The following is a 57,671-nucleotide window of genomic DNA, read 5'->3' as shown; positions in this document are numbered from 1 at the left end:
CGGGCGAGCAGCGACTCGGCGCCCAGGTCGACGGGGATGCCGGCGAGTTCGCCGGCGTGCAGCTTGCCGCCGAGCCGGTCGGAGGCCTCCAGCAGCGTCACCCGCGCGCCGGTGCCGACCAGCCGGTGCGCGGCGGCGAGTCCGGCGATGCCGCCGCCGATGACGACGACGTGCGCGGCGTGCGCGGCGCCGTTCCCGTCCGTGCTCGTACCCGTGTCCGCTTCGTGCATGGGCCCATCGTCTCATCCGCCCGCTCGGGCCCCGGTTCCCGTACCGAGGCCGTTCCGTGACCGGTTCGGAACGGGTGGGGCGCAACCCGGGCCGTGCGGTGGTACGTCGAACCGGCGACGACGTGATCCGGACACCACGGTCCGGACGGCACACGAACCTTGGGGGTGGCCCGATGCGGGCAGTCCGTACGGTGGGACGACGACGTACCGCCACGGCGGTGGCGGCCCTGTCCCTGGCAGGGGCCCTGGCGCTGACCGGGTGCGGGGCGAACGACTCCGCGACGGGGTCGGCCAAGGACGGGTACGCGGCCCGGCAGGGCGCCGAGAACGCCGCCCCGGCGCCGGCGGGGGCGGGCGGGGCGGGCGCCTCGGGGTCGTCCGGGTCGTCCGGGTCGTCCGGGTCGTCCGGGGCGTCCGGGGCGTCCGGGGCGTCCGGGGCGTCCGGGGCGTCCGGGTCCTCGGGCGGCTCCTCGGGGACCTCCGACAAGGGCGGCAGGGCACCCGCCGTACGGGCCCGGATCATCCGTACCGCGCGGGTGTCGATCGAGGTCAAGGACGTCCAGCGGGCGCTGGCCGCGGCCCGGGCGGCGGCGGTGGACGCGGGCGGCTACGTGGGCAACGAGTCCACGCGCCGCGAGGACTACGGCAAGGAGGGCGAGCCGCTGCGCGGGGCGATCTTCTCCGAGGTCACGCTCCGGGTGCCGGTGGACCGCTTCGACGCGGTACTGGCCTCCCTGGAGGGCGGCGGCCGGCTGCTGAACCGCAAGGTCGACGCGCAGGACGTCACGCAGCAGGTGGTGGACGTCGAGAGCCGGGTCAAGTCGCAGCAGGCGAGCGTGGCGCGGGTGCGGGAGATGATGGACCGGGCCTCGCAGCTGAGCGACGTGGTCATGCTGGAGGGTGAGCTGAGCCGCCGTCAGGCGGAGCTGGAGTCCCTGCTGGCGCAGCGGGACGCGCTCAAGGACCAGACCTCGCTGGCCACCATCACGCTGACGCTCTCGCAGCCCGGCTCCGAGTCGCCCGCGCCGGAGCGGGACGACGAGCCGGGCTTCACCGACGCGCTGGCCGGCGGCTGGGCGGCCTTCACCGCGGTGGTGCGGTGGATGGTGCTGGTGCTGGGCGCCGTACTGCCGTTCCTGCTCACCGCGGCGCTGATCGCGGCCGTCGCGGTGGGCGTACGGCGCGTGCGGCGCGGCCGGACCGGCGGCGGGGCCGGGGGGCCCGCGGCGGTTCGGGGCGGCGCGGCGGCGGACCGTCGGGTGGCGGACCGGCCGCTGGCAGACGGCCGAGTGGCGGAAGGGCCGGTGGCGGACCGGCCGGGGGCGGGCGGGCCTGACGCGGGGTCCGGGGACGCCGGGCCCGACGCGCCGTCCGGGCCGGCGGGCACGGCGGGTCCGACGGGCACGGCGGGCACGACGGGTCCGACGGGCACGACGGGTCCGACGACGCCGAAGTCCGTCCCCGAGCCGCGGGCCGGCGACCGCGCCGACATCCCGGAGCCCCGTTCCCCCGAGCCGCCGCGCGACTGAACGCCCTTGCGGACGTAGCGTGTTCCCGGACGGGACACGGACGGGCGGAAGGAGCGGCGCGATGGCGGCGGAACGGCTGGTGGTCGTCGGGGGCGACGCGGCGGGGATGTCCGCCGCGTCGCAGGCCCGGCGGCTCAGGGGGCCCGAGGACCTGGAGATCGTGGCCTTCGAGCGGTCGCACTTCACCTCGTACTCCGCGTGCGGGATCCCGTACTGGATCGGGGGCCAGGTGCCCGAGCGGGACGCGCTGGTCGCCCGTACCCCCAAGGAGCACCGGGACCGCGGCATCGACCTGCGCATGCGGACCGAGGTCACGGAGCTGGACCTGGCCGGGGGGCGGGTGCGGTCACGGGACCTGGAGGACGGGCGGGAGGAGTGGACCGGCTTCGACAAGCTGGTCCTGGCCACCGGCGCCCGCCCGGTCCGCCCCCGGCTGCCCGGGCTCTCGGCGGCCGGGGTGCACGGGGTCCAGACCCTCGACGACGGGCAGTCGCTGCTGCGGACGCTGGACCGCACGGAGGGCCGCCGCGCGGTCGTCGTCGGCGCCGGGTACATCGGCGTGGAGATGGCCGAGGCGCTGGTGAACCGGGGCTACGAGGTCACGGTGCTGCACCGGGGGCCCCAGCCCATGGCCACCCTCGACCCGGACATGGGCGGGCTGGTGCACACGGCGATGAACGCCATGGGCATCCGCACGGTGGCCGGCGCCGAGGTCACCGGCGTCCTGACCGACGCCGACGGCCGGGCCCGGGCGGTGGCCACCGCGGCGGGCGAGGAGTACCCGGCGGACGTGGTGGTCCTCGGCATCGGCGTCGAACCGCGCACCGCCCTGGCCCGCGCGGCGGGCCTGCCGCTGGGCGAGTCGGGCGGGCTACTCACGGACCTGTCGATGCGGGTGCGCGGGCACGGGAACGTGTGGGCGGGCGGGGACTGCGTGGAGGTCCTGGACCTGGTCTCCGGCCGGCACCGGCACATCCCGCTCGGCACCCACGCCAACAAGCACGGCCAGGTCATCGGGTCGGGCGTGGGCGGCGGCTACGCGACCTTCCCGGGGGTGGTCGGCACCGCGGTCAGCAAGGTCTGCGACCTGGAGATCGCCCGCACCGGGCTGCGGGAGAAGGACGCGCTCGCGGTGGGGCTGCGCTTCGTGACCTCCACCATCAGCTCCACCACCACCGCGGGCTACTACCCGGGGGCCACCGAGACGACGGTGAAGATGCTGGCCGAGCGGCGCACCGGCCGCCTCCTCGGCGTCCAGATCGTCGGCGGCGCCGGCTCCGCCAAGCGCGTGGACATCGCGGCCGTCGCCCTGACGGCCGGCATGACGGTCGACCAGGTCGTCTCCCTCGACCTCGGCTACGCCCCGCCCTTCTCCCCCGTCTGGGACCCGATCCTGGTCGCCGCCCGCAAAGCCGTCCACGCGGTCCGATCCGCGGGGGTGTGACCCCGGCCCGGCGGGGGAAGCCAGCCTCGTACGCGCGGGGCGGACGTGGCAGGCGAGGGGGTGGCGGGGATGCGGCGCGTGGTCCGGATCCTGGGCAGTGCGGCGCTGACGGTCGCGGTCGGCGTGGCGGTGAACCAGATCCTCAACGGCGGGGAGCTCAGCGGGCCGTGGCTGTACGTCTCGCTGGCGGTGGCGGTCCTGGCGTTCCTGTACTCGGAGGGGCCGACCGCCGCCGCCCGGGCCCGCGGCGTCCGCAACAGCCGTCGGATCTACCTACGGCAGCTGCGGGCGAGCGTCCAGGACATGGAGACGGTGGGCATCGCCACACACAGCGAGTTCGTGCTGCGCATGCACCAGGTGTACGTCGACGTCAGCCTGGCTCCCAAGACGGTGCAGGCAGCCGCCGTAGCCCCGTACCTGGGCACGGTGCCCGACGAAGAGGGTGCGGCCCCCGGCACGCGCCGCACCCTCACCTCGGTCCTCCAGGACGCCGAGCAGGCAGACGCGACGCGGATCCTGGCCGTGATCGGCGGCCCCGGGTCGGGCAAGACCACGCTGGCCCGCAGCACGGCCCTGGCCCTGTGCGAGCACGGCAGGCGGCCGTGGGCGCGGCGGCTGCCGGTGCTGCTGTACCTGCGCGACCACGCCGCGGCGCTGCTGGCCGACGAGCCGCCGCCGCTGGCAGAGGTCGCGGTCACCGCCGGCTGGCTGGAAGGAAAGGTGTCCGCCGAGTGGCTGGCCCGCCGGCTCGACGCCGGCCGGTGCCTGGTGCTGCTGGACGGCCTCGACGAGGTCGCCGACCCGGCGGACCGCAGCCGCGTGGTGGCCTGGGTGGTCCGGCAGAAGCAGCGCCACCCCCGCAACCTCTACGTGGTGACCTCACGCCCGCACGGCTACCACTCCAACCCGCTTCCGGGAGCGGAGGTGCTCCAGGTGCGGCGCTTCACCGGTGACCAGATCTCCCGCTACCTGCACCAGTGGCACTACGCGATGGAGGCCCGTGCCCGGGCGCTGACCCGGCGCGAGGCGCAGGGCGCCGCGGACGGTCCCCTGACCCGGCTGCGCACCCGCGCCGACACCGACCGCCACGTACGGGCGGCCGCGGACCGGAGCGCGCGAGACCTGCTGGCCCGCCTGCGGGCCCAGCCTGCGCTGTACGACCTGGCCTCCAATCCCCTCCTCCTGACGATGATCGCCAACGTGCACCGGTACGCCGGTCAGCTGCCCGGCAGCCGGGCCGAGCTGTACGCGGAGATGTGCGACGTCCTGCTCCATCGTCGGTACGAGGTGCGCGGCCTGCGCGACGGCACCGGCCTGACCGGTCCGCACAAGCAGCACGTCGTCCAGCACCTCGCCCTGGCCATGATGCGGGCCCGGGTCCGGGACTGGCCCGCAGCTGACGCCGCCCAGGCGATCCGCCGCCCGCTGCGCCAGGTCCCCGGCGGCGTGACCCCCGAGGTGTTCCTCGAAGAGGGCCGCAAGAGCGGTCTCCTGGTCGAACGCGACCACGGCCTGTACGGCTTCGCCCACCTGACCCTCCAGGAGTACCTCGCCGCCGCTCTCCTCAGCACCCCCCGCGCCGACACCGGCCTCCTGACCGCGAACGTCGGCGACCCGTGGTGGCGCGAGACCCTCCTCCTGTGGTGCGCCGGGAACGACGCCACGGACGTCATCACCGCGTGCCTGGACTCCGGCACGGTCCCGGCCCTGGCCCTGGCCGCCGACTGCGCCGACCAGGCCAGGACGGTCGACCCCGCCGTCCGCGACCGCCTCGAGGCCCAGTTGGCCCCACCCGGCCCCGACCAGCCCTACGACTCCGACCGCGAACGGCTGCTGGCCGGCATCCATGCCACCCGCCTCCTGCGCGAGACCATCCCGCTGGGCGGGTCCAGCGCCCTGTGCACGCGGCCCGTGCCCGTTGCCCTGTACAGGTTCTTCGTCCGCGACGAGGAGGCGGCCGGACGAAGCCATCGGCACCCCCTCACGCTCGGGCGAGCAGGTGGGGACGACGGCGGCGCGGTCGCGGTCGCGGTCGGGATGCACGCCGGGGACGCCGAGCGCTTCGTCACCTGGCTCAACTCCGTCACCGGAAGCTCCGCTTACCGTCTGCCCAGGCCGGAAGAACTGTCCTCCCCCCAGGCACCGCCCTCACCTGACGAGTGGGCCGCGTCCGAGGACCTGGAGGGGCCGGTCACAGCGCTGGCGTCCGTCCTGGAGCTCCACACCGTTTGGGCCCAAGACGGCACACGCACCGTCCTGCACCAGCCGCCGGCCGTCCGGTGGCCCTTCGCGGTCCGATCCGACCACCTCGGGGCCACCGCCACCGCCGACCGCCTGGAGGCCGGCAGCTGCCTGCGCGTCCTGACTGCGACACCCCGACACCGCGATCGCCTGGCAGGCTGGGCCGCGGTCCTCGAAGAGGCTTTCGCACGTGCCCCCGAGTTGTCCGGCGATCCCAGCCTGGCTCCCCTGGCACACGTTCTCGCCCTCTGCGTCTCGCGCACCCTCACCGGCAACCTCGACCTCGCGCGGCTCGCCGCCGGGGTCGGCCGCGAAGCCCACACCCTCACGATCCTGCACGTGCTCGCCCGGGCGGGGCTCGCACTCGAACGTTCCGGCGCACGCGTCAACGCTTTCCGCGACCTCGCGGGCCCCGCCCACGACCTTGCCCTCGTCGTCCCGCCCGACACGTCCGCTGACGACGCCACGGCAGACTTCGCCCGCTGGATCCTCGACATCGAGGACGCCCTCGGTCGCGGTCGGTCCCTCGACGTACCGGGGCTCGAGCTCGGCCCGGCTCGGGAAGACGATCCTCGCGGCCTCGCGCAGGACCTGGCCACCGCCCTGGACGAGGCGCACGCCTTCGGTCTCGTCAGCGGAACCAGATCGGCCCCGGACCTGGCCGGCGAGCTGGACCCCGGGGTGTTCGGCGCACTCGCCAACGACATGGGCGACCCCGTCGACCCCGATCTGGACCTCGACTCCGCCATCGACGCCGCCCTCGACCTCGCTCTGGCCGCCCACGACCGCACGCTGGACATCGCTGTGCGGGCGCACCGCGTCGTGGCAACCAGGGGCGCATGGATGCCCTCCTCCGGTGGGGAGACGCCCACCCTCGCGGGCCTCGACGACGCCATGGTGTCCACCAGGCCCTCGGCGTTCTCGCCCCTGCCCTGGATCCCCGAGGATCCGGTCGACACCCTACGCCGCGCCCACGAGAGTCTCCGGGCAGGCGGACCTCCCATCGCCGCGTCGTTGCTGGAACCACTGGCACTCCTGGTCGGCCGCTGCCTGGAGCCCCTGTCCGCCTTCCGCGACCGGCAACTCCCCTGGGACGGCCGGATCCTGGCCCGCATACGCTTCGCCCTCAACGCGGTCACGGCTGTCCTCTACCACGTCTGCGAGTACAACCTCACGGAGACCACGCTCCTGGAACAGACCTGGCTGAGCCTGGTCGCACAGGACGCGCCCGCGGTGGCAGGCGGGCCGGCCCCCAACCAGATCCTCATGATCGTCCGCGACGAGGGAGGTGGCCGCGGCCCGAACGCGGACGTCCGCCCCTCCAGGGCGTGACCCCGGCGGAGCGGACGTGGCGGAGGCAGAACGGCGCGGTCAGCGCTGCGTCGACGTGTGGACGTAGTCCACGAGGCGTGTCAGGGCGTCCGGGTCGGTGGTGGGCAGGACGCCGTGGCCGAGGTTGAAGACGTGGCCCTCCAGGCCGGACGCGGCGGCGAGGACCTCGTCGGTCTTGGCGCGCACCGCCTCGGGGGTCGAGAAGAGGACCGCCGGGTCCAGGTTGCCCTGGAGTGCCTTGCCGGGGCCGACGCGGCGGGCGGCCTCGTCCAGCGAGACCCGGTAGTCGACGCCGACGACGTCCGCGCCGGCCTCGCCCATCAGGCCGAGGAGCTCGCCGGTGCCCACGCCGAAGTGGATCCGCGGGACGCCGTACGAGGCGACGGACTCCAGGACCTTCGCCGAGGCCGGCATGACCGAGCGGCGGTAGTCGGCCGGGGCCAGGGCGCCGACCCAGGAGTCGAAGAGCTGGACCGCGGAGGCGCCGGCCTCGATCTGGACCTTCAGGAAGGCGGAGGTGATCTCGGCGAGGCGGTCGACGAGGTCGGCCCACAGCTGCGGGTCCCCGTACATGAGCGCCTTGGTGTGCTCGTGGTTGCGGGACGGGCCGCCCTCGACGAGGTAGCTCGCGAGGGTGAAGGGCGCGCCGGCGAAGCCGATCAACGGCGTGCTGCCGAGTTCACCGGTGAGCATGCCGATCGCCTCGGTGACGTACGGGACGTCGTCCGGGGTGAGGTCGCGCAGCTGTGCGAGGTCGGCGCGGGTGCGGATCGGCTGGGCGACGACCGGGCCGACACCGGGCTTGATGTCGAGGTCGATGCCGATGGCCTTCAGCGGGACGACGATGTCGCTGAAGAAGATCGCCGCGTCGACCTTGTGGCGGCGGACCGGCTGCAGCGTGATCTCGGTGACGAGGTCGGGGCGCATGCAGGACTCGAGCATCGCCGTGCCCTCGCGGACCTGGCGGTACTCCGGGAGCGAGCGGCCGGCCTGGCGCATGAACCACACGGGGGTGTGCGGCACGGGTTCGCGTCGGCACGCCTTGAGGAAGGCGGAATCGTACGTCTGGCTCGGCTGGCCCGCGGGCCTGTCAATGGCGCTCACGGTCCAAATCTTCGCACGTATGAAGAAGTGGCCGCCCCGGGGCGGGTGTCCTTGCGCTGAACGGGCCCGCTCTCCGCCTAGTCTTCCCCGCATGGCTGCGGCTCAGGGACGATTTTCAGATGGCGCGGAGGGAGCCGGCGGCATGGGCGGCGCGACGGAGGGCTCGGTTCCGCTCCCGTTCCGGCGGGCGGTCGACGGCTTGCGCAGGGCGCGCCTGCGCCCGGGGGTCGAGGTCGACCCGACCCGGCCGCCGCAGCGGCTCGCCCCGCACGCGTACGCCCTGGAGGCGGCGGTCGTGGAGGGCGAGGACGATCTGGCCGACGGGCGGCTGATCCTGCTGCACGACCCGGCCGGGCACGAGGCCTGGCGCGGGACCTTCCGCCTGGTGACCCTGGTCCGGGCGGATCTGGAGCCGGAGATGGCGGCGGACCCGCTGCTGCCGGAGGTGTGCTGGTCCTGGCTGACGGGCGCACTGGAGGCGCGCGGGCTGACGTACGGGGAGGCGGGCGGGACCGTGACCCGGGCCAGCTCGCACTACTTCGGCGGGCTGGCGGAGCGCCGGCCGGCGACGCAGATCGAGATCCGGGCGTCCTGGACGCCGCGCGAGGGCGTGGGCGGCGTACCGGACACGGCGGCCCACCTGTCGGCGTGGTGCGAACTGCTGTGCCAGGTGGCGGGGCTGCCGCCGGCCGGGCCCGCGGACACGGCGGTGGTGTCCCTACCGCAGCGGCGCGGTCCGCACCACCCGTAGGGGTACACCTCGGGTCGGCCGCACGTCGTACGCGGCCACCCGCAACGGTGCGCGCCGTACCACCCGTAGCGGTGACCGCGAACCCGAGCGAAATGCCCACGAAGCGTCAAAACGGCGCGCCCGCTGCGGCCTTCTGATCGCCCGATGATCGATCGCTCGTCCGAATTGCCCGAATTGTTACTCACCAAATCGTGATCATTCCCTAAAGCCGGGCGGGTGACGTGCCGAAGGAGGAACCAGTGACCATCCGCACGGTCCGCACCGGCTTCTTCCCCGAGCCGGCGCCGTCCCGCCACTCCCCCAGGAGGCCTGGTGTCCGTTCTTCTCGAGCAGCCCGCAAGCCTGGTCGCCTACCGTCCGAACAAGCCGACGGCCATGGTCGTCGTGGCCGACCCGCGCGTCCGCTCCACCGTGACCCGTCACCTGTGGGCCCTCGGAGTACGTGACGTCATCGAGGCCTCGTCGATCGCCGAGGCCCGTCCCCGGGTCGGCAGCCCGCGCGACATCTGCGTGGCCGACGTCCACCTCCCCGACGGCTCCGGTCTCACCCTGCTCTCCGAGACCCGCGCCGCCGGCTGGCCCAACGGCCTGGCCCTGTCCGCCGCCGACGACATCGGCGCGGTGCGCAACGCCCTCGCGGGCGGCGTGAAGGGCTACGTCGTCACCGGTACGCGCACCAACATCGGGCTGCCCACCCGGCCCGGTGCCGCCCCCATCGGCTCGGCCGCCGCCCGGATGCACCGCCGCCCCCCGGGTGCCCCGAGCCACCCGGGCGGCTACCGCGAGCTCTCCGGCCGCGAGGTCGAGGTGCTGCGCCTGGTCGCCGAGGGCCAGTCCAACAAGGCCATCGGCGTCTCGATGGGGCTGTCCGCCCTGACCGTCAAGTCCCACCTCGCCCGCATCGCCCGCAAGCTGGGCACCGGCGACCGCGCCGGCATGGTCGCGGTGGCCCTGCGGACCGGGATCATCCACTGACGGCGGGGGCCGTCATACGACGGTCGGGACCTCCCGCGGCGGGGGCCCGCACCGTTCCGGACCGACCGGGCGGCACGGCCCCGCCCATGCCGTACCAACGCCGTATGAACACCACGCGCCCGTCGACGGAACGTTCCGGCGACGGGCGCGTCGTCTGCCCGGATACCCTTGACAGGTGACCGACGCCCAAGAGACCGCAGCAGCGGCACTGCGCACCACCACCGGGGGCGGCCCCCCGGACGACGGAGTCTCCTCCGACGGGCTGCCGATTCCCTTGTTGGAGCCACGCGAGGGGATCCCCCCGGTCGTGGCGGACGAGGCGGGCCTGGCCCAGGTGATCGCGGCCTTCGCCGCCGGCACCGGACCGGTCGCCGTCGACGCCGAGCGCGCCTCCGGCTACCGCTACGGCCAGCGCGCGTACCTCGTGCAGCTGCGCCGCGAGGGGGCCGGCTCCGCGCTGATCGACCCGGTCGGCTGCCCCGACCTGTCCGGGCTGGGCGAGGTGCTCACCGGGACCGAGTGGATCCTGCACGCCGCCACCCAGGACCTGCCCTGCCTGCGCGAGATAGGCATGCTGCCCACCACCCTGTTCGACACGGAGCTCGCCGGCCGGCTGGCCGGCTTCCCCCGCGTCGGACTCGGCGCGATGGTCGAGAGCGTGCTCGGCTACGCGCTGGAGAAGGGGCACTCCGCCGTCGACTGGTCCACCCGGCCGCTGCCCGAGCCGTGGCTGCGGTACGCCGCGCTCGACGTCGAGCTGCTGGTGGACCTGCGCGACGCGCTGGAGAAGGAGCTGGACCGGCAGGGCAAGCTGGAGTGGGCCCACCAGGAGTTCGACGCCATCGCCGCCGCCCCGCCCGCGCCGCCCCGCAAGGACCCCTGGCGGCGGACCTCCGGGATGCACAAGGTGCGCCGCCGCCGGCAGATGGCGGTGGTGCGGGAGCTGTGGACCACCCGTGACCGCATCGCCCAGCGGCGCGACGTCTCCCCGGGCAAGGTGCTCGGGGACGCCGCCATCGTCGAGGCGGCGCTCGCGCTCCCCGTGAACGTGCACGCGCTGTCCGCGCTGCCCGGGTACGGGCAGCGGATGGGCCGGCGCCAGCTGGAGCAGTGGATGGCGGCCGTCGACCGGGCCAAGGCCCTGCCGGACTCGGAGCTCCCGCAGCCCGGGCAGACCCCGAGCGGCCCCCCGCCGCCGCGCTCGTGGGCGGAGAAGGACCCGGAGGCCGCGGCCCGGCTGTCCGCGGCCCGGGCCGCCGTGTCGGCGCTCGCGGAGCGGCTCAAGCTGCCCCAGGAGAACCTGATCACTCCGGACACCGTGCGCCGGCTGTGCTGGGAGCCGCCGCAGCGGGTGGCGGCCGACACGGTGGCCGAGGCCCTCACCGGCTACGGGGCCCGGCCGTGGCAGGTCGAGCAGGTGACCCCGGCCCTGGTCAAGGCCCTGGCGACGGCCTGAGCCCCGCAGCGTCTCGCCCCGTGCGCGCCTACACGGGCCAGGGCGAGACGCTGCCTCCCTTGTCCACGTACCAGCTGCCGCTGGTGCGCCCGAACACGGCGTTCTGCTTGAGCCACTGGTGCGACATCTTGTGCAACGTGGTGCGCTGGGCCTCCCAGGGCCACTGGTGGCTGGCGCACGCCACCTTGAACAGCAGTTTGTCCGGGCCCGCGACGGCCTTGTACAGCTCGATGACCGACAGGCCGTTGGTGGTCACGGTCTTGTCGAGCTCGCCTACCACGAGGCACACGGGGACCGGGCCGCCGAGCACCCCGTGCAGGGGCGCGGTCTTCTTGTTCCAGCCCCACCAGAAGGTGTTGCGCTGACGGCTCAGCCCTTCCGGCTTGCCGTTCGGCAGCACCTTGCCCCAGTCGCGGCCCTTGTCGTCGCTGTCCATCATCACCTGCCAGACGAGGTCGACCGCGTACGGGTCCTTCTGGTCGGGGCAGGTGGCGTCGACCTCGTTCTGCCAGGCCGCCTCCAGCCCGGCCTTCGTCCCGAGGCCCATGGGGAATCCCCACTGGGCCGCCGGCGTGGACAGGGGCAGCGGGGACGGGGCGCCGAAGTCCGTTCCGGCAGCGCTGTCCGGGCCGTCCGGCTTGAAGACCGGCCCCTGGAGCATGAGGCTGCGCACGTTGTCCGGGTACTGGATCGAGTACGGACCCAGGGCCATGGCGGCGGCGGAGTTGCCGATCATGTCCACGGCGTCCACGCCGTGGCGGTTCTTGATGAACGTGACGACCGTGTGGACCTCGTCCCAGTCGGTCTGGGAGTTGCCCAGCTGATGGGGGTAGCCCACCGGGCAGTCGGCGGTCAGCGGCAGGTTCGGGGTCAGGGCGCGGGCGTGGTGGGCCGGGTTGGCGTTGCACGGGGTGTGCATCTCGGGCCGGGGTGAGCGGCCCATGCCCTGGAGGTCCATGAGGAAGACGTCGTAGCCGGTCTTGGCCAGCTCCTGGGCCCAGCTCCGGTCGCCGGCGCCGGTGTCGTAGATCGCCAGGACCGGGATGGTCCGCCCGTGCAGCATCAGCACGCAGCGGCGCTTGTGCGGCGGGGTGTTCTCCGGGGTCCCGTCGTACTCGCGCACGAACAGGTTCACCATCCGGTCCTTGTTGGCCGGGACGGACGACCTGTGCGGCACGGCGTGGTCGATGGGGTCGGTGGGCATGGTGGCTCCTTCGCTGCGGCGCGGGCCGGCGGGCTCCGGCCTCGGCCCAGAATCCGCCCCCCGCCGCCCGCCCCGGTGGGACTGGCGGGAGGGCCGGTCGATCAGACCCCTTCGGGGCGCCCCGCTCGGCCGACCGGGCGGGCGCGCGCCGGGGCGTGCCGGGGTCGTGGGGCGGGCCGCAGGTGTGACCTTCGCCGCTCCCGGGGCTGGGACTGTGCACATGGGTTACCCGCAAGTAGCATGGCGGGGTGAGCGCTCGCTCAGCCGCGACGGCTGAGGGCGGGCGTTCCCGCGCAGCAGTGCCATCCCGCACCTGGAGGAGAGCCAACGTGCCTCGTACCGTCAGGGACGTCGTCTTCGTCGACGGCGTCCGCACCCCGTTCGGCAAGGCGGGCCCGAAGGGCATCTACCACGAGACCCGCGCCGACGACCTCGTCGTGAAGGCGATCCGGGAGCTGCTGCGCCGCAACCCCGGCCTCGACCCCAAGAAGATCGACGAGGTCGCCATCGCCGCGACCACGCAGATCGGTGACCAGGGCCTGACCCTGGGCCGCACCGCCGGCATCCTCGCGGGCCTGCCGCAGTCCGTCCCGGGCTACTCCATCGACCGCATGTGCGCCGGCGCGCTCACCGCCGTGACCGCGGTCGCGGGCGGCGTGGCCTTCGGTGCGTACGACGTCGCCGTCGCCGGTGGTGTCGAGCACATGGGCCGCCACCCCATGGGCGAGGGCGTCGACCCGAACCCGCGCTTCGTGTCGGAGAAGCTCGTCGACGAGTCGGCCCTGTTCATGGGCATGACCGCGGAGAACCTGCACGACCGCTACCCGACCATCACCAAGCAGCGCGCCGACGAGTACGCCGTGCGCTCGCAGGAGAAGGCCGCCAAGGCGTACGCCGACGGCAAGATCCAGCAGGACCTGGTCCCGATCTCGGTGCGCCGCACCAACGCCGAGGCCGGCGAGACCGGCTGGGGCCTGGTGACCTCCGACGAGCCGATGCGCCCGGGCACCACCCTGGAGTCGCTGGCGAACCTCAAGACGCCGTTCCGCGTGCACGGCCGCGTCACCGCGGGCAACGCCGCCGGTCTGAACGACGGCGCCACCGCCTCGCTGATCGCCTCCGAGGACTTCGCCCGGGAGAACAACCTCCCGGTCAAGATGCGCCTGGTCTCCTACGCCTTCGCCGGCGTCGAGCCCGAGGTCATGGGCTACGGCCCGATCCCGGCCACCGAGAAGGCCCTGGCCCAGGCCGGCCTGTCGATCTCCGACATCGGCCTGTTCGAGATCAACGAGGCCTTCGCCGTGCAGGTGCTGGCCTTCCTGGAGCACTACGGCATCGCCGACGACGACGCCCGCGTGAACCAGTACGGCGGCGCGATCGCGTTCGGCCACCCGCTCGCCTCCTCCGGCGTCCGCCTCATGACGCAGCTGGCCCGCCAGTTCGAGGAGCAGCCGCACGTCCGCTACGGCCTGACCACCATGTGCGTCGGCTTCGGCATGGGCGCGACGGTCATCTGGGAGAACCCGCACTTCGAGGGAGACGACAAGTGAGCACCACCGCTGAGCTCCTGAAGGGCGCGGCCGAGCTGTTCCCGGACGAGGTCGTCACCCAGGCGCACGTCCGCCACCTCGACCTGCCGTACGGCGCCGGGCGCTTCGCGCTCATCACGCTGGACAACGGCTTCGACCACACCAAGCCGACCACCTTCGGCCCCCAGTCGCTGGCGAACCTGAACGCCGCCCTCGACCAGGTCGAGAAGGAGGCCGCCGAGGGCGCGATCACCGGCGTCGGCCTGACCGGCAAGCCGTTCATCTTCGCGGTCGGCGCCGACCTCAAGGGCGTCGAGCTGCTGAAGGCGCACGACGAGGCGCTGGCCATCGGCAAGGGCGGCCACGACGTCTTCAAGCGTCTGGCGGGCCTGGCCGTGCCGACCTTCGCGTACTACAACGGCGCGGCGATGGGCGGCGGCGTCGAGGTCGGTCTGCACTGCACCTACCGCACCGTCTCCAAGGCGCTGCCGGCGTTCTCCCTCCCCGAGGTCTTCCTGGGCCTGGTCCCGGGCTGGGGCGGCTGCGCGATCCTGCCGAACCTGATCGGCGCGGAGAAGGCGATCTCGGTGATCATCGAGAACTCGCTGAACCAGAACAAGCAGCTCAAGGGCAAGCAGGTCTTCGAGCTCGGCATCGCCGACGCGCTCTTCGAGGGCGCCGACTTCCTGGAGCAGTCCCTGCTGTGGACCGCCAAGGTCCTCACCGGCGACGTCACCGTCGAGCGTCCCGAGGTCGACCGCGGCGAGGCCTGGGACCAGGCCGTCGCCAAGGGCCGGGCCATCGCCGACTCCAAGGTGCACGGTGCGGCCCCGGCCGCATACCGCGCCCTGGAGATCATCGAGGCGGCCAAGGACGGCGACCTGCAGAAGGGCTTCGACGCCGAGGACCAGGCCCTGGCCGACCTCATCATGGGCGGCGAGCTGCGCTCCGGCATCTACGCCTTCAACCTGGTGCAGAAGCGCGCCAAGCGCCCCGCCGGCGCCCCGGACAAGTCGCTGGCCCGGCCGGTCACCAAGGTCGGCGTCGTCGGCGCCGGTCTGATGGCCTCCCAGCTGGCCCTGCTCTTCCTGCGCCGCCTGGAGGTGCCGGTGGTCCTCACCGACATCGACCAGGAGCGGGTCGACAAGGGCGTGGGCTACGTCCACGCCGAGATCGAGAAGCTGCTCGGCAAGGGCCGCATCAACCAGGACAAGGCCAACCGCCTCAAGGCCCTGGTCACCGGCGTCCTGGACAAGGCCGAGGGCTTCGCGGACGCGGACTTCATCATCGAGGCCGTGTTCGAGGAGATGACGGTCAAGCAGAAGGTGTTCGCGGAGGTCGAGGCGGTCGCCCCGGCGCACGCGATCCTCGCCACCAACACCTCCTCGCTGTCGGTGTCGGAGATGGCCTCCAAGCTCCAGCACCCGGAGCGCGTGGTCGGCTTCCACTTCTTCAACCCCGTCGCGATCCTGCCGCTGCTGGAGATCGTCCGCGGCGAGCAGACCGACGACGCCTCGCTGGCCACGGCCTTCGGCGTCGCCAAGAAGCTGAAGAAGACCGCGGTCCTCACCAAGGACGCCCCGGCGTTCGTCGTGAACCGCATCCTGACCCGCTTCATGGGCGAGATCCAGAACGTCATCGACGAGGGCACCCCGGTCGCCACCGCCGAGAAGGCGATCGAGCCGCTCGGCCTGCCGATGTCGCCGCTGGTCCTGCTGGAGCTGGTCGGCCCGGCCATCGGCCTGCACGTCTCCGAGACCCTCAACCGCGCCTTCCCGGAGCGGTTCACGGTCTCCCCCAACCTGAAGGCGGTCGTCGAGGCCGGCAAGCGCGGCTTCTACGTCTACAAGGCGGAGAACGGCTTCAAGCCGGAGCTGGACCCCGAGGTCGCCGCCCTCCTCAAGCAGGGCGACACCGTCCTGACGGAGGAGCAGGTCCGCGACCGTGTCCTGGACGCCGTCGCGCAGGAGATCGGCCTGATGCTGGAGGAGGGTGTCGTGGCCGAGGCCCAGGACATCGACCTCTGCCTCATCACCGGCGCCGGCTGGCCCTTCCACCTGGGCGGCATCACGCCGTACCTGGACCGCGAGGGCGTCTCGGAGCGCGTGAACGGCAAGAAGTTCCTGGCCCCGGGCCTGGCGAGCGTCCCCGCGTAAGCCCCCGGTCCCCCTGGGACGAAGATCACCGGCTGCCCGCCCGTGGAACCGACCACGGGCGGGCAGCCGTCTTTTCCTATGATCGACTGCACGACGCAAGACCGCCGCGGGAGCACGCCACGCGGCCGGGGAGGGGACGCACCGTGGCCGCGACGAAGCCGAAGCGCCTGTCCCGGCGCGCCCTGCTGCTGACCGGAGGGTCCGCCGCGGTCGCCCTCTCCGGAGGCCTGCTCGCCGGCCGGAGGCTGCTCGGCGGCACCGCCCCGGCCCCCTCCACCGTGGTGGGCGGCTTCGACGCGGCCGCCACCCGCGAGGTGGTGGCCCCCACCGCGCTCGCCAACACCACCGTCGCCCAGTCGTTCGCGTTCGACTCCGAGCGCGGCGACCTGTACGCCGTGCAGATCGTCCAGGGCGGCCTGCGGCTCGCGGACGAGCCGGACCGGGTCCCGGCCGACGAACGCGGCCTGCTCGGCGACCTGTGCGTCACGCGCATCCCCGCGGACCGTACGGCACCCACGTCGATGTACCTCCGCGGCTTCGGCCACGGCGTCTCGATGGGCGTCCAGCCCACCCGGTCCGGCGCCTTGCTGTGGGTCGAGTCGGACGCCGACCCGAAGACCGGGTACGGGCGGGCCGTGACGCGGGTGGCGTTCCGGCCCGGCACGACCCTGGACAGCGGCCACCCCTCGGTGCGCCACCACCGGCCCGTCCCCGGCTCGTACGCGAACCAGCCGGCGTACGACGCGGTGACCGGACGGCTGATGGTCGCGTACCGGACCGGGAGCGGCACCGGCGCCCAGTGGTACGCCGTGTACCGGGCGGACGACTTCGCCGCCGGGCGGTACGACGAGCTGTACGCCGTCCGGGCGGCCGGCCGCACCTCGGACGAGACGTTCCAGGGCTGCGCGCTGTACGGCGACCACGTCTACCAGCTGACCGGCAACGAGTACACGGACGCCGACGGGGACAACCCGGCGGCCTCGGGCGGCAACGCCCTGCTCTCGGCGGTGGACCTGCGCACCGGCACGGTGGCCGGCCGGGCCCCCGTGACGGCGGCGCCGGACCTGACGTACCGGGAACCGGAGGGCCTGGCGGTCCTGGTGACGGACCGTCCCCGGCTGTGCGTCGGCTTCGCCACCGGCGCCGCCGGCGGCCGCCGCTTCACCGTCCACTCCTTCGCCCCGCTGTAGACCGCGCGCGACTGCCCCCGGCCGTGGCGCCGACCGGACCCACTGGGTAGTCTCCCCCGGACACATCGGGGGCTGCCGGGGGACGGCGGGGCGGGGGACGGGTTCGTGCAGGTGGGCGAGGCCCTGGAGGCGGGCGATCCGCGTCGGGCGGGGCGGTACGAGATCGTGGCGCGGCTCGGCGCGGGCGGCATGGGACGGGTGTACCTGGGACGGTCCCCCGGCGGCCGGGCCATGGCGATCAAGGTCGTGCGTCCGGACCTGGCGGACGACGAGCAGTTCCGGCGCCGGTTCGCGCGGGAAGTGGCGGCCGCCCGCCGGGTGAACGGCGTGTTCACGGCGGCCGTGGTGGACGCCGATCCCGAGGCCAGGCCGCCGTGGCTGGCGACCGCGTACGTACCCGGTGTGTCGCTGGACAAGGCGGTGGCCCTGCACGGCCCGTGGGCGCTCGCCCCCGCGCTCGCGCTGGCCGCCGGACTGGCCGAGGCGCTGGAGGCGATCCACGCGGCCGGGGTGGTGCACCGGGACCTCAAGCCGGCGAACGTGATGCTGTCGGCGGACGGTCCGCGCGTGATCGACTTCGGGATCTCGGTCGCGGGCGACGCCAGCGCGCTGACCGGGACCGGACTCACGTTCGGGACCCCCGGGTTCATGGCGCCCGAGCAGGTGCGGGGGCAGCAGGCGGGGCCGGCCTGCGACGTGTTCTCGCTCGGCGCGGTGCTGGCGTGGACCGCGACGGGGAAGTCTCCGTTCGGCTCCGGGACGCCGCTCGCGGTGAACTTCCGCGCCGTGTACGAGGAACCCGACCTCTCGGCCCTGCCGGCCGGGCTGCACGCCCTGGTGCGGGACTGCCTGGCCAAGGACCCCGACCGGCGGCCCGGGGTGGCGGAGGTGCTCGAGCGGGTCACGGCCGCGCTCGGCCGCCGGCCGGCCGAGCTCGCCCTCCCCGAGCGGTGGCTGCCCGCCCCCGTGGCCGACGCCGTCCGCACGTCCACGGCACAGGCCCGCACGGAGCCCGCCCTCGCGGAGCCGGCACCGCCCTCCGGGTCCGCGTCCGCGTCGGGGGCCGGGTCCGGGTCCGGGCCGGATCCCGGGCCCCGTACCCTCCCCCGTCCGGACGGGGGCACGGGCGGGGGCAGCTCACCGTGGCTGCGGCGGTCCGTCCTCGGCTTCAGCGCGCTGGTCTCGGTCGCGGCCCTGGTCGTCTCGGCCGTCGTCTACGCGAACGGGCAGCGGGAGGACCGGAACGGCGGTGCGGCGGGCGGCTCGGGACCGGTCTCCCCCACGTCCCCGCCCCCGGCCTCCACCTCTCCCTCCCCCTCGGCCGGGCCGGGGCCGGCCACGGTGCGGGTGGTCACCTTCGAGGACGGCCCCATCCGCAGCAGCCCGTCCCGCAACTCGGAGCGGCTGGGCACCCTGACAGCCGGCCCCCACGAGGTCTTCTGCCGCGCCCAGGGCGCGACGGTGACCGAGGACGGCGTCTACAACTCGTGGTGGCTGTGGACGCGGGTGCCGGGGACCGCGGAGAAGGGCTGGGTCTCCGCGTACTACCTCCACGGCGACGACCGGGCCGAGGCCGCCGACGGCTCCGACGTCCCCGACTGCGGTCAGGTCGCCCCGCTCTGAACTCCGCGGGGCCGCCCCGGTCAAGCGCCGGGGACCCGCACACCGCGGGACCGCCCAGCCGGAGCGGGCGGGCTCAGGCCCCCGGCAGCGGGCGGCGCTGGGAGGCCTCGACGGTGAGGTTCCCGGCGCCCTTGGTCCAGTAGAGGTGGCAGACGGTCTCCAGCCCGGAGTGGTCGGCGGGCGCCACCACCACGCCCTGCGCGGTCCGGTCCTGCACGGCGTCGGCCCGTACGGCGCCCAGCCGGACCTCCTTGACCACGCCCTGGAACGAGACCGCCAGGAACAGGTCCCACAGGCCCCCGGCGATGGGCCGGTACCCGTCGGCGGCGGCGAGGTCCAGCCGGGCCTCGAAGCCCGCCGAGCCCCTCTCGATGCGCGGCGAGGCCGCCCGCAGCTTCGGGGAGGGCGTGGTGAACACCCGGAAGCGGTACTCCGCGCCGGTGCGCCGCTCGCGCAGGATCACCTTGCTGTTGGGCGCCTTCGTGGGCAGCTGCTCGATGTAGCCGTGGCCGGACAGCCGGAGCACGGAGCCGGCCCACCAGACCTTGTTCAGGCGGTGCTTGGCCTTGAGCGTGCGGGTGATCTCGTACATCTCGTCCGGGACCCGCACGTCCTGGTCCCGGAAGAACGGGTACACGCGGTAGACGCGGCCGTTCTCGATCAGCTGCTCGGGCTTCTCGCGGTCGAGTTCGAACGCGATCAGCCGGTCGGCCTCCGCGAACCGGCCCTGGCGGATCAGCTCCAGGCGCACCGACAGCGGGCGCGGCAGCTTCTCGAAGACCCCCGGGGTGCCGTACGTCTCCAGCAGCTCGCGGCACTCGGAGACCACGTTCCAGCGCAGCTGCGCGTCGTCGCAGGCGCGGTAGGGCGCGCCGGTGGCCTTGCCGAGCTCCAGCTCGAAGTGGCGGGCCATGAGGTGGTCGCGGGCGGGGCCGGGCGGGACGCGCTCGGCGACCATGGCGATCATCTGGCGGGTCAGCATCATGCGGTCCGTCAGCGAGCCGTTGAAGCGGGAGGTGTTGACCCCGCCCACCCGCTTCGCCTGCTGGACGCAGACCATGTCGGCGACGACGCTGACCCGGTCGGCGTTCAGGTAGGCGAGGGCCGTGAAGACCTGGTCCTCGCCCATCCGCCAGTCGGTGGGGAAGCGCAGGTAGGCGCGTTCGACGAGGGAGCGGCGGAAGAGCTTGTCGGGGCTGAGCGACCAGTAGACGCGGGAGGCGTACGGGTCGGCGTCCGCGGCACTGCGGGTGAACATGGACGCGGCCACCTTCTGCCCGTCCAGGCCCGCCACCTTGCCGAGCACGACGTCGGCCTCGTGCTCGTCGGCGGTGGCCACCATGCGCTTCAGGGCGCCGGGCGTGAGCCGGTCGGTGCCGGAGAGGAAGAACAGGTGGCGGCCGGTGGACTGGTCGATCCCCGCGTTCCGGGCGTCCGCGGGCGTCTCCGAGGGCGGCAGGGCCGCGCACCGCACCAGGGTGGGGTACTGCGCGGCGAACTGCTGGAGCAGCTCGCGGGAGCCGTCCTGGGAGCCCCGGTCGAAGGCGAGCACCTCGACCCGGAATCCCTCCTCGACCTGCGCCAGCACCGAGTTGAGGCACTCGCCGAGGTGGCTCATGGCGTTAGCCGCGTCGACGATCACGCTGACGTCGGGCCGGTCCTTGGGGTGCGGGGGGCGGGGGTTCACTCGGAGGTCACCCAACTTCGTTGCCTACGGGGATACGGGAGGTCTCTGGAGCGCCGGTGCGGGCGGGGCCGCCGGGGCGGGCCCGGGGACACCGGGCGCCCCGGCGGCGGTGGCCCGGCGGTCAGGGCCCGGCGAGCGAGGCGGCCGGCCACGGCAGTTCGCCGCTGATCCGGGCCTGTCGCCAGGGGGCGTGGGCCGTGGTGCCGACGCCGTTGAACCCGGGCGGGGTCAGCAGGCCGGGGGTGGCCGACAGGTCGCCGACGTACACCACCACGGTGCCCTCGGCGCGCTCGCCCGCGGGGCCCTGGACGGCGTACGTGAACCGGTCGTAGCCCTGGCTGCCCGGTGCGGCCTGGTAGGCGAGGGCACCCTCGTGGGTGACCGTGACCTGGCCGGAGCGGGCCTGGGAGTGGCCGATGAGCGCGGTGCCCGGGGGCATGCCCTGGCGCACGTCGAGCAGGGCCGGCAGGTGCGCGGCGTGCGGCGGGACGTTCAGGGACCGGCCGGGGGCGGAGAAGCCGCGGATGCGGACGCCTTCGTCGGCGTGCGGCTCGGCCCGGAGCAGCTTGCGGGACTCCAGGCCGGGGACGGCGGCGGCCGCGGCCGGACGCAGCGCGGGCTCGGTGGTGCCGGGGCGGACCCGCAGGGTGAGGACGGCCGTCTCGGACCCGCCCGCCTGGGTGCGGACCCGGTACCAGCCGCGGTCGGGCAGGTACTCGGCGCCCTGGACGTCGAGCACGTCGGCGGCCCCGGCGAGGGAGTCCTCGGCGAGGTAGCCGTAGGCGTACCGGGCGCCGCGGGCGGCCTGGACGGTCAGGGCCAGCCGTACGGTCTGGCCGGGGGCGACGGAGGTCCTGGGGTGGGCCTCGGAGTGCACGGCCACCCGGGCCGCGTTGTCCGGGCGTCCGGGCTCCGCGACCTTCACGACGCTGAGAAGGTAGTTCACCGGGCAGCTCCCTGCGCGTCGGTGCCGATCGGGAGCGTGCCCTCGGGCAGCGGGGCGACCCGCTCCTTGGTGACCCTGTTGAACGTGTCGGTGTCCAGCCAGCCGATCTCGTCGGTGGTGAACTCCATGCGGTCCAGGCCCTGGACCCAGTGGGCCGGGACCAGGCCCTGGTCGCGCATCGCGCGGACCACGAACCGGGCGAACTCGACGGCGGCCTCGGCACGGCAGTGGGTGTCGTCCGCGCCCTTGAGGTTGGCCAGCGGGTTCTCGTACGGCTTCAGGTAGGCGAACAGCTCCTTGGTGGCGGCGGGGCCGATCTCCTCCCACCACTCCAGGCTCTGCGCGTACAGGTCGATCAGCGGGGTGGCGGTCTCCTCCGCGATCTCGCGCATCGCCATCGGGTAGAGGGTGAGGAAGCGCAGCAGGTTGTCGTGCTTGTCGTGCTTGCGGCGCTCGTGGGAGAGGACCAGGATCGGGTGCGCCTGGGCGTCGCGGGCCTGGCGCACCATGGTCCGCAGGTACTCCTGGTAGTCCTCGAAGGGCTCGGTGTGCAGGCCCTTCTCGGTCTCCCAGTCGACCTGCCCGAAGCAGATGACGATGTAGTCGCCGGGCCGGACCTGGTTCAGGATCCACTGGAAGCGGCCGCGGTCGTAGTAGCTCTTGGAGCTGGCCCGGGCCCGTGCGCAGTTGACGATCTCCACGTCGGGTGTGAGGAACAGGTGCATGCACTGGCCCCAGCCCGCCATCGGGAGGTAGTCGACCGAGCGCGTGACCACGGTGGAGTCGCCGGTGACGAACATCCGCCGGCGTGGGGTGTCGTGCCCGTACATCGTCATCGTGCCGTGGTCCCCGTCAGAGCTCGTCGTTCGTCTTGGCGAAGGCGTCCGCGAGGTCGCCCTCGGGCACGGACACCGTCTTGAAGGGGTCCTGGCGGCGTACGTCGATGACGTGGCCGGTCAGCTCCGAGATCAGGACGTCGACCGAGGTGCGGGCCACCGACTCGGAGGTCAGCAGCGAGTCGGCGGGCTCCTCGCCGAAGGCCTTGGTGCGCATCGGGGTGCGGGTGCGCTCGGGGTTGACGCAGTTGACGCGGATGCCGTCGGCGGCCCACTCGTCGGCCAGGGCCTGGGTGAGGTTGACGGTGGCGGCCTTGGCCGAGGAGTAGAGGCTGTAGCCGGCCCGGCCGCGGGTGTAGCTGCTGGAGGTGTAGAGCAGCAGCTGGCCGCGGGTCCTCGCCAGGTACTGGTGGGAGGCGCGGGCGATGTGGACCGGGGCGAGGTAGTTGACGAGCGTGGCGCTCTCGATGGTCTCGTGGTCGGTCTCGGCCAGCTTGCCGGTGCGCAGGACGCCGGCGGTGTTGACGACGAAGTCGACGCGGCCGGCCTGCTCGTACGCCTCGGCGAGGGCCTTCTCCACGTGGGTGGGGTCCTCGACGAAGGTGCCGGTGCCGGAGCGGCTGAAGCGGAAGACGGTGGCGCCGTAGGACTCGGCGAAGTCGGCTATGTCGGAACCTATGCCGTAGCTGGCGCCGAAGACGACGAGCGCCTTGCCCTCCAGGGCGGCCCGGTAGGTGGCGTCGTCGCCGTGCGCGGGGGCGGCCTGGTGGGCGAGCTGGAAGAACTTGTCGGCGATGAAGATGTCGACCGGGTGGGTCACCTTCATGTTGTGCTCCTCGCCCTCGACGACGTGCACGGGCACGTCGGGCAGGTAGCGCAGGACGACGGAGCAGTCGTCGGTGGCCTCGAAGTTCGGGTCGCCGGCGGCGACGGCGTAGGCGCGGCGGATCGTGGAGAGCAGGAAGGCCTGCGGGGTCTGGCCGCGGCGCAGCCGGGAGCGGTCCGGGATGTCCGTGATGAACTCGCCGTCCTCGCCGTGGGTGCGGGTGACGATGATGGTGTCGGCGGACGGGATGGCCACGTCGACGGCCTCGAAGTTGTCGAGGGCGGCGACGCAGTCGTCGATGACGCGCTGCGAGAGCAGCGGGCGGACCGCGTCGTGGAAGAGCACCTTGGGGTCGGGCTCGCCGTCCTCGAGGCCGGCGGTGATGGCGTCGATGGCGCGGCAGGTGGTCTCGTTGCGGGTGGATCCGCCGGCGATGACGCGGCTGACCTTCCTCAGGCCGGCCGCACCGACGATCCTTTCGACCTCGGCGACCCAGTCGGGGTGCATGACGACCAGCACCTCGTCGACGGAGGCCGCGCCCTCGAACACCGCGAGGGTGTGCTCCAGGATGGTGCGGCCGGCGATCTTGACGAGCTGCTTCGGGATGGCGAGGCCGACCCTCTGACCGGTACCGCCGGCGAGGACGACGGCGATGGTACGGGCACTGCGGGACAAGTCGACTCCTCGAATCGGCTGACAGGGACGGTGGGCCGCCGGCGAGGGCCCGAGCGGCACTTCCGGGCCGGGGCCTAGAAGTACTGCTGCATGGAGTTCTGGTGGTGCTGCCGGATCACGCGGATCGGCATGGTGGCGTCGTGCATGACCGTCTGGCCCCGGGTGAAGGGGTTGGCCAGGATCGGCTCGGCGACGTCGCCGGGCGGGAACTTCTGGCTGGCCTTGGCGAACAGGGCGTTGACCGCGTCGTTGAAGCGGACCATCGAGTCGCCCTCACCGAGCAGGTAGCGCTTGAGGATCGCGCGGTGGTCGGCGAGCCGGTCCATGCCGCCGGAGGCGGCGGCCTCCACGCAGGTCTGCATCTCCTCGCAGGACGGGCCCATGATGTACGCGGCCGAGGAGGCCGGGTTGAGCTGCTTGAACAGCTCGGGGTCCATGTCGGCGGGGTTGCAGACGACGTACGGCTTCTCGCTCTGCACGAAGTCGGACACGACACTGGAGATGTCGCTGATCATCATGTCGGACTCGTTGAAGCAGCTGTACAGGGACGGCAGCTGGGTGGTGACGACCTGGTGCCTGGCCGGGCCGTGCAGCTTCCAGAAGGTCTCGTGCCACTCGGCCTGCAGCTGCTCCCAGGACTCCTTCGGGGGCTTGGCGAGCGCCGCGCGGTCCTTGTCCCAGATGCCGTAGACGCCGACGACGGTCCAGGCCTTGAGCTTGCCCATGCGGGCCTCGAGCTCGGCCAGCCGCTTCTCGCCCTGGGCCATGCCCTTGGCGGCCTTCTCGCGGCGGGCGTTGTCGGCCTCCAGCATCGCGATGATGCGGCGGTGGGCGCGGGTGGCCTGGATGGAGCGCTTGCCGGTGAGGGGGTGGGGCTTGTAGATGATGCGGACCGGCCGGTCCATGTTGAGCAGCATCCGGATCATCTTCTCGCCCATGAGGACGAGCGAGGTGTGGTACGGGTCCGCCGTCCAACCTTCCCAGGTGGGGGCGTACATGATGGTGGTCACGTGGCCCGCGGGGCGACGGCCGACCCGCTCGACGGCGCTGAGCTGGGGGCGGCCGACACGTACGAGGTCGGTGGACGGGATGGTGCCGCGCAGGCGCTGGTAGCGGTCGTCGCCCGCCTCGCCGGCGGTCCAGATCTCGTCGTAGACCTTGCTGACGCGGTTGGAGCTGGCGAGCTTGTCGCTGTCGCCGTGGCCGATGAAGACGTGCTTGGCCTCGGCGATGCGCAGCATGTGCACGTTCTTGCCCGCGTTGGCCGGGTAGAGGATGACGCGGGCGTCGGGCAGCTCCAGCAGCGACAGGTCGTCGGCCTTGGGAATGCAGACGACGGGCAGCGGGGTGTACGCGAGGAAGCGCAGGGTGGTGACCTCGCGGAGCACGATCAGCGGGCGGCGGCCGAGCCGGGCGAGGGTGTCCAGCCACATGTTGACCTGGTACGCGGAGTCGCGCGCGCCGGCTGCGTAGCTGAAGTACAGCACCACCTCGGGCTGGTACTTCGCCACCTGCTGGTTGAGGATCTTGAAGGTGCGCTCGTGGCTGGGCACCTTGCGGCAGCGGCTGACCGTGGGCAGCAGCATGACCATGCCGGTGACGGCGAGGGCGACGGCGACCGCGACGCCGAGCACGCCGAAGCCGATGACCTTGGTGTACTGCGAGGCGAGGCCGCCGACGATGACCGCGGTGTCCAGGTACAGGAGCTTGCGCTCGTGGCTCTTGAACGCGATCGGGGGCGGCGGCTCGGGCATGCTCAGCTTCGACAGGTCCAGGTTGCGGACCCGGACCGGCAGCGCGCGGCGCCTCTTGATGAACATGCACAGGAACGTGTACATGAGGCGCAGCGAGTGCACGGCCACGAAGCCGAGGAAGACCACGACGAACGCGTCGCCGCCGACTCCGGTCAGGCCGCGCAGCATCACCATGACGGCGAGCTCGCGCACCAGGACGCGGATGGAAAGACCCCACTTGAGCTTGCCGAGGAACTTGATGAGGTCCGGCTCGTACTTGTGGAGGTGCAGGTCCGCGGCGTAGCTGACGACGATGGCGGCCAGGAACACCCAGAAGTGCCCGGTGACGGCCGAGACCAGCATGCCGAGGTAACTGCCCAGCAGCGAAAGAAGGACAAGTACGTTCTTGTCCTTGCTGATCTCCGCATGGCGGATCAGCGCGGCGATCACTCTCGTCCTCTTCCTCTCACTACCGTGCGTGACGACCAGGCACTGTCGAGGGGGGAGGGGGAACGGGCTGCGGCCACATCAACAGGGTGGAAACCAGCCCTCCGTGACGGTCTGGCTGAGTTCCCCGCGTCGACGTGAAGTCTTCACCTCAGCTTTACCTGGAGTGAGGATAGTACCCGTCTTCAGGTCACGAATAAGTAACCAGTAAGAAAATTCGGACGGGGCGCGGTCACCCTCGGCTGACCTTACCCGCCGTCAGCAGGTCGGCCGACATGGTCCCAGGGTCCGAAGTCAAGGGCCTGACCAGGCAACTGGCGGGCGATCGAGAGCCGGCCGGCCGGATCGAGTGTGGCAATGATCACCCGGCCCGTCCGGTCGCGTACGACCGCGGGGGGCACGAGCGTTCGATGCCCCGTCGGGGACCACCAGACGCCCGACTCGGGGCTGTTGTCCACGTACGTACCGATGGCGCAGCAGCCCTGCTCGTCCACGGCCGCCAGCACCGTGCAGCTCCAACCGCCGACCGGGACCCCGGCCGCGCCGACCACCCGGCCCGCGATCCGCGGGGCGTTGAGGCTCACCGGCCCCTGCGCCCCCCAGCGCCACTCGCAGGGCTCGCCCGTCTCGGCGTACCGGAAGCGCAGGGCGGCGCCCTCGGGAGCCGCGGCCAGCGAACCGGGCGCGGCGTACACGGGGACGCCCCGGCGGTCCTCGACCCACGTGCCGCCCGGGCCGCCGCGGTGCCAACGCACCGTCCCGGGCCGGTCGCGCAGCCTCGCGTACATCTCCACCGTGCCGTCCGGGACGGGCAGCGCGATGTTCTCGTCGGCCGTCTTGGCTCCGGCCAGGTGCGTCCAGCCGGACCAGGCGCCGTCGGCGCGCTGGTGGCAGGTGTTCACACCGTGTCCGTCGTTGCGGACGAACAGGTGCAGGGTGCCGTCGGCGTCGCAGGCCGCCGAGGGGTACCCGAGGTAACGCCCGCGCAGGGGCTCCGCGCGGTGCGGGTTGGGCTGCGCGTGCCAGGGGCCGAGCGGGCGGCCGCTCTGGTACTGCAGCGCGCAGACCACCTCGATGTTCCACTCCCCCGTCGCCGGCCGGGTCCGGCGCAGGCCGACGAGCTTGGTGTAGCCGTCCGGCCCCTGCACCACCGTCAGGCCCGGCAGCAGGCCCGGCACGTCGAGGAGCTCGGGGCCGCTCCAACGGCCGTCCGGTGCCTCGGTCCAGCGGGCCACCCCGCCCGGCACGGGCAGGTAGGCCGAGAGCCGGCCGTCGGTGCCGCGCACCGCCCAGTGCAACGGGGCGGGGTAGCGCGGCCGGGACGCCGGCGCGGGCCAGGCCTCGGCGTCGATGACCCGGCAGTCGGTGAACACCGGCCGCCCGGTGTCGCGCTGGTACTCCTCCACCGCGTCGAGCACGGCCAGGGCGAGGTCCGCCTCGCGCCGTCCGGCCGGCGTGCCCTCCCGCCCGGCGTGGGGGTCGAGGGTGAGCACGCGGGCCGGCCGTACGGCGTACAACTCCCGCAGCAGTGCGTCGGCCAGGCGCTCGGTCGGCAGCGGCCGCGGCGCGCCGTCGGCGGGGCAGCCGCGTCCGGCGGCCTCGGCGGCCGCCCGGGCGAAGGCAGCCCGGTCCTCGGAACTCCCGTCCTCCAGGCACAGGATGCTCGCGCGCGCGGGGCCGACCTCCTCCGCCAACAGCACGGCGGCAGCCCCCGGCGTGGTCGCCACGATCAGCAGCGGCGCCCCCGCGGCGGCCGCTGCATCCCGGTTGAGCTGCGGTTCAGCGCTACCACGCCCCTCAGAACGACGGTCCACTGAACGCATCTTGCCCCTCCGGTTCCCTGACCCGACACCGCGGGTTCTCCTCTCGGCACCCGCGAGCACGATAAGGGCACTCCCGTTCGACGTGCACGTTTGCCTATAGTTCTCGGGTATCGCTCCACCGTCGCAGCGCGCAGACCCCCGCCTGGCGCCGCCGGAGCGACCGACCGCCCGGTCCCCCGCAAGGTGGCGGTCACCCTCCCAGACGACCGATCACCGGGATCGAAGGACACCTTTGGCATGACTCAGGCAACCGAAGCACCGCCGCGTTCCCGCAGGGCCCCCCGTCGCAGGAAGGGCCGCGCGGTCCGCGTCATCCTGCTGGTCCTGCTGGTCCTGGTGCTCCTCGCGGGCGGCGGGCTGTGGTGGCTCTACAGCCACCTCAACGGCAACATCGACAGTGTCGACCTGGACAAGGCCATCGGGGACAACCGCCCGAAGAAGGTGGTCGCGGGGGCCCAGAACGTCCTGGTGCTCGGCTCCGACTCGCGCAGCGGCGCGAACGGCGACCTCGACCACGGCGACGTCGGCGGCACCGCCCGCTCCGACACCGCGATGCTGATGCACATACCCGAGGGCCGCTCGAAGGTGACCGCCGTCAGCATCCCGCGCGACACCCTCGTGACCCGGCCCGAGTGCAGGAAGAAGGACGGCGAGACCCTGCCGTCGAGGAAGCGCGTCATGTTCAACTCCATCTACACGGTCGCCGGCCCGGCCTGCGTCGTGAACACGGTGGAGCAGATGTCCGGCGTCCGCATCGACCACTTCGTCGAGGTCGACTTCGCCGGCTTCAAGGGCCTGGTGGACGCCCTCGGCGGCGTCACCGTCACCACCACCGAGCGGATCCACGACACCAAGGGCGGCTTCACGCTGGAGCCGGGCACCCACAAGCTGGACGGCACCCAGTCCCTCAAGTTCGTCCGCACCCGCTACGGCCACGGCGACGGCAGCGACCTCGGCCGCATCGGCCTGCAGCAGCAGTTCATGCTCGCCATGCTCACCGAGATCAAGAAGCAGGACGCCTTCGGCAACCCGGCGCGCCTGTACCAGCTCGCCGACGCCGGCACGAAGTCGCTGACGACCGACTCCGACCTGGCCTCCCTCACCGCGCTCGCCGACTTCGCCAAGAGCATGAAGGGCGTGGACGCGAACACGATGGAGACCATCATGCTGCCGGTGGCCTACGACAAGGTCGACCCCAACCGCGTGGTCGTCGCCGAGCCGCAGGCCACCGACCTGTGGAGCGCGCTGCGCGAGGACAAGAAGGTCCCCGCCTCCGCGAAGAAGTCCCCGGCCCACGGCGGCTGAGCACCGCCGCCCGGTACGGGCACGCACGAAGGGGGCTCGCGGCCTGTGCCGCGAGCCCCCTTCGGCTTCGGTACGCCCCCACGGGCGGGTACGCCCCCACGGGCGGCCCCGGTCAGAACGGGGCGTCGCGCCCCAGCTTGCCGAGGCGGCTGTGCGACCGTCCGTACAGGAAGTACACGACGAACCCGATGACCATCCAGATGAAGAACCGCAGCCAGGTCTCGGCCGGCAGGTTCAGCATCAGCCACACCGAGGCCGCGATCGACACGATCGGGAGGAACGGCACCCAGGGGGTGCGGAAGGCGCGGTGCAGGTCGGGCCGGGAGCGCCGGAGGACGATGACGCCGAGCGCGACCACGACGAAGGCGAACAGGGTGCCGATGTTCACCAGCGTCGCCAGCTCGTTGATGCTGGTGAAGCCGGCCACGATGGCGATGACCACACCGAGCAGGATGGTGGGCCGGTAGGGGGTGCGGAACTTCGGGTGGGTGACCGAGAAGAACCGCGGCAGCAGTCCGTCGCGGCTCATCGCGAAGAACACCCGGGTCTGACCCAGCAGCAGGATCATGCAGACGGTGGTCAGGCCGACGGCCGCGCCGAAGCTGATGACGCCCGCGTACCAGGGGTGCCCGGCGGACTTGAACGCGTCCGCGAGCGGGGCGCTGGTGGACAGCTTGGTGTAGTGCTCCATGCCCGTGACGACGATCGACACGGCGACGTAGAGGACGGTGCAGATGAGCAGCGAGCCGAGGATGCCGCGCGGCATGTCCCGCTGCGGGCGCTTGGTCTCCTCGGCCGCGGTGGCGACGACGTCGAACCCGATGAAGGCGAAGAACACCACGGACGCGGCCGTGAAGATGCCCATGACGCCGAAGTTGGTGGGCGCGTAGCCGAACATCAGCTGGACCATCGGCGCGTTGAGGCCCGAGCCGGACTCCTGCTCCACCGCGGGCGGGATGAAGGGGCTGTAGTTGTCGGAGTTGATGAAGAACGCGCCCGCGATGATGACGATGAGCACCACCGCCACCTTGATGGCCACCACCACCGCCGTGATCCGTGCCGACAGCTTCACGCCGATGACCAGGATCAGCGTGAGCAGCAGCACCAGCAGGAAGGCCAACAGGTCGAAGGTTCCGCCCGGTACGTCGGGGCCCTCGAGCGCCGCGGGCAGGTGCCAGCCGACGTTGTCCATCAGGGAGCGGACGTACCCCGACCAGCCGACCGCGACCACCGCGGTGCCGAGGGCGAACTCCAGCACGAGGTCCCAGCCGATGATCCAGGCGGGCAACTCGCCGATCGAGGCGTACGAGAAGGTGTACGCGGAGCCGGCCACCGGGACGGTGGAGGCGAACTCCGCGTAGCAGAGGGCGGCCAGGGCGCAGACCACACCGGCGGCCACGAAGGCCAGCGCCGTGGCGGGCCCTGCGGTCTCCTTGGCGACCTTGCCGGTGAGGACGAAGATGCCGGTTCCGATGATGACGCCGACGCCGAAGACCGTGAGGTCCCAGGCCGACAGCGACTTCTTGAGTGCGTGCTCTGGCTCTTCGGTGTCGCGGATCGACTGCTCGACCGTCTTGGTCCTGAACACCCCGCCGGGCCGGTCCGGCCCCAGGTCCTGCTGCGTGCTCACGCTACCTCCACGGCATTCGGCGTGACGGCCATGATTCGGTGAGGGGCCGCACCGGCAGGGGTCGGCAGGGCTCGGTGTCACGCGAACGGGCCGGTCGGTCCACCTGTTCAGCGTGACCCGACCGGCCCGGGAGGTACAACCGGAGGTGGGCCGTTCGGGCCACCCCCGTCCACCGTCAGTCCGCGGCGGCCTCGACCGACTCGCTGTCGAAACGGCCGTCGAGCCGTGCGACCAGACCGGTGACCTGGCGCGCGATGTCCGGCGCGGTGAGCCCGATCTCGGCCATGACCTCGGCGCGCGAGGCGTGGTCCAGGAACCGCGGCGGGATGCCGAAGTCGCGCAGCGGGACGTCCACGTCGGCGTCGCGCAGGGCCTGGGCGATCGCGGAGCCGACACCGCCGACGCGGCTGTTGTCCTCGACGGTCACCACGACCCGGTGGCGCTCGGCCAGCGGGGCCATGGCCTCGTCGACCGGCTTGACCCAGCGGGGGTCGACCACGGTGGTGGAGATGCCCTGCTTCTCCAAGAGGCCGGCGATCTCCAGGCACATCGGGGCCAGCGCGCCGATGGAGACGAGCAGCACGTCGGGGCGGTCGGTGCCCGGCTCGCGCAGCACGTCCATGCCGCCGACCGTGCCCACGGCCGGTACGGCCGGGCCGACCGCGCCCTTGGAGAAGCGGACGACGGTGGGGGCGTCGGTGACCTCGACGGCCTCGCGCAGCTGGGCGCGGACCTGGTCGGCGTCGCGCGGTGCCGCGAGCCGCAGGCCCGGGACGACCTGGAGGATCGACATGTCCCACATGCCGTTGTGGGAGGCGCCGTCGGTGCCGGTGACGCCGGCCCGGTCCAGGACGAAGGTCACGCCGCACTTGTGAAGCGCCACGTCCATCAGGACCTGGTCGAAGGCGCGGTTGAGGAAGGTGGCGTAGACGGCGAACACCGGGTGCACGCCGCCGGTGGCCAGGCCCGCCGCGGAGACCGCGCCGTGCTGCTCGGCGATGCCGACGTCGTACACGCGCTCGGGGAAGGCCTTGGCGAACTTGTCGAGGCCCACGGGCTGGAGCATGGCCGCGGTGATGGCGACGATGTCCTCGCGCTCCTGGCCGAGCTTGACCATCTCCTCGCCGAAGACGGAGGTCCAGTCGGCGCCCGAGGAGGCGATCGGCAGACCGGTGTCCGGGTGGATCTTGCCCACGGCGTGGAAGCGGTCCGCCTCGTCCTGGAGGGCGGGCTGGTAGCCGCGGCCCTTCTCGGTGAGGCAGTGGACGATGACCGGGCCGCCGAAGCGCTTGGCGCGGGTGAGGGCGGACTCCAGGGCGGCGATGTCGTGGCCGTCGATGGGGCCGACGTACTTCAGGCCCAGGTCCTCGAACATGCCCTGCGGGGCGATGAAGTCCTTGAGGCCCTTCTTGGCGCCGTGCAGGGTCTCGTAGAGCGGCTTCCCGACGACCGGGGTGCGCTCCAGGATGTCCTTGCCGCGGGCGAGGAAGCGCTCGTAGCCGTCGGTGGTGCGCAGGGTGGCGAGGTGGTTGGCCAGGCCGCCGATGGTGGGGGCGTACGAGCGCTCGTTGTCGTTGACGACGATGACCAGCGGGCGGTCCTTGGCGTCGGCGATGTTGTTGAGCGCCTCCCAGGCCATGCCGCCGGTCAGGGCGCCGTCGCCGATGACGGCGACCACGGCGCGGTCCTTGCGGCCCTGCACCTCGTTGGCCTTGGCGAGGCCGTCGGCCCAGCCCAGCACGGTCGAGGCGTGCGAGTTCTCGATGACGTCGTGCTCGGACTCGGCCTGCGAGGGGTAGCCGGACAGGCCGCCCTTCATCTTCAGCCTGGAGAAGTCCTGCCGGCCCGTGAGCAGCTTGTGCACGTAGGACTGGTGGCCGGTGTCCCAGAGGACCTTGTCCTTCGGGGACTCGAAGACACGGTGCAGGGCGATCGTCAGTTCGACGACGCCGAGGTTGGGGCCGAGGTGCCCGCCGGTCTTCGAGACCGCGTCGACCAGGAACGACCTGATCTCCACGGCCAGCTGGTCCAGCTGCTCCGGGCCGAGCCGGTCCAGATCGCGCGGTCCCGTGATGCGGGTCAGCAGCACCCGTGCCTCCTTGCAGTTGCTTGCTGGTCTGACGAGTCTAATGTTCCACGTCGAAGTGCCCGGTACCGCGTCCGCGGTACCGGGCACTCGACGGTGTGACCTGCGGCCGCTAGGCGCGGCCGGCGGTCTTCTGGGTCTTGCGGGTGACGGAGTCGATCACCACGGTGGCCAGCAGCACCGCGCCGGTGATCATGTACTGGATCGGGGTGGCGATCCCCTCCAGTGCGAGACCGTACTGGATGGACGTGATGACCATGACGCCGAGGAGGGCGTTCCAGGTCCGACCGCGTCCGCCGAAGAGGCTGGTGCCGCCGATGACGGCCGCGGCGATGACGTTCATCAGCAGGTCACCGGAGCCCGCGCTCTGGTTCGCCGCGGCGATCTTGGAGGCCCAGAACAGGCCGCCGATGGCCGCGAAGGTGCCCGCGATCGAGAAGACCGCGACGCGGACCGCCGTGACGTTGATGCCGGCGCGGCGGGAGGCCTCGACGCTGCCGCCGAGGGCGAAGACCTTGCGGCCGAACGAGGTGCGGCGCAGGACGAAGTCCGTGCCGACCAGGACCACCAGGAAGAGCAGCATGGCCAGCGGCAGGCCCTTGTACTGGTTGAAGATCGCGGCGGCGCCGAAGGCGACGACCGCGAGCAGCACCGTACGCAGGACGATCTCGCCGACCGGGCGGAACGGGACGTTCGCGGCCGAGCGGCGGCGGGCGTCGAAGAAGGAACCCAGGAAGTACAGGACGACCGCCACGATCGCGAGCCCGTAGGCCGCGGCGACGTCCGAGAAGTAGTACGTGGTGAGCTTGCCGACCAGGCCGTCGGGGTCGATGTTGATCGTGCCGTTGCTGCCGAGCAGCTGGAGCATGAAGCCGGACCAGAACAGCAGGCCGGACAGGGTGACGGCGAAGGCCGGGGCGCCGATCCTGGCGAAGAAGAAGCCGTGGATGGCGCCGATGACGGCGCCGGCGACTATCGCGACGACGACCGCGACCCACTCGTTCATGCCGTGGGTGACGGCCATCACGGCGAAGATCGCTCCGGAGACACCGGACACGGAGCCGACGGAGAGGTCGATCTCGCCGAGCAGCAGCACGAAGATGATGCCGACCGCGATCATGCCGGTGGCGACCATGGTCACCGCGATGTTGCTGAGGTTCTCGGCCGAGAGGAAGTTCTCGTTCAGGCTCTGGAAGACGGCGCAGATGATCACGAGGCCGATGATCACGGGCAGCGAGCCGAGGTCACCGGCGCGCATCTTGCGCTTGAACTCGCCCACGTAGCCGGCCAGGCCCTGCTCGCGCACGAGCAGGCGGGGGTCGACCGCGGGTACCGCCTGAGCGGGGATCTCGTCCGCCCGCGTGTGGGGGCCGGGTACCTCGGCGTCGTCCAGGGCGGGCTGGTTGTCGGTGCTCACTTCTGAGCCTCCCCGGTGCGCGCCGCACGGCGGGTCACGGCGTTGTCCGTGGCTCCCGTGATGGCGGAGATGATCTCTTCCTGCGAGGTGTCGGCGACCTTGAAGACGCCGTTGTTGCGCCCGAGGCGCAGGACGGCGACCCGGTCGGCGACGGCCTTGACGTCGGCCATGTTGTGGCTGATGAGGATGACGGCGTGGCCGCGCTCGCGCAGCCGCTCGACGAGGTCGAGGACCTGGGCGGTCTGCTCGACGCCGAGGGCGGCGGTGGGCTCGTCGAGGATGACGAGCTTGGGCTCGCCCAGCATGGAGCGGGCGATCGCCACGGTCTGGCGCTGACCGCCGGAGAGCGAGGCGATGGGGATCCGGACACTCGGGATCCGGATGGACAGGGTGGTGAGCAGCTCGCGGGCGCGGCGCTCCATCTCCACCTCGTCCAGCACTCCGCGGCGGCGCAGTTCGCGGCCGAGGAAGAGGTTGCCGACGACGTCGATGTTGTCGCACAGCGCGAGGTCCTGGTAGACCGTCGCGATGCCGAGGTTCTGGGCGTCGTGGGGCTTGTTGACCTGCACGGGCCTGCCCTCCCACTCGATGACGCCGTCATCGATGGGGTGCACTCCGGCAATCGTCTTGACCAGCGTGGACTTGCCAGCACCGTTGTCGCCGACCAGGGCGACCACCTCGCCGGCGTGGATCTCGAGCTCTACATCGGTGAGCGCCTGGACGGCACCGAACCGCTTCGAGACGCCTCGCAACGCCAGCACGGGCGCAGCGGACACATCAACCATCTCCTTCGCCGCCTGACCGGCGGGGATGTCGTACAGAGTCGTACGGAAGATCTGGGGAGGGGCTTCGGAAGGGAAGGATCGTTTCTGCCGGGGCGTCTGCCCCACAGAATCGGTTTTCCTCTCTTGGGCCGAATGAGGGATCGTTTCTGCCCGGTGTCCCGCGGGTGGCGGGATGAGTGGGCGGGACACCGGGCAGGATCCAGGGTTCCTGACCAGGCCTTGCCGGCCTGGTCGGGCGGCGGCCGCGGGGGCCGGGGCCTACTTCAGACCGGCCTTGGCGCAGGCGTCGGCGTACTTGCCCGCGCAGATCTCGTCGACGGTGTAGACACCGTCCTTGACCACAGTGTCCTTGATGTTGCCCTTGGTGAGCGACACGACGGGGATCAGGACCGAGGCGACGCCCTTGGTGGTGGGGCTGTCGACCGTGGAGGTGGTGGCCGGCTTCTCGCCCTTGGCGAGGGCGACGGCCATCTTGGCGGCGGCCTGCGCCTCGGGGGCGTACGGCTTGTAGACGCTCATGTACTGGTCGCCCGCGACGATGCGCTGCACGCCGGCGAGCTCGGCGTCCTGGCCGGTGACGGGGGGCAGCGGGGAGACGCCGGCGGACTTCAGGGCGGTGATGATGCCGCCCGCCATGCCGTCGTTCGCGGAGTAGACGCCGACGATCTTGTCCTTGCCGAGCGCGGAGATCGCCGCCTCCATGTTGGCGTTGGCGTTCTCCGGCTTCCACTCCTTGGTGTCGTACTCCTTGCCGATGTTCACCTTGCCGTCGAGGACGGAGTGCGCGCCCTTCTTGAACAGGGCAGCGTTCGGGTCGGTGATGGAACCGTTCATCATCACGACCTGGCCGGCCTTGGCCTTGTCGCCCAGGGCGTCCAGCAGGGCCTTGCCCTGGACCTTGCCGACCTCTTCGTTGTCGAAGGAGGTGTAGGCGTCGATCGGACCCTCGGCCAGGCGGTCGTAGGCGACGACCGGGATGCCGGCGTCCTTCGCCTTCTTGATGGAGCCCGCGATGGCCTTGGAGTCGACGGCGTCGACGATCAGCACGTCCACCTTGTTGGTGAGCATCGTGTCGATCTGCGAGTTCTGAACCGTCGCGTCCTGCTTGGCGTTGGCGTAGATGACCTCGCCCTTGCCGTTGGTCAGCGCCTTGATCTCCTTCTCGATCAGGGGCTGGTCGAACTTCTCGTAGCGGGCGGTCTGGTTCTCGGGCAGGAGCAGACCGACCTTGATGGCGTCGCCCTTGGCGGTGCCCGACGCGGACTCGGACGTCTTGCCGCCCGACTCCTTGGCGCTGCCGCAGGCGGCGAGGGACACGGCCATCGCCGCGGCCGCCACGGCTACGGCGGAACGGCGGATACGCGTGTTCATCTTGTGAACCTCCCTGACGAGGCCGCGTCCGTGCGGCCGAGGTGGACGTGAGTCAACTCGGCCGCAAGGTTGTCGTCAAGGAGTGAATGCTTAACGAGATGACAACGGTGCCACTCGTTATCTGCTTGAAGACAGAGCCACGCCGCCGAGAGACCCCACAGAGCTGGACGAACCGTCTAGAACCGTCGAATCACCCATCTCTGACAGTACGAGTGCCAGCGCGCCCAGCACTTCGGCGCGCCCGCCCAGTGCCCCGGTCAGCACAGACAACTGCCGCGCAGCACTCGGGATGGCGTACCTGGACACCGAGTCCCTGATGGGCGCCAGCACCAGCTCGCCGGCCTCGGCCAGACTGCCGCCCAGCACCACCCGGCTGGGGTTGAGCAGGTTGCACAGGTGGGCCACGCCGCTGCCGATGTGACGGCCCACGTCCGCGATGACCCGGCGGCAGCCGGGATCACCCTCCCGGCCCAGCTGGACCACCCGCTCCATCGTCAGGTCCGGCCCGTGGGTGCCCTGCAGGAGGGGGAGGACGTAGCGCGCCGCGGCGAAGGTCTCCAGGCAGCCGCGGTTGCCGCAGCGGCAGACCGGGCCGGACTCGTCGAGGGTGATGTGCCCGATCTCCCCGGCCGTACCGCCCGGGCCGCGGTAGATCTGGCCGTTGATGACCAGGCCGGCGCCGACGCCGCTGGCCACCTTGATGTACGCGAGGTCCTTGACCCCGCGGCCGCTGCCCCAGACCAGCTCGCCCAGCGCGCCGAGGTTCGCGTCGTTGTCCACGTACACCGGCACGCCCAGGCGCTGCGAGAGCTCCTGGCGCGGGTTGATCCCGGTCCAGCCCGGCAGGATGGCGGTCGAGCCCAGCGTGCCGGACTCCACGTCGATCGGCCCGGGGACGCCCAGACCCACCCCGATGATCTTGTCCCGGCTCACCCCGACCGTCTCGATCAGCCGTCCCACCAGGGCTTCCGCGCGGTCGAACCCGTCGACCCAGGACGCGTCCACGTCCAGCGGCTCGGACTCCTCGGCCACCACCTCGTGGGCCAGGTTGCCGACCGCCACCCGCAGGTGCGTGTGGCCGAAGTCGACACCTATGACGATGCCCGCGTCACCGCTGAGGGAGACGCTGCGTGCCCGCCGGCCGCCCGCGGAGGTCGGCGTGACCTCGACCGTCCCGCCGTCCTTCAACTCCCGGACGATGTTGGAGACCGTCGCCGCCGACAGTCCCGTGGCCCGGGCGATCTCGGCCTGGGTGAGCGATCCCGCCAGCCGTACCGCCCGTACGACCCGCTCGAGATTCGCCCGGTGCAGTGACGACTGCGAACCCGGAGTCTCCACGACTCATCCACTCCTGCCCATAAGCGGCGAACACGGCCACCGCCCCCCAAGCCGGGCCTCCGGAGGGAGACACCGGCGCCTCCAACTTGTGAACACCTAAGTCGAGCCTCCAGCCCCCGACCCGTCAAGAGGCAGAGACGGCACGAATAGGGCACTACAGCCATAAGTATGAGATAACGACCGTAAGAGTTCGTGTCAGAGGACGCCGCCGAGGCGGTGCGCGGGCCGGCAGGCAGGGGCGTCGTGGTCAGGCGACGGGCATCGGCGGCCTCGTGCTGGTCAGCGGCCCGCTCGGCTCGGTCTTCGCCATTGCGATGTTCCTGATCATGCGGAACGTCTTCGGCGCGCCCGGCGGCCTGGCGGCTGCCCATCGAGGACCACCTGCCCACGCCCGACCAGGCGCGGACGACGCCCGAGGCCGGGACCAGGCCATCGCCGCCTGCCGGACCGCGGCGGGCGCCCCGGGGCGGATCCCGCTCCCCGACCCGCCCGGGCGCGGCAGGACGCTCGCGGACCGGCGCTACGGCATCCACGACAGGGAGCAGGCCGCGCGGTTCGGGGTACGGGCCCGACCCGGTCGCGCAGGCGGCGTACGACGAGGCGGTCGAAGGGCAAGGGCTACTCCTACGAGGAGCCCATGGAGGCCCCCGACGACCCCCGCTTCGACGGCCGCGTCCAGGGGCCGCCCGCCGCCCTACTTGAGGGTGGCCGAGGTGAGGCCCGCCTGGATCTGGCGCTGGAAGGACAGGTAGACGACCAGCATCGGGACCATCGCGATGGCCACGCCGGCGAAGAGGACGGGGAGGTCGGTGGCGTAGCCCTGCTGCTGCTGGAGCTGGATGAGGCCCTGGGTGAGCAGGTAGCGCTCGGGGTCGCTGCTGGTGGCGGGCTGCATGAGGACCGCGGGCAGGATGTACTGGTTCCACTGCCCCAGGGTGTTGAAGATGCCCACGCTGATCAGGCCCGGCTTGGCCATCGGCAGCATGACCTGGAAGAAGATCCGGGTGTGCGAGGCCCCGTCGATGACCGCCGCCTCGTGCACCGCGCTGGGCAGGGTGCGGAAGAAGCTGTGCATGAAGAAGACGGTGAACGGCATCGAGTAGGCCACGTACACGAGGATCAGGCCGTGGTACGTGTTCAGCATGTCGAACCGCTTGACCATGAAGAACAGCGGTACGAGGGCCAGGAAGACGGGGAACATCGCCCCGCCGACGAAGAAGTAGTAGACGAGCCGGTTGCCGCGGAAGGGGTAGCGGGCCAGCACGTACGCGGCCATCGAGCCGAAGAGCATCGTCAGCGGCACCGAGAACACCAGGACGATGAAGGTGTTGGCGAAGTAGTCGCCGATGCCCTTGTCCCAGGCCCGCCCGAAGGCGTCGAAGTGCCAGTTGGCGGGCCAGCTCAGGGCGGAGCCGCCGATCTGGGCGTCCGTCTTGAAGGCGCCGAGCACGAGCCAGAGCAGCGGCAGCACGATCAGGACGGCCCACAGGGCGAGGAAGCCGTGCGAGAAGACGTTGAGGACCGTGCCGTCCGAGCGGCGGGACTCCCGCTCGCCGGTGCGGCCGGAGCCGCCGGCGCGCTCGGCCGACGCCTCGCCGGGCGCCTTGATCACTGTGGTCATGGTGGTCTCCCGTCCCCGCTCAGAACTCGATGCGCTCGCGGCGGGTGGCGCGCAGCGTGACGACCGAGAGGATCATGGTCAGGGCGAGCATGACCACGCCCATGGCGCAGGCGTACCCGCTCTTGCCGAAGTAGAGGAAGTTGCGCATCAGGACGGTGGCCATGACCTCGCTGTGGTGGTCGGGTCCGCCGCCGAACTGCCCGGAGGTCATCGTGGAGACGAGGACGAACATGTCCATCGCGGCGATGCCGAGGTAGACCGCGGAGGTCTGCACCGAGTCCCACAGCAGCGGCAGGGTCACCCGGAAGAAGGTCTGGGCGCGGCTCGCGCCGTCGAGCAGGGCGGCCTCGTAGATGTCCTTCGGCACGGACTGCATGGCGGCGGAGAAGAGCACGAGGTAGAAGCCGACTCCGTGCCAGACCACGACCAGCAGCAGGCACCACAGGACGAACGCGGGCTCGTTGAGCCATTCGACGGGCGCCTGCGCGTCGACCAGGCCGAGCTTTATCAGGACGCCGTTCAGCAGGCCGCCCTCGTCGCTGCGGTAGACGGCGCCGAAGAGCACGGCGAGGATCGCGAGCGAGAGGACCTGCGGGAAGAAGTAGACGATCTTGTAGAACTTCGACCCCGCGACGCCCTGGACCCCGCCCGCCCCACTGCGGCCGCCCGCGTTGAGCATGAAGGCGAAGAACAGGGCGAGCAGGATGGTGACCGCCGGGACGAACACCAGGAGCAGCAGGTTGTGCCAGATCGCGCCGAGGAAGACCTCGTCCTGCACCAGCGCCCGGTAGTTGTCCAGACCGACGAAGTCGAAGGTCGGCGAGGCACCGGTCCAGTTGGTGAACGAATAACCGAACGTCTGGACGTACGGCCAGATCACGAATGTCACGTACAGCGCGAGCGGCACGACGAGGAACCCGGCGATGAAGCCGGCCCGTCCCCTGCTCCTGGCTACCTTGCTCATGGTGTCCGTCCCTGGTCCTGGCGGCCGTCAGTCGCGGTGGTTCTTCTTCGCGTTCGGGTCCTTGGCGGCCTTGTCGACGGCCGCCTGGGCCCGCTTGATCCACTCCTTCGGCTGGATGCGCTTGGCCATCAGGGCGTTGGAGGCGTCCTGGATGTCCAGGTCCATCTGGCTGTACCAGTCGGGGTAGCGGTAGTTGAACGTGTTGCCGTCGCCGGCGGCCTTGAGGGCGTCCACGGCCGACTTGGTGCCGGGGCGCAGCTGGACGCTCGGGTCGACGCCGTCCTTGACGATGGTCAGGGAGTTCGCCTGCTGGGCGAAGAGGGTGGACCATTCGCGGGAGAGCATCATGCGGATGAACTCCATGCCCCCGGCCTTGTTGCCGGCCTTCTCCGGGACGATGAAGGGCTCGCCGGCGCCGGCCCGGATGGCTTCGAAGGGGAGCTTGCTGCCGGGCAGCACCGGCATGGGCAGGAAGCGCATGTCGAAGTCGGCCGGGGTCTGCTTGAGCTGCTCGTTCTCCAGCCAGGAGCCGCAGGTGATGAAGGCGGCCTTGTACTGGTTCCAACGGGTCTGGGACTCGGTGTGGGTCAGGCCGTTGGTGCCCGGCATGAGCAGGCCCTTCTCGACCAGCTCGTAGACGGCCTCGACGGCCTCCAGGGCCACCGGGTTGTCCGCGAAGGCCTTGGGCTCCAGGTTGTCGATCGCCTTCATGGCGTCCAGGCCGCCCTTCTTGGCGATCAGGTCCATGATGGCGACGTTGATGTAGTACGGGTACTTGCCCTGGTGGGCGAGGCCGCCCAGGCCGGCCGCCTTGGCCTTCGTACAGACGTCCATGAACTCGGCCCAGGTCTTCGGGGGGGTCCAGCCCTTCTCCTTGAAGAGCTTGCCCGAGTACCACAGGCCCCAGACGGTGTAGACGTAGTTCACGTAGACGAACTTGCCGTCCAGCATGCCCTGTTCGACGGTGCCGGGGATCAGCATGTCCCGGACCTTCTTGCTGGGGTCGTCGAGGGACGGGGCGTCGAGGACCGGGGTGAGGTCGGCGAGCTGGCCGCCCTTGTTGAGCACGTCCAGCTTGATCTGCTGGGCGCCGGAGTCGTCGATCACGTCCGGCGGGTTGCCGCCGTTGAACCGCGGCTGGAGCTTGGCCGCGATCTCCTGGGTGCCCAGGTGGGCGGTGCTGGTGCCCCATTTCTTGTCGAAGGAGGCCTCCCACGCCTTGGCGTAGTCGTCGCCGTAGCCGCCCTTGAAGACGACGACGTCGAGCTTGCTGCCCTTGGCCACGCCGAAGGGGTTCTCCTTGGTGGCCTTCGTCGCGGAGTTCCCGCCGGTCGGGTTGTCCTCCCCGCCGCCGGAGGCGCACGCGGACAGGAAGCTCATCGTGGGCACCGTGATCAGACCGAGGGCCGCGGACCGCTTGATCAGGTCGCGACGGCCGAGGCCCGCACCGGTGCTGCGCTCGCCGTGGGCGGAGGTGGATCCCATGCTCAAGTCCTCGCCTTCGTCAGATGTGTGAAGGACGCCGAAAAACCAGGCAGTTGCGAAAAACGGGCATCACCGCAGGTAGCCCGCCGTCCCCCGGCCCGGGGCCGCAGGAGACGCGGTGGCCCGGACGCGCACAGGTATAGTCCACTTCCGCTCGGCTGAGCAAGATCGAGCACAAGGATGACTCCGGGCTTTTCCGAGTTGAGACCTGTCCGTCACACGGCATCCCTTCCCCGGAAAAGGGGAAGGGCCGCACCCCCCTAACGGGGGATGCGGCCCTTTGGTGCCGTCAGGCACCCTTATGCCTCAATCGGTCGCGCGCTCCCGGCGTGTCGGTTGCGCGCGCCGGTGGCGACGTCGGCCGCCGTCTTTCCGGGCGGTGTCAGCCGCGGATGAGGTTGCGCAGCACGTACTGCATGATGCCGCCGTTGCGGTAGTAGTCCGCCTCACCGGGGGTGTCGATGCGGACGACCGCGTCGAACTCGACACCGGTGTCGGTGGTGACCTTGACCGTGCGCGGGGTGGTGCCCTCGTTCAGCTCCGTGATGCCCGCGATGGAGAAGGTCTCCTCGCCGGTCAGGCCGAGCGAGTCGGCCGACTGGCCGGCCGGGAACTGCAGGGGCAGGACGCCCATGCCGATGAGGTTCGAGCGGTGGATGCGCTCGTACGACTCGGTGATGACGGCCTTGACGCCGAGGAGCGCGGTGCCCTTGGCGGCCCAGTCGCGGGACGAGCCGGAGCCGTACTCCTTGCCACCCAGGATGACCAGCGGGATGCCGGCGGCCTGGTAGTTCTGCGAGGCGTCGTAGATGAAGGAGACCGGGGCGCCCTCGACGGTGAAGTCGCGGGTGAAGCCGCCCTCGGTGCCCGGCGCGATCTGGTTGCGCAGGCGGATGTTGGCGAACGTACCGCGGATCATGACCTCGTGGTTGCCGCGGCGGGAACCGTACGAGTTGAAGTCGCGGCGCTCGACGCCGTGCTCGGTGAGGTACTTGCCGGCCGGGGTGTCGGCCTTGATCGCACCGGCCGGGGAGATGTGGTCGGTGGTGACCGAGTCGCCCAGCTTGGCCAGGACACGGGCGCCGGTGATGTCGGTGACCGGGGTGGTCTCCATGGTCATGCCCTCGAAGTACGGGGGCTTGCGCACGTAGGTGGACTCGGCGTCCCACTCGAAGGTGTTGCCGGTCGGGATCGACAGGGCCTGCCACTGGGCGTCGCCCGCGAAGACGTCCTGGTAGGACTTGGAGAACATGTCCTCGCCGATGGCGTTGGCGACGACGTCGTTGACCTCGGCCTCCGACGGCCAGATGTCCTTGAGGAAGACCGGGTTGCCCTCGGTGTCGGTGCCGAGCGCGTCCTTGGTGATGTCCACCTTCATGGAGCCCGCGAGGGCGTACGCGACGACCAGCGGCGGGGAGGCCAGGTAGTTCATCTTGACGTCGGGGTTGATCCGGCCCTCGAAGTTGCGGTTGCCCGAGAGGACCGAGGTGACGGCGAGGTCGTGGTCGTTGACGGCCTTGGAGACCTCCTCCGGCAGCGGGCCGGAGTTGCCGATGCAGGTGGTGCAGCCGTAACCGACGAGGTTGAAGCCGACCTTGTCGAGGTACGGGGTCAGACCGGCCTTGTCGAAGTAGTCGGTCACGACCTTCGAGCCCGGGGCGAGGGTGGTCTTGACCCACGGCTTGCGGGTCAGGCCCTTCTCCACGGCCTTCTTCGCCACGAGCGCGGCGGCGACCATGACGTACGGGTTCGAGGTGTTGGTGCAGGAGGTGATCGCGGCGACGGTGACGGCGCCGTGGTCGATCGTGTAGGTGGTGCCGTCGGGGGCGGTCACCTCGACCGGGTTCGACGGGACGCCGTTGCTGACCGCCGGGGCGTCGGAGGCCGGGAAGGACTCCTGGCCCGCCTCGTCGACCATGTCGACGTAGTTGCGGACGTCCTGGGCGAACTGCGCGGCGGCGTTCGCGAGGACGATGCGGTCCTGCGGGCGCTTCGGGCCGGCGATCGACGGGACGACGGTGGAGAGGTCGAGCTCCAGCTTCTCGGAGAAGTCGGGCTCGGCGGCCGGGTCGAGCCAGAGGCCCTGCTCCTTGGCGTACGCCTCGACGAGCGCGACCTGCTGCGCGGAGCGGCCGGTCAGGCGCAGGTAGTTCAGGGTCTCGCCGTCGATCGGGAAGACCGCGGCGGTGGAGCCGAACTCCGGCGACATGTTGCCGATGGTGGCGCGGTTCGCGAGCGAGGTGGCGGCGACGCCCTCACCGTAGAACTCGACGAACTTGCCGACGACGCCGTGCTTGCGCAGCATCTCGGTGATGGTGAGCACCAGGTCGGTGGCGGTGGTGCCGGTGGGCAGCTCGCCGGTGAGCTTGAAGCCGACCACGCGCGGGATCAGCATGGAGACCGGCTGGCCGAGCATGGCGGCCTCGGCCTCGATGCCGCCGACGCCCCAGCCGAGCACACCGAGGCCGTTGACCATGGTGGTGTGGGAGTCGGTGCCGACGAGGGTGTCGGGGTAGGCCTGGCCGTTGCGGACCATGACCGTGCGGGCCAGGTGCTCGATGTTGACCTGGTGGACGATGCCGGTGCCCGGGGGGACGACCTTGAAGTCGTCGAAGGCGGTCTGGCCCCAGCGCAGGAACTGGTAGCGCTCCTTGTTGCGGCCGTACTCCAGCTCGACGTTCTGCGCGAAGGCGTCGTTGGTGCCGAACTTGTCGGCGATGACGGAGTGGTCGATGACCATCTCGGCCGGGGAGAGCGGGTTGATCTTCGCCGGGTCACCGCCGAGCGCGGCGACGGCCTCGCGCATGGTGGCGAGGTCGACGACACAGGGCACACCGGTGAAGTCCTGCATGATCACGCGGGCCGGCGTGAACTGGATCTCCTGGCTCGGCTGGGCCTGGGAGTCCCAGTTGCCGAGCGCGCGGATGTGGTCGGCGGTGATGTTCGCGCCGTCCTCGGTGCGGAGCAGGTTCTCCAGCAGCACCTTCAGGCTGTACGGCAGCCGGGCGGAGCCCTCCACCTTGTCCAGCCGGAAGATCTCGTACGACTCGTCGCCCACCTTCAGGGTGCTGCGGGCGTCGAAGCTGTTCGCCGACACGACAGTCTCCTTCATTGCATGAAATTCGCGCGTTCCACCGCATCCTGCCGCTCGACACTCTGGCCAATCCGCTGAGGTAAGGCTAAGTTAGGTAACCCTTACCAGGGGTGCGGCTGCGGGACGCCTTCGGCAGATATCTCGATGTCGAGATAACTCTAGTGCATCACCGCCTCCTGGTCATGCACGGCGGGTGCGAGTTCGCTGTGTGACGTACGACATCCCTCCGTCACAGTTCAGCACTGTCGGAGGAGGGCCGCCTCGGCGCAGGGCCGGCAGGAGAGGATTCCTCAGCGCCGGGGGCGCGAAGAAGCCCGGGGTCGCAGGAGCGCCGGGACCGTGCGCGGGGCGGGGTCGGCGGCGGCCGGGAGGACGGCCGCGGGGTCGGCGGCGGCGCAGCCCGCGGGGTCGGTCTCGACGAGGTCGACCAGGGCGGCGACGGCGGTCTCGGCGATGACCTCCGGTTGGAAGGTCACCGTGCTGACCGCGGGATCCCCGGCCCCGTACGCGGGGTCCTCGCTCGCGCACACCAGCATCAGGTCCTCCGGCACGCGCAGCCCGTGGCGCCGGGCCGCGGCCAGCACCTGGCGGCCCCCGGGGTCGTAGACGGCGTACACCGCGTCCGCCGCGCCCGTGGCGAAGACGGTGTCGAAGGCGTGGCCGACCGAGTCGATCGGGTCGAAGGTGACGACGAGCGGCTCCTGACCGTGCTCGGCGCACCACCGTTCGTACGCCGCCGTCACCGCGGCCGTGTAGTACTCGCGTCCGTAGCCGGCGTGGAGGGCCGTCCGGCGGGCGCCGGCGGCCTCGAGGTGGTCGAGGACCTCGTGCACGGTGGCCGGGTGGTCGTTGTCCACCCAGACGTCCCCGGGGCGCGGCTCGGTGGGGCGGCCGTCGAAGACCACCGGCATGCCCCGGGCGCGCAGGGCCCGCAGCACCCGGTCCCCCTCGGGGCTGTCGAGGAGCAGCATCCCGTCGACGGCCAGGGTGTGCCAGAGCAACTCGGCGCCCCGGACGGCGGGCAGCGTCGTCAGGGCGTACCCGCGGGCGTGGGCGGCGGAGGTGGCGGCGGTGATCCAGCGGGCGTAGTAGGCGACCGCGAGGAAGTCCCAGGCGTGCCCGGCGTACGTCGTCACGGCGAGCCCGAGGGTACGGGTGCGCGGGGCCCGGGGCGCGGCGTAGCCGAGGGCGGCGGCCACCTCGCGCACACGGGCGCGGGTGGACCCGCCGAGCCGGCCCGTGCCGTTGAGGGCGTGCGAGACGGTCGCGGTGGAGACCTCGGCGGCGCGCGCGATGTCGGCGATGGTGGGTCCGGGCACCGGGCCATCGTACGGATGTCCGGCGGCGGGGCCGCCGGCGTGCGGCGGCCGGCCCCGGGGCGGCGGCGCCGGGGTCCCGGCGGCGGCCCCGTACGGAATCCGTCGTCCGGTCAGGGTTCTGGTTAAGCCGTTAATCAGTGAGTGTCCCGGCCACAGCCAACGTACTTGGAGTGGTCACGTGGTCATGACGCGTTCTGATGAGTCCGGTGCGGCCCGCGGGGCCGGGAGCTCCGCCGCGGTCGACGGCGCCGCCGGCGACGTGGTGCCGGCGGGCGGCCTGTCCCGGCGGGGCCTGCTCGCCGCGGTGGGGGTCGCCGGCGCGGTCGGCGCGCTCGGCGCGGCGGCGGGGCCGGCCGGGGCGGCCGAAGCGCCCGGTGCGGCGGGGGCGGCGGGGGCGAGGGGCTCCCGTAGCGCATCGTCCGCGGCACTGATCGTGCACAACGCCCGGGTGTTCACCGGCGTGCCGGGGGCCCGGCCGGTCGAGGCCGTGGCGGTCGGCCGCGACGGCCGGATCCTGGCCACCGGCACGGACCGCGCCCTGCGCCGGCTGATCGGCCGGGACACCGAGGTGGTCAACGCCCGCGGCAACACGGTGATGAGCGGCATCCACGACGGACACGTGCACCCGCTGGGCGCCGGCCGCCGCTCCCTCAAGCCCTCCCTCGCCGGCGCCGAGAGCACCCTCGACGAGCTGCTGGAGATCCTCAAGGGCTTCCTGGCCGACACCGGCGGCGCGGCGGCGGAGCCGGACCGCTGGCTGGTGGTCGAGGACTGGAACCCGGTCGGCCTGCTGCCGCACGGCACCCTCCCGCACCACACCATGCTGGACGCGCTGCCCACGCGGCGCCCGATCGCCCTGGTGGGGGGCGACGGGCACAACCTCTGGGCGAACCAGCGCGCCCTGGACGTCGCGGGCATCACGGCCGGCACCCCCGACCCGGTCGGCGGGCAGATCGTCAGGGGCACGGACGGCAGGCCCACCGGCGTGCTGAAGGACGACGCCCAGGTACTGGTCACCCGGCACGTGCCGGAGCCCACCCGGGCCGAACTGGTGAACGCCTGTGCGCAGGTGCTGGCCTCCGCGGCCGCCTCCGGCGTGACGACGATGATGGACGCCTGGGCGACCCGCGACGAGCTCGTGCTGTACAAGGCCCTCTCGGCCGCGCACAAGCTCCCGCAGCGCATCGTGCCCGCCGTCCGGGTGGACGCGGTGCAGGCGAAGGACCCGGCCGCGGCACTGGCGTTCGCGAAGGGGCTGCGGCGCGAGTTCGAGGGCGTACGGGGGCTGCGGTTCGGCACCGTCAAGGTGTTCCTCGACGGGGTCATCGAGTACCCGGCGCAGACGGCGGCCCTGTTGAAGCCGTACCTGGACGGGCACGGCCGGCCGACCGGCAACCGCGGGGAGCTGTACGTCTCCGCGCACGACTACGGCCGGCTCACCGCCGCGTTCAACAAGGCCGGCTGGCAGATGCACGCGCACGGGCTGGGCGACCGCGCGGTGCGCACCGCGCTGGACGGGTACGCGTACGCCCGCCGGACCACCGGGCTGCGTGACCTCCGCAACACCGTCGCGCACCTCCAGCTCGTCGATCCGTCCGATCTGCGGCGTTTCGCGCAACTCGGGGTGGCCGCCTGCCTGCAGCTCCAGTGGGCCGCCGAGGACACCTGGACGATGGACGCGCTGCTGCCGTACATCGGGAAGGAGCGGCACCGCTGGATGTACCCGGCGCGCAGCCTGGAGAAGGCCGGGGCGCGCCTGACCGCCGGTTCGGACTGGCCGGTGGACGCCCTCCAGGTCTGGAACCAGGTCCGCACGGCCATCGACCGTCAGGGCGCGTACGGGGACGGCCCGCTGCACCGCGAGCTGGAGGGCCTCAGCCGTACGTCGTCCCTGCTCATGCACACCTCGGGCACCGCGTGGCAGCTCCGCCAGGACCACCTGACCGGCACCCTGGAGAAGGGCAAGGCGGCCGATCTGGTCCTGCTGGACCGGGATGTGACGCGGTGCCCGGTCAAGGACATCAGCGACACGCGGGTGGAACTCACCCTCGTCGGGGGCAAAACGGTGCATGATGTACATTCCGCCACAGGTCGGGCGGCTGCCGCACGCCTGTCGCGCGGCACCTCCGCCCCGCGTCCGGACGCGTACGCGGCCCTGCACGGCGGGCGGCACGGCGCCTGCGGCTGCGGGAGCTGAGGCCGGGGACCGGCAGAGGAGTTGACGGTCCGGCATCGGCCCCGGGGGGAGCCGGTGCCGGACGGTCGCCGACCGGGGACCACCCGGATGGCACACCCAGCGCGAACGCCATCTCATATCTGAGATAACGTTCCCCCATGGCAGACGACTACCTCGTACGCATCGGCAAGCTCATCCGTGACGCCCGGCAGCACCGTGGCTGGACGCAGAGTCAGCTCGCCGATGCGCTCGGCACCAGCCAGAGCGCCGTCAACCGCATCGAGCGCGGCAACCAGAACATCAGCCTTGAGATGATCGCCCGGATCGGCGAGGCGCTCGACAGCGAGATCGTGTCCCTCGGCTACGCCGGCCCGATGCACCTGCGCGTGGTCGGCGGCCGTCGGCTCTCCGGCGCCATCGACGTCAAGACCAGCAAGAACGCCTGTGTCGCACTGCTGTGCGCCACCCTGCTCAACAAGGGCCGCACGGTGCTGCGCCGGGTGGCCCGCATCGAGGAGGTCTACCGCCTGCTCGAGGTGCTCAACTCCATCGGCGTGCGCTCCCGCTGGATCAACGGCGGCGTCGACCTCGAGCTCGTACCGCCGGCCCAGCTCGACATGGACGCCATCGACGCGGAGGCGGCCCGCCGCACCCGCAGCATCATCATGTTCCTCGGCCCGCTCCTGCACCGCATGGACCGCTTCCGGCTGCCGTACGCCGGCGGCTGCGACCTCGGCACCCGCACCATCGAGCCGCACATGATCGCGCTGCGCCGGTTCGGCCTGGACATCACGGCCACCGAGGGCCTGTACCACGCGCAGGTCGAGGCCGGTGTCTCCCCCGAGCGGCCCATCGTCCTGACCGAGCGCGGGGACACCGTCACCGAGAACGCGCTCCTCGCGGCCGCCCGCCACGACGGCGTGACCGTCATCCGCAACGCCTCCTCGAACTACATGGTCCAGGACCTGTGCTTCTTCCTGGAGGCGCTGGGCGTGCGCGTCGAGGGCATCGGCACCACGACCCTGACCGTGCACGGCGTGCCGAACATCGACGTGGACGTGGACTACTCCCCCTCCGAGGACCCGGTCGAGGCGATGAGCCTGCTCGCCGCGGCGGTGGTGACGGAGTCGGAGCTGACGATCCGCCGGGTGCCGATCGAGTTCATGGAGATCGAGCTCGCGGTGCTGGAGGAGATGGGCCTCGACCACGACCGCTCGGCGGAGTACGTGGCCGACAACGGCCGTACCCGGCTGGTCGACCTCACGGTGCGCCCGTCCAAGCTCGAGGCCCCGATCGACAAGATCCACCCGATGCCCTTCCCGGGCCTGAACATCGACAACGTGCCCTTCTTCGCGGCCATCGCCGCGGTCGCCCAGGGCAAGACCCTGATCCACGACTGGGTGTACGACAACCGGGCCATCTACCTCACCGACCTCAACCGCCTCGGCGGCCGCCTCCAGCTCCTGGACCCGCACCGCGTCCTGGTCGAGGGCCCGACCCGCTGGCGCGCGGCCGAGATGATGTGCCCGCCGGCCCTGCGCCCGGCCGTGGTCGTCCTCCTCGCGATGATGGCCGCCGAGGGCACCTCGGTGCTCCGCAACGTCTACGTCATCAACCGCGGCTACGAGGAACTCGCCGAGCGCCTCAACTCGGTCGGCGCCCAGATCGAGATCTTCCGCGACATCTAGGGATCGCGACATAAGGCGACTAAGCAGGCATTGCAGACACCTCTCAAAAGTGGCTGCTGACCTGCGAAAACACCTTCCGCCACCTCTCGGCGTCTTCCAGAAGTTTCCATCCCCTTGCGCAAGAACCGTGCAAGGGGGGGGTCGACTCGTTGACGGACCATCAACTCGAACGAGGCCCCGAAACCCTTCACTGAGGGTGACGGGGCCTCGCTCACCGCCCGCCGTCGTCGCCGCCCACCTCAGCCGCCGCCTGGCCGTCCACGCGGCACTCCCCGCCGACCGGGAACGCGCCGCCCGCCAGCTGGAGATCCTCGCCCGCATGCCGGGGGCCCTGGAATCGGCCGATGACGTCGGAAACGAAGACGACGACGAAGCCGCCTGACCAACGCATCACCATTCGGATCAGCCCCCGCCTGTCGGGGGCATCGTCATGTCCGGGCCATGCCGACCGCGTTCTGAGATCCCTTGGCCAAGGGCCTCCACCAGCTGCTCCACGGCGGTACCGTCGCGTCAGAATGCGTCCGGCCGAGCGCGGCGTCCGAGGTGCTGTGGCACGACATGAAGCGCCTGCTGCGCCTGCGCGACGCCGCGGCCAACGGTGCCGTGCTGGCCGAGCTGCCGGACATGCTGCGGGAGGCCCGCGCCCTGGCGGAGGTGTCCACAGGCCACGAACGTGAAGAGGCTTTCGCGATCTACGCGGTGGCCTGCAAGTTCGCCCACACCGCCGCCCACGCCCTCGGCCACCCCGAACTTGTCGCCATGGCCTGCGAACGCGCTTCGTGGTCCGCGCAGCTGTCCGGCGACCCGGTGATGCCCGCGATGGCGCTGTGGATGCGGATGCGGGACACCTGGGCCTCCGCCGACTGGGACGACGCACTCGCCCTCGGAGACCAGGCCCTCGCCGACATCGAGACCGAATACGAATCCGGCGATCCCCTCGCCCTGCGGATGTGGGGCGCCCTGCACCTGCGGGCCGCGATCTCCTGCGCTCGGGCCGGGAACGGAGCCGGGGCGGATGAACGCCTTGCCCTTGCCCGTACGGCCGGCGAGCGGGTCGACTCCTACGTCGGGCCCGAGATCCACGACCGCCACTCGGTGACGTTCTCCCTGGGCAACGTCGTCATCCACAGCGTCAGCGCCGCCCTGGAGATGAGCGACCAGACCAAGGCCCTGCGGCTGAACCGCGAGGCCGACCCCGCGCACATCAGGGTGCTACCGAAGTCCCGCCTGGGCCATCACCACATGGACCTCGCCCGCGCGTGGCTGTGGGACGGCAACCGCGACCAGGCCCTGACCGAGCTGGAGACCGCCGAGCGCATCGCCCCCCAGCTGGTCCGCAACCACCCCGTCGCGCGGGCCACCCTGCGGAAGATCGTCTACGCCGAGCGGGTCGCCACCCGCCAGCGCCTGCGCGGCATGACCGGACGTTTTTCGCTGGACTGATCTGCTGGTGTTCCGCGGATTCATGTTGGGCTGTAGCGGACTGCATACGCTCCGCTACATGACCTCGACGCGTCGCACTGACCAGCACCGCGTACGACAGCAGGCGGACGATTCCGATCCCCGCTGGCCCCTGCGCGGAGACCTCGCCCACGACACCGCCACCTCCCGCACAGGCGTGGTCATAGACGTCCCCGCGGACACCGGCATCACCTTCTACCGGCTGTGAAGCTGTGGCGAGGCCGCGGCGGGGGCTGTGTCCGGTCGGGCGAATGTCCAGTTCGGCGATTTCTCCGCAGCGGGTGATGACGTCGCCCACGGTTTCGGGAGGGTACCCGGCGGCGGGGAGCGGCTGACGGTCCGGCAGGTGGGGCGGGCCGCTACGGGTGCGGGGGCCGGGCGACCGTCACGGCGGTGGCAAGCAGGGGGGTCCGGGGGTCGGGGTGGAGGCGCCAGTGGCCCCTGAGGGGGGTGGTGGGGAAAGGGGGTGGGAGCTCGGTGCGGAGGTGGGCCGTGAACGTGGTGGTGCCGGGGGTGAGGGTGATGCGGCAGTCCTCGAAGCCCAGCCAGCGGCCGGTCAGCGGGTACCAGGCCTTGAAGACGCTCTCCTTGGCGCTGAAGACGACGCGGTCCCAGGCCACGTCGGGCCGGCCTGCGGTGAGGGCGGGCAGGGCCCGCTCCTCCTCGGGGCGCAGGGCCAGGGAACGTACGCCGTCGGGGAGCGGGGCGTTCGGCTCGGCGTCGATGCCGAGGGAGAGCAGCGGGTGGCCCGGCCCGGTGCGGGTCAGGGCCGCGGCCCGGTAGCCGGTGCAGTGGGTCATGCTGCCGGTCAGGCCCTCGGGCCAGCGGGGGGCGTTGCGGGCCCAGGTGGGCCCCTCCCCGTGGGGGAGCACGGGGAGGGGCGGCGCACCGAGCCGGGCCATGGCCGCCCGGGCGCAGGACCGGACGGCGGCGAACTCCCGCCGCCGTGCCGGGTACGCGCGCGCCACCGCCGCCCGCTCCGCCGGGAAGAGCCCGGCCGCGAGTTCCGCGTACGGTGCCTCCCCGGCGAACTCGGCCACCGCGACGCCGGCGGGCAGGAGCCCCGTGAACAGCCGCGTGGCGCGGGCCGGCGCGGGGAGGACCCCGGCCGGGTCGCCGGACGCGGCAGCCGGGAAGGACCCCTGCGGGGAGGGGGCCTCCGCGGCGAGCGTGGGCACCCCCTCCGGGGAGGGGGCCTCCGCGGCGGGTGTGGGTGGGGTGGGGGCGGCGGCGGGCACGGGGGTCGGGGCGGTCAGTGCGTCGCGGCCGTCAGGAGGCCGTGCAGGTGGGTGGCCACGGTTTCGGCGCCGGCGCCCTTGAGGACGGTGTAGTGGTCGCCGGGGACCTCCGTGTGGGTGAACCCGCCCGCGCACAGGGGGCGCCAGCCCTCGGCGGCCGCCGGGCCGCCGCCCGCCTCGGCCTGGAGGAAGTGCACGGCCGTGCCGGTCAGCGGCTCGGCGGGCCGGTAGCCGCACAGCGCCCGCGCGTTCGCCGCGAAGCGCTCGTAGACCGCCGCGAACTCGGCGAACGCGATGTCGGCGGGCAGGATCCCGGCCCCGCGCACCGCCTCGTACAGCTCCTCCAGGGTCTCGAACGGCCCCGGCGGCTCCGGCCAGGTGCTGCCGGTCAGGCCCGCGAGGTCGCGGGCCAGCCAGCCGAGCAGGCGGTCGCGGCTGATCTCGGCACGGGCCAGGTCCTGCGGCGTCTCGAGGACGTCGACGGCCGCGACCAGGTCCACCGTGCAGCCGCGGGCGGTCAGCTCCCGGGCCAGTTCGAGGGCCAGCACTCCGCCCATCGACCAGCCGCCGAGCAGGTACCGTCGGCCCGGCACCTCGTCGAGGACGGCCTGCGCGTACGTGCCGACGAGGTCCAGGAAGCCGGGCGCGGTGCCGTCGTGGCAGGGCGACTGGAGGGCGTAGAACGGCTGGTCGTCGCCGAGCGCCCGGGCGAGCTCCGAGTAGCACAGGACGTCGCCGCCCACGGGGTGGACGAACACCAGCGGGACCGCCTCGCCCGTGGTGCGGACGGGGACCACGACGGATCGGCCGACGCCGTCCCGGGCCGAGTCCCGGGCCTCGCGCAGCCGCTGCGCCAGGGCGCGGACGGTGGGCGCCCCGAAGAGGGCGGACACCGGCAGCTCCACTCCCGTCTCGCGGCGCAGGACGGACATCAGGCGCACGGCGCGCAGCGAGTCGCCGCCCAGTTCGAAGAAGTTGTCCGTGACGGAGAGGTCGGCGGGGCCCCGTGCCGGCTGCCCGTCGGCCGTCCCGCCCGCCGGCCCGTCTGCCGCCCCGCCGCCGGCCTCCGGCCCGGGGCCGGGGCACGGGTCGGCGAAGAAGCCGCGCCAGATGGTGAGGAGGAGCTCCTCCTCGGCGTCCGCGGGGTGTTCGACGACGTGCGCGGCGGCCAGGTCGTCGGCGAGGGCGGCCAGGGCCTTGCGGTCGACCTTGCCGTTCGGGGTGAGCGGGAACTCGTCCAGGACCGCGAGGGCCGTGGGCACCATGTACGCCGGCACGCGCTCGGCCAGCAGCGCCCGCACGTCCTCGGCCGCGTGGCCGGCGCCCGGCTCCAGCAGCACCTGGGCCGTGAGCCGGGTGCGGTGGCGGCCGCCCTGTACACCGGCCACCGCGCCCCGTACGCCGGGGCAGGCCAGCAACGCGGCCTCGACGTCGCCGAGTTCGATGCGGTGGCCGCCGACCTTGACCTGCATGTCCTCCCGGCCCAGGAACTCGATCTCGCCGCTGGGCAGCAGCCGTCCCCAGTCGCCGGTCCGGTAGCGGCGGGCGCCGGTGGCCGGGTCGGTGACGAAGCTGCGCGCCGTGCGCTCGGCGTCACCGAGGTAGCCGCGGGCCAGGCCCACGCCGGCGATGTAGATCTCGCCGGGCACCCAGCACGGCCGGGGCCGCATCAGCCCGTCGCCGACGTAGACGTGCTGGCCGCTCATCGACCGGCCGTACGGGACCGAGGGGAGCTCGGCGTCCGCCGGCGTGATGGGGTGCCAGACGGACCAGATGGAGGCCTCCGTGGCGCCGCCGAGCGACCACTGGCGGGCGTCGGGGAACAGCTCCCGCACCTCGCCCGGCAGGCCCACCGGGATCCAGTCACCGCTCATGAGGACCGCGCGCAGCGGTGGCAGCGGCGCCGGCGGGGCGCTCGCGGTGTACTCGGTGAGCATGGCCATCAGGGCCGGCACGCTGTTCCAGACGGTGACGCCGGCCTCCGTCATGAGCCTTAGCCAGGCGCCGGGTTCACGGGTGTCGCCGGGGGCCGGGAGCACCACGGCGCCGCCGGCCGACAGGGGGCCGAAGAGGTCGTAGACGGAGAGGTCGAAGTTGAGCGCCGAGAGGCCCAGGACCCGGTCGGCGGCCGTAAAGCCGAGCTCCCGGTTCACGTCCCGGACCGTGTTGACGGCGGGCCCGTGCTCGATCATCACGCCCTTGGGCACGCCGGTGGAGCCGGAGGTGTAGATGACGTACGCGAGGTCGCCGGGCGCGGTGTCGACGGCCGGCGCGTCGGGGGCCGCCGGGGCGTCGGCCGCGGGCGGCGCGACGGGGGTGACCGTGACCCCCTCGGGCCAGGTCACGGCGTCGGCCGGGCCGGGCCGGGTGAGCGCCTCGGTGATCCCGGCGGAGCCGAGCACGTCGGCCAGGCGGCGGGCCGGCCAGTGCGGGTCCAGCGGGACGTACGCGGCACCCGCGCGCAGGATGCCGAGGCAGCCCACGACCTGTTCCCAGCCCTTGTCCATGACGATGGCGACGAGCGACTCGCGGCCCACGCCGCGGGCCGCGAGGAGCGCCGCGATCCGGGCGGACTCGTCGGCGAGTTCGCCGTAGGTGAGGGTGCGGTCGGCGGCGATGACGGCCACGGCGTCCGGGGTCTCCGCCGCCCGGTCGAGGAAGGCCAGGTGCAGCAGGGCGTCCGCCGGGAGGGCGGCGACGGGGTCCGGGTCGCAGGCCGTGGCCGGGAGGTCGGCTGCGGTCCCGGTCCACGGGGGCAGGGTCCAGGCGGACTCAGGCACAGAGTTCACGGATCAGTCCTTCGTAAGCGGCGAGCATGGCGTCCACGACGCCCTCGGGAAACACCTCTTCGACCACGTCCCAGTTGAGGACGAGAGCCCCGTCCTCCTCGAACGCCTGGTGGTCCAGGACGACCTGGGGCGTACGGACCCCGCTCCACACGGGGGTGCCCGAGTCGCCGAGCAGGCACAGCGCGCCCACCGGACCGGCCGTGCGCGGGGCGTCGGGTGCGGGTGCGCCGCCGCCGATGGTGCTGTTGAACACGACGGGCAGCCGGGCCCGGCCCGCCTCGCCGTCCAGCCGGCTCAGGTCGCGCAGGACGTCCAGGCCGGTGTACGCGACGTGCTCCATGTCCTGGAGCAGCTGCCGCTGGATGCCCGCGGCGACCTCGCGGAACGGGGCCGCCTCGTCGACGTGCACCTCGAGCAGGGTGGTGGAGGAGAAGTTGCCGACCACCGTGGACATGTCCTCCTCGGCGAAGACGGAGCGCTGGGAGACCAGGACGGTGAGCGTGAAGTCCGGGCACTTGGACCAGCGGGCGAGGACCTGGCAGTAGGCGGCGAGCACGGCGCCGGAGGCGGTCAGTCCGGCGGCCGCCGCGTTCTTCTTGAAGCGCTGCCACTGCGGTGCCTCGACCCGGATGAACCGGTTGCCGAAGACGGGCCGGCCGACGTCGCACAGGGGTACGGCGTACGGCAGCCGGGGCGCCGGCGGCAGGGTCGCCGCCCGCTCCTGCCAGTAGGCGCGGCTCGGTTCGATCTCGGCCGAGGCCTGGTGGCGCGCCGCCCGCTCCACGTGGTGGGCGAAGGAGGGGCCGGTCGCGGGCAGCGGGGCCCCCGGGTCGCGGTAGAGGCGGGCCCACTCGTTGAAGAGCAGCGTGCTGCTCGCCCCGTCCGAGACCAGGACGTCCACGGCGACGTGGAGCCGGGTGACGGCCTCGTCCACGCGGGTGGCCCGGACCAGGACCAGCGGCCAGCGGGCCGTGTCGAAGGTGTGGGTGGTCACCTCCTCGTGGATCTGGGCGAGCCGGGCGGCCCGCTCGTCGGGCCCGAGCGGGCGGAGGTCCTCGACGGGGATCCGGAAGTCCGGCACCTCGCCCAGGACGCGCTGGGTGCCGGCCGGGTCGAACACCGCCCGGAGCATCTCGTGGCGGTCCACCAGCTGCCGGAACGCGCGTTCGGCGGCCCGTACGTCGAAGCCGGTGAGGTCGACCTCGATGCACAGGACCGTCGGCACGTTGCCGAGCTCGAAGTCCCCGGCGCGGCCGGCGACGTAGGCCTCCTGGAGCTTGGTGAGCGGGAACGGCTCGGAGTCGGGCCGGGCCGGCCGCCGCGGCGCGGCGGCCGGGGCGGCGGACGCGGCCGGAGCGGCGGACGCGGCCGGGGGCGTCACGCGCCCCGCGGCCGGGCCGGCGGTGTCGCCGGCCCCGGCCCCCGCGGCACCGGTGCCGCGCCGCGCGGCGGCCGTGGTCCCGGGGTGTGCGTCCGCGGCGGGTCCCGCCGCGGACGCACCGTCATTTCCCGGGCCGCCCGGGGTCCCCTCCGGGGCCGTGCCACCGCCGCCGCCCGGTCCGGGCGGGCCGAACAGGTCGACCACGTGCTGGGCCAGCGCCTCCGGGGTCGGGTGGTCGAAGACCGCGGTGGCCCCGAGCCGGATGCCCAGCGTCCTGCCGAGCCGGACCCGCAGCTCCATGGAGGTCAGGGAGTCCACGCCCATCTCGTAGAACGAGCGCTGCGCGTCCACCCGTTCGGGCTTGAGGCCCAGCAGGCCCGCCACGCACTCCTTGACCAGTCCGACCGCGGCGACCAACCGCTGGTCGGCCGAGGCGTCCGGGGAGGTCAGTACCGCGAGCGCGGCGGCCCCGGGCTGCTCCGCGCCGGCGTCCGCCGCGGCGGTGGAGGCGGGGGTGTCGGGGGCGGCGGCCGCGGTGGCGGGGATGGCGGCCGCGACCGGCACGGCCGGCCGCACCGGGGCGGCGGTCCGGACGACGGCGGGCGCCGTGGTCGCCGACGTCACCGGGGCCGCCGGACGGGCGGCCGGGCGGGCCACCGGGCCGCGGCCCGTGCCCCCGGTCGGCCCGGCGAGCCCGGCCAGCCGGGTCAGCAGGAACGGCGTGTCGCCCGCCCCGGGTCCGGTCGCGTCGGGCAGTGCCAGCCGGGCGCCGACGAGGGCCGGGGC

General features: G+C 72.4%; 39 protein-coding genes (2 of these 39 cut by a window edge). 16 read left to right on the top strand and 23 right to left on the bottom strand.

The annotated features are described in order from the left end of the window. On the bottom strand, positions 1-230 hold the start of the coding sequence (gene hemG, locus IF43_RS0120490) for a protoporphyrinogen oxidase (RefSeq protein ID WP_030202511.1). 1,270 nt of this gene lie to the left of the window's left edge; the window shows 230 of its 1,500 coding nt (coding positions 1-230); the start codon lies at positions 228-230; its stop codon lies off the left edge, out of view. Between the two features lie 191 nt (positions 231-421). Here hemG and IF43_RS0120485 point away from each other — a divergent pair, with 191 nt between their 5' ends. From IF43_RS0120485 to IF43_RS38170, 3 genes are all read left to right on the top strand, one after another. Beyond that, on the top strand, positions 422-1,759 hold the full coding sequence (locus IF43_RS0120485) for a DUF4349 domain-containing protein (protein ID WP_267884794.1): 1,338 nt from the start codon (positions 422-424) through the stop codon (positions 1,757-1,759). A 61-nt stretch (positions 1,760-1,820) separates the two neighbouring features. Beyond that, entirely contained in the window at positions 1,821-3,203 is a 1,383-nt protein-coding gene (locus IF43_RS0120480) for an FAD-dependent oxidoreductase (RefSeq protein WP_030202507.1), read from the top strand. 69 nt (positions 3,204-3,272) lie between these two features. Further along, entirely contained in the window at positions 3,273-6,776 is a 3,504-nt protein-coding gene (locus IF43_RS38170) for an NACHT domain-containing NTPase (RefSeq protein WP_051795690.1), read from the top strand. A 39-nt stretch (positions 6,777-6,815) separates the two neighbouring features. Here IF43_RS38170 and hemE read toward each other — a convergent pair whose 3' ends face one another. Next, positions 6,816-7,880, bottom strand: a complete 1,065-nt coding sequence (hemE, locus tag IF43_RS0120470) for a uroporphyrinogen decarboxylase (RefSeq protein WP_030202496.1) — start codon at positions 7,878-7,880, stop codon at positions 6,816-6,818. Between the two features lie 91 nt (positions 7,881-7,971). Between hemE and IF43_RS0120465 the strand changes: the two genes are divergently transcribed. From IF43_RS0120465 to IF43_RS0120455, 3 genes are all read left to right on the top strand, one after another. Next, positions 7,972-8,631 carry a DUF3000 domain-containing protein gene (locus IF43_RS0120465; RefSeq protein WP_030202495.1) on the top strand — a complete coding sequence of 220 codons (660 nt, stop codon included), beginning with the start codon at positions 7,972-7,974 and terminating at the stop codon, positions 8,629-8,631. Positions 8,632-8,943: 312 nt separating this feature from the next. After that, a complete protein-coding gene (locus IF43_RS0120460) occupies positions 8,944-9,606 on the top strand; it encodes a response regulator transcription factor (protein ID WP_030202492.1) in 663 nt (220 codons plus the stop codon). Between the two features lie 175 nt (positions 9,607-9,781). Beyond that, positions 9,782-11,062 carry a ribonuclease D gene (locus IF43_RS0120455; RefSeq protein WP_030202490.1) on the top strand — a complete coding sequence of 427 codons (1,281 nt, stop codon included), beginning with the start codon at positions 9,782-9,784 and terminating at the stop codon, positions 11,060-11,062. Positions 11,063-11,090: 28 nt separating this feature from the next. Here IF43_RS0120455 and IF43_RS0120450 read toward each other — a convergent pair whose 3' ends face one another. Then, positions 11,091-12,266, bottom strand: a complete 1,176-nt coding sequence (locus IF43_RS0120450) for an alpha/beta fold hydrolase (RefSeq protein ID WP_030202488.1) — start codon at positions 12,264-12,266, stop codon at positions 11,091-11,093. A 329-nt stretch (positions 12,267-12,595) separates the two neighbouring features. On the opposite strand from IF43_RS0120450, the gene IF43_RS0120445 reads away from it, so the two are divergent. The 4 genes from IF43_RS0120445 to IF43_RS36630 all read left to right on the top strand — a co-directional run bounded on the left by IF43_RS0120445 (position 12,596) and on the right by IF43_RS36630 (position 18,764). Further along, complete coding sequence (locus IF43_RS0120445) at positions 12,596-13,816, top strand: acetyl-CoA C-acyltransferase (RefSeq protein WP_030202483.1); 1,221 nt, start codon at positions 12,596-12,598, stop codon at positions 13,814-13,816. Next, positions 13,813-15,951 carry a 3-hydroxyacyl-CoA dehydrogenase NAD-binding domain-containing protein gene (locus IF43_RS0120440; protein WP_030202482.1) on the top strand — a complete coding sequence of 713 codons (2,139 nt, stop codon included), beginning with the start codon at positions 13,813-13,815 and terminating at the stop codon, positions 15,949-15,951. Before IF43_RS0120445 ends, IF43_RS0120440 begins: the two co-directional genes overlap by 4 nt. A gap of 143 nt (positions 15,952-16,094) precedes the next feature. Then, on the top strand, positions 16,095-17,141 hold the full coding sequence (locus tag IF43_RS0120435) for a hypothetical protein (RefSeq protein WP_030202479.1): 1,047 nt from the start codon (positions 16,095-16,097) through the stop codon (positions 17,139-17,141). Between the two features lie 105 nt (positions 17,142-17,246). After that, complete coding sequence (locus IF43_RS36630) at positions 17,247-18,764, top strand: serine/threonine protein kinase (protein ID WP_051795688.1); 1,518 nt, start codon at positions 17,247-17,249, stop codon at positions 18,762-18,764. 73 nt (positions 18,765-18,837) lie between these two features. On the opposite strand, the gene IF43_RS0120420 is transcribed toward IF43_RS36630, so the two are convergent. The 6 genes from IF43_RS0120420 to IF43_RS0120395 form a co-directional block, all read right to left on the bottom strand. Further along, positions 18,838-20,451 carry a glycosyltransferase family A protein gene (locus IF43_RS0120420; RefSeq protein WP_051795686.1) on the bottom strand — a complete coding sequence of 538 codons (1,614 nt, stop codon included), beginning with the start codon at positions 20,449-20,451 and terminating at the stop codon, positions 18,838-18,840. A gap of 121 nt (positions 20,452-20,572) precedes the next feature. Beyond that, positions 20,573-21,397, bottom strand: a complete 825-nt coding sequence (locus IF43_RS0120415) for a hypothetical protein (RefSeq protein WP_030202472.1) — start codon at positions 21,395-21,397, stop codon at positions 20,573-20,575. Then, the gene (locus tag IF43_RS0120410) at positions 21,394-22,233 is read right to left on the bottom strand and encodes a rhamnogalacturonan acetylesterase (RefSeq protein ID WP_063753371.1); all 840 of its coding nucleotides are present in this window, start codon (positions 22,231-22,233) and stop codon (positions 21,394-21,396) included. Before IF43_RS0120410 ends, IF43_RS0120415 begins: the two co-directional genes overlap by 4 nt. A gap of 16 nt (positions 22,234-22,249) precedes the next feature. After that, positions 22,250-23,734 carry a bifunctional cytidylyltransferase/SDR family oxidoreductase gene (locus IF43_RS0120405; protein ID WP_078910309.1) on the bottom strand — a complete coding sequence of 495 codons (1,485 nt, stop codon included), beginning with the start codon at positions 23,732-23,734 and terminating at the stop codon, positions 22,250-22,252. Positions 23,735-23,808: 74 nt separating this feature from the next. Next, the gene (locus IF43_RS0120400; RefSeq protein ID WP_051795684.1) at positions 23,809-25,917 is read right to left on the bottom strand and encodes a hypothetical protein; all 2,109 of its coding nucleotides are present in this window, start codon (positions 25,915-25,917) and stop codon (positions 23,809-23,811) included. Positions 25,918-26,162: 245 nt separating this feature from the next. Continuing rightward, positions 26,163-27,641: a hypothetical protein gene (locus IF43_RS0120395; protein WP_051795682.1), complete on the bottom strand. Its 1,479-nt coding sequence runs from the start codon at positions 27,639-27,641 to the stop codon at positions 26,163-26,165. A 333-nt stretch (positions 27,642-27,974) separates the two neighbouring features. Here IF43_RS0120395 and IF43_RS0120390 point away from each other — a divergent pair, with 333 nt between their 5' ends. Continuing rightward, positions 27,975-29,042 (top strand): LCP family protein, encoded by a 1,068-nt coding sequence (locus tag IF43_RS0120390; protein WP_030202454.1) that lies wholly within the window; start codon positions 27,975-27,977, stop codon positions 29,040-29,042. Positions 29,043-29,154: 112 nt separating this feature from the next. Here IF43_RS0120390 and IF43_RS0120385 read toward each other — a convergent pair whose 3' ends face one another. The 11 genes from IF43_RS0120385 to IF43_RS0120335 all read right to left on the bottom strand — a co-directional run bounded on the left by IF43_RS0120385 (position 29,155) and on the right by IF43_RS0120335 (position 46,152). Then, complete coding sequence (locus tag IF43_RS0120385) at positions 29,155-30,672, bottom strand: amino acid permease (protein ID WP_030202453.1); 1,518 nt, start codon at positions 30,670-30,672, stop codon at positions 29,155-29,157. 175 nt (positions 30,673-30,847) lie between these two features. Continuing rightward, positions 30,848-32,761 (bottom strand): 1-deoxy-D-xylulose-5-phosphate synthase, encoded by a 1,914-nt coding sequence (gene dxs, locus IF43_RS0120380; RefSeq protein WP_030202452.1) that lies wholly within the window; start codon positions 32,759-32,761, stop codon positions 30,848-30,850. A gap of 109 nt (positions 32,762-32,870) precedes the next feature. Further along, a complete protein-coding gene (locus IF43_RS0120375) occupies positions 32,871-34,106 on the bottom strand; it encodes a sugar ABC transporter permease (protein ID WP_030202451.1) in 1,236 nt (411 codons plus the stop codon). Positions 34,107-34,171: 65 nt separating this feature from the next. Continuing rightward, entirely contained in the window at positions 34,172-34,960 is a 789-nt protein-coding gene (locus tag IF43_RS0120370; RefSeq protein ID WP_030202448.1) for an ATP-binding cassette domain-containing protein, read from the bottom strand. 258 nt (positions 34,961-35,218) lie between these two features. Beyond that, positions 35,219-36,331 carry a sugar ABC transporter substrate-binding protein gene (locus IF43_RS0120365; protein ID WP_030202446.1) on the bottom strand — a complete coding sequence of 371 codons (1,113 nt, stop codon included), beginning with the start codon at positions 36,329-36,331 and terminating at the stop codon, positions 35,219-35,221. Positions 36,332-36,448: 117 nt separating this feature from the next. After that, on the bottom strand, positions 36,449-37,669 hold the full coding sequence (locus IF43_RS0120360; RefSeq protein WP_030202444.1) for an ROK family transcriptional regulator: 1,221 nt from the start codon (positions 37,667-37,669) through the stop codon (positions 36,449-36,451). Between the two features lie 694 nt (positions 37,670-38,363). Next, positions 38,364-39,290 carry a carbohydrate ABC transporter permease gene (locus tag IF43_RS0120355; RefSeq protein WP_030202443.1) on the bottom strand — a complete coding sequence of 309 codons (927 nt, stop codon included), beginning with the start codon at positions 39,288-39,290 and terminating at the stop codon, positions 38,364-38,366. A 19-nt stretch (positions 39,291-39,309) separates the two neighbouring features. Further along, on the bottom strand, positions 39,310-40,254 hold the full coding sequence (locus IF43_RS0120350; RefSeq protein WP_030202441.1) for a carbohydrate ABC transporter permease: 945 nt from the start codon (positions 40,252-40,254) through the stop codon (positions 39,310-39,312). Between the two features lie 27 nt (positions 40,255-40,281). Continuing rightward, positions 40,282-41,739 (bottom strand): N-acetylglucosamine/diacetylchitobiose ABC transporter substrate-binding protein, encoded by a 1,458-nt coding sequence (ngcE, locus tag IF43_RS0120345; protein WP_030202439.1) that lies wholly within the window; start codon positions 41,737-41,739, stop codon positions 40,282-40,284. A gap of 382 nt (positions 41,740-42,121) precedes the next feature. Beyond that, a complete protein-coding gene (gene acnA / locus IF43_RS0120340; protein ID WP_030202438.1) occupies positions 42,122-44,836 on the bottom strand; it encodes an aconitate hydratase AcnA in 2,715 nt (904 codons plus the stop codon). A 287-nt stretch (positions 44,837-45,123) separates the two neighbouring features. Then, a complete protein-coding gene (locus tag IF43_RS0120335) occupies positions 45,124-46,152 on the bottom strand; it encodes a LacI family DNA-binding transcriptional regulator (RefSeq protein WP_051795681.1) in 1,029 nt (342 codons plus the stop codon). A 184-nt stretch (positions 46,153-46,336) separates the two neighbouring features. Between IF43_RS0120335 and IF43_RS0120330 the strand changes: the two genes are divergently transcribed. The 5 genes from IF43_RS0120330 (at position 46,337) to IF43_RS0120310 (ending at position 51,685) form a co-directional block, all read left to right on the top strand. After that, positions 46,337-48,349 (top strand): amidohydrolase, encoded by a 2,013-nt coding sequence (locus IF43_RS0120330; RefSeq protein WP_078910311.1) that lies wholly within the window; start codon positions 46,337-46,339, stop codon positions 48,347-48,349. 137 nt (positions 48,350-48,486) lie between these two features. Further along, a complete protein-coding gene (locus IF43_RS0120325; protein ID WP_030202432.1) occupies positions 48,487-50,016 on the top strand; it encodes a UDP-N-acetylglucosamine 1-carboxyvinyltransferase in 1,530 nt (509 codons plus the stop codon). A 196-nt stretch (positions 50,017-50,212) separates the two neighbouring features. Continuing rightward, complete coding sequence (locus tag IF43_RS41710) at positions 50,213-50,398, top strand: hypothetical protein (protein WP_158939409.1); 186 nt, start codon at positions 50,213-50,215, stop codon at positions 50,396-50,398. A gap of 104 nt (positions 50,399-50,502) precedes the next feature. Next, positions 50,503-51,459 (top strand): transcriptional regulator, encoded by a 957-nt coding sequence (locus IF43_RS0120315; protein WP_234332370.1) that lies wholly within the window; start codon positions 50,503-50,505, stop codon positions 51,457-51,459. Positions 51,460-51,517: 58 nt separating this feature from the next. Beyond that, complete coding sequence (locus IF43_RS0120310; protein ID WP_158939407.1) at positions 51,518-51,685, top strand: hypothetical protein; 168 nt, start codon at positions 51,518-51,520, stop codon at positions 51,683-51,685. A gap of 151 nt (positions 51,686-51,836) precedes the next feature. On the opposite strand, the gene IF43_RS36625 is transcribed toward IF43_RS0120310, so the two are convergent. From IF43_RS36625 to IF43_RS0120295, 3 genes are all read right to left on the bottom strand, one after another. After that, entirely contained in the window at positions 51,837-52,655 is an 819-nt protein-coding gene (locus IF43_RS36625; protein ID WP_234332358.1) for a 4'-phosphopantetheinyl transferase, read from the bottom strand. 74 nt (positions 52,656-52,729) lie between these two features. Further along, positions 52,730-55,504, bottom strand: a complete 2,775-nt coding sequence (locus IF43_RS0120300; RefSeq protein ID WP_199922753.1) for an amino acid adenylation domain-containing protein — start codon at positions 55,502-55,504, stop codon at positions 52,730-52,732. Next, a protein-coding gene (locus tag IF43_RS0120295; RefSeq protein WP_030202423.1) for a type I polyketide synthase crosses the window boundary here: on the bottom strand, positions 55,488-57,671 show its final stretch. 4,956 nt of this gene lie beyond the right edge of the window; the window shows 2,184 of its 7,140 coding nt (coding positions 4,957-7,140); its start codon lies off the right edge, out of view; the stop codon is at positions 55,488-55,490. Before IF43_RS0120295 ends, IF43_RS0120300 begins: the two co-directional genes overlap by 17 nt.

It is taken from the genome of Streptomyces sp. NRRL S-87 (assembly GCF_000719335.1).
GTDB lineage: Bacteria > Actinomycetota > Actinomycetes > Streptomycetales > Streptomycetaceae > Streptomyces.
This window is presented reverse-complemented; position numbering and strand designations above follow the sequence as displayed.

What these genes read in the sequence shown, in the direction of transcription:
- IF43_RS0120480 (WP_030202507.1), top strand. Translation starts at nt 1,821, where the DNA reads ATGGCGGCGGAACGGCTGGTGGTCGTCGGGGGCGACGCGGCGGGGATG.
- IF43_RS38170 (WP_051795690.1), top strand. Translation starts at nt 3,273, where the DNA reads ATGCGGCGCGTGGTCCGGATCCTGGGCAGTGCGGCGCTGACGGTCGCG.
- IF43_RS0120465 (WP_030202495.1), top strand. Translation starts at nt 7,972, where the DNA reads ATGGCTGCGGCTCAGGGACGATTTTCAGATGGCGCGGAGGGAGCCGGC.
- IF43_RS0120450 (WP_030202488.1), bottom strand. Translation starts at nt 12,266, where the DNA reads ATGCCCACCGACCCCATCGACCACGCCGTGCCGCACAGGTCGTCCGTC.
- IF43_RS0120410 (WP_063753371.1), bottom strand. Translation starts at nt 22,233, where the DNA reads ATGACGATGTACGGGCACGACACCCCACGCCGGCGGATGTTCGTCACC.
- IF43_RS0120390 (WP_030202454.1), top strand. Translation starts at nt 27,975, where the DNA reads ATGACTCAGGCAACCGAAGCACCGCCGCGTTCCCGCAGGGCCCCCCGT.
- IF43_RS0120370 (WP_030202448.1), bottom strand. Translation starts at nt 34,960, where the DNA reads ATGGTTGATGTGTCCGCTGCGCCCGTGCTGGCGTTGCGAGGCGTCTCG.
- IF43_RS0120365 (WP_030202446.1), bottom strand. Translation starts at nt 36,331, where the DNA reads ATGAACACGCGTATCCGCCGTTCCGCCGTAGCCGTGGCGGCCGCGGCG.
- IF43_RS0120355 (WP_030202443.1), bottom strand. Translation starts at nt 39,290, where the DNA reads ATGACCACAGTGATCAAGGCGCCCGGCGAGGCGTCGGCCGAGCGCGCC.
- IF43_RS0120350 (WP_030202441.1), bottom strand. Translation starts at nt 40,254, where the DNA reads ATGAGCAAGGTAGCCAGGAGCAGGGGACGGGCCGGCTTCATCGCCGGG.
- ngcE (WP_030202439.1), bottom strand. Translation starts at nt 41,739, where the DNA reads ATGGGATCCACCTCCGCCCACGGCGAGCGCAGCACCGGTGCGGGCCTC.
- IF43_RS0120330 (WP_078910311.1), top strand. Translation starts at nt 46,337, where the DNA reads ATGACGCGTTCTGATGAGTCCGGTGCGGCCCGCGGGGCCGGGAGCTCC.
- IF43_RS0120325 (WP_030202432.1), top strand. Translation starts at nt 48,487, where the DNA reads ATGGCAGACGACTACCTCGTACGCATCGGCAAGCTCATCCGTGACGCC.
- IF43_RS0120310 (WP_158939407.1), top strand. Translation starts at nt 51,518, where the DNA reads ATGACCTCGACGCGTCGCACTGACCAGCACCGCGTACGACAGCAGGCG.